The sequence below is a fragment of the Microbulbifer sp. genome, from assembly GCF_051659245.1.
Lineage (GTDB): Bacteria > Pseudomonadota > Gammaproteobacteria > Pseudomonadales > Cellvibrionaceae > Microbulbifer.
In genome coordinates this window covers 1-57,671 of the sequence record NZ_JBOFOC010000075.1, presented here as the reverse complement: position 1 = coordinate 57,671, position 57,671 = coordinate 1, and the positions used below count along the sequence as shown (strand labels likewise).

The window sequence follows — 57,671 nt, the reverse complement described above, 5'->3', positions numbered from 1 at the left end:
TCCTGGACGACCACGAGCCGGCCCACCTGGCGCAAAAGCTGCGCACGGCACTGCAGGACAAGCAGCGCCTGCGGCGGGACTTTGCCCCAATCTTCGCCCGCGCCGGCAGGGAGCTGACCCTGGACAATATGGCCAGGGCCACCTGGCAGGTGTACGCGCAACTGGTTTCCCGGTGCGCATCGTCATTCTGAATGACGGCGTCCCCGGCCATGTCAACCAGGCCCGGGGGCTGGCGGACTGGTTATGGGATTTATGGAGAGGGGGGCCATTGGCGAGCTGAACGCCGCTTATCGAAGCGGGAGGAACGGCGGAGTACAGGAAGAAATAATCAGCGCGGCGTCGGCGGTTAATCAGTCAATTGTGGGAATTGATCAACCCGCAGGCGGTAGAGTAGAAACGGTGCGCGCGGCACACCGTGCGAAGCCTGCGCGGAACTCTCCAGGGCCGGGTGGGTACCGCTCTGCGCCTGGAAGTATGAGAGTTCCAAACAGGCTCTCAGCCGGCACAGAGCTCTTGGTAGACCTCCAGCGTCTGCGACGTCATCTCTTCGAGACTGAAACCGGTAAAATCGATCGACTGCGGACGGTCGAGGATCTGCAGGCTCGTCTGCACCAGCGCATCCAGATCACCCCGCTCCACCAGCCCTTGGGGAAAACAGCTGTGCAGCACCTCCGACGGACCGCCGTCGTTGTAGGACACCACCGGGCAGTTCATCGCCAATGCCTCGGCAACCGTGCGCCCAAAGGGTTCCGGATGTTCGGACAGGTTGTAGGTGATCTGTGAGCTGGCATAGAGTTCGCGCATATCGCGGCGCTGGCCCAGGAACAACACCTTGTCGCTGAGCCCGAGTTCCAGGGCCAGTTGCTCCAGTTCCCGCGCGTACTTCTCTTTGCCCGTGTCCGCGGCACCCACCACCAGGCCGAACACGTCATCCCGCTGGCGGGAGACCGCGGCGAGCATCTGCAGGAAGGTGCGCTGGCCCTTCCAGGGAGTCAGGCGGGCGGGCATCAGCAGCCAGTTCTTACCCTCCAGTTGCGGGTAGTCATTGAGCAGGCGCAGCTGCCACTGGCCGGAGATGGGCGCACGGCGATCGAACTCCCGGGTATTCACCCCGCGGTGAATTACCCGCGGAGGAGTGCGCAGCTTCTTGCCGTAATGTTGCTGCAAATAATCCGCCACGCACTGGGATACGGCAATCACCCGCTCGCCGGAGGCCATGATCGCACTGTAGAAGTTCGCCGAGTAGAGACCGTGGGCAGTAGTCACCAGCCGCGGACGCCGCTCTTCCGGCATGCCCCGCCAGGCGAGCCAGGCAATCCACGCCGGCATACGCGAGCGCGCGTGCAATACATCCGGTTGCAGCTCCTCCAACAGACGCCGCAGGCGACCTACCAGGCGCAGAGACCAGAGCGACTTTTTGTGTACCGGCATGTCGATATGCCGACTGCCCCGCAGGGTCAGGCGCGGCACCAGTTCGCCGCCGTTGGAGATCACGATGGATTCATGCCCCAGCCGAACCAGTTCGTGGGCAAAATCCAGCGTGCCCCGCTCGACCCCGCCCCCGTTCAATTCGGGCAATATTTGTACGATTTTCATAGAGCTGCTTGTGCACTGCGGTGGCCCTTCAAGCGTCGTATTGTGATGGATTGGCGGTCGTTTGCCGAGCCGCAATACGCATTTTTGAAAACCGTTCCACCCCGCGGGATACGGCAAGAACTTCTCCACCGGCCCCCTGCGCAACTGCCCCGGCCGGGCGCCGTGCTAAGATGCCAATCAACAACGACAAAGGGAGACGCCAAATGACAAATTCGCGACAGTTCCGCTGCTTGCCACAGCTGTTTCTCAGCTTTTTCCTGCTGTTCGCCGCCGGCCTGGCCAGCGCGGCAAACGACCGGGGTGTTTTCTGGCAGGCGGAGAAGGACGGCCGCCGGGTTTACCTGCTGGGCTCGGTGCACCTGGCCACCACAGACTTTTACCCCCTGCGCGAGCAGATCGAACAGGCCTACGCGGACAGTGCGGCGCTGGTGGTGGAGGCGGATGTACTGGCCGCGGAGAGCGACGCCGCGCTGCAACAGCAGATTATGCAGGAGTCCCTCTACCCCGCAGGCCGGAGCCTCCGCGATGACTTGTCCCCCGATGTCTACCGCAAACTCCAGGATTGGCTGCGCAGCCGCCAGCTGCCGGAGCCCTTGTTTATCCGCCAGCGCCCCGCCATCGCCATGATTACCCTGAGTATGGTGGAAATGCAGTCCCAGGGGCTGGACCCCAGCCTGGGAATCGACCGCCACTTTCTCAAGCAGGCCAAACGGGACGAAAAAACCATCGTGGAACTGGAAGGCGTCCTGCAGCAGCTGCAATTGCTCAACAGCCTGGAGGACCCGGACCTGTTGCTGCGGCAGACCCTGGAACAGCTGGAAAAGATAGAAACCTTTGTGCCCAGAATGACCGGCGCCTGGAAAAAGGGCGATGCGGAACAGCTCTACCAGTTGGTGATCGGCGAGGGACTCGCCGAAAACCCGGAATTCCAGCCACTCTACGACGCGCTGTTTTTCCAACGCAATCGCGCCATGGCCGATAAAATCATCCGTACCAGTGAAAACCACGACTCCCTGTTTGTGATTGTCGGGGCCGGCCACCTGGTGGGAAAAGAAAGCGTGGTCGAGTTGTTGCAGAAAAAGGGTTTCAAATTGCAGCGGCTTTGACAGCTGCTACACTCGAAAGGCGCCAATAATATCCGGATATACTAACGGGGCGGAAGCAAAGAATACCCCTCTCCCGGGACACGGGCTGGGCGCCCCCCTTAAATACGTCCCTGTACGCTCGTAATCGGCATCCCTGCCTCATACGGTCCCGGGGGAGAGTGGGTATTCTTCCCTTCCGCCTTACTAGTAACTGCACAAGGCACACAGGGAGGTGTCGATGAACAAGCTGACTAAAATCAGTGCCTTGGCTGGTGTAATTTTGTGCAATCCGGCAGTTGCCGACAAGGCGGAAACCAAGGGCGGCCTCAAAATTACCTCCGACGACGGCAATTTCACCGCCGAGCTCGGCGGGCGGATTCACTTCGACACCTACCTCTTCGATCCGGATATCGAGGACCCGGTCAGCACCACGGAAGTTCGCCGCGCACGCCTGGTCATGAAGGGCAAGCTGTGGGAATGGGAGTACAAGCTGGATCGGGATTTCGCCTCCGACGGTACCGGCGGTTTAAGAGACGTCTATATCGCCACCAAGGTACTCGGCGGCAAGCTCACGATCGGCAACTTCAAACCCTACCGTTCGATGGACGAGCTGACCAGCTCCAACGAAATCACCATGATGGAGCGCTCTTTTGTCACTGCCAGCGGCATCTACACCGGCCGTTCCCGCCAGCAGGGCGTTGGCTGGCATAAATACTGGGACTGCTACACCTTCGGCGTTGCCGGATTCAATCTGCGCGACCCCGGTGACCCCCGCAACGAGGGTCTGGGAGCAGCCAGCCGCTTTACCTGGACGCCCGTCAACGACGACCTGGATACCCTGCACTTCGGCATCTCCCTCAGCCACGAGAATGCCAACCGGGATACCGAGCCCCTGGAAGCCGATGTGAGCTACGCCGGCCGGCGCGGCCCGCAACAACTGATAGCCCTCACCCCCGGCGGCGATATTTTCTTTTTTGGAGACTTCGGCGACGACGAATTCTTTATCGATGACGGCGGCGGCACGGTAAATGCCGCCGGCCTGGAACTGGCGGGAACCCATGGCCCCCTCTACGGGCAGGCCGAGTACGTCTATGCCGACTTCGACGGAAACTATTACCTGTCAGAACTTATCTTCGAGGACTTTTTTGGTGCCCCCGCCCCCTTTGCCTGCGATCCGGTGACCGGCTGCTTTATCGACGACCAGCGCGTGGATGCCTGGTACGTTATGGGCAGTTGGATAATCACCGGGGAACACAAGCCCTACAATGCCGGCAAAGCCGTTTTCAAATCCCCCAAACCGGAGGGGAAATACGGTGCCTGGGAACTCACCGCCCGCTACGACACCATCAGAAACAGGGACATTCACGACCTGAAGGCGAGCAGCTTGATTTTCGGCCTCAACTACTACGTCAATCCCCGGGTGCGCTTTATGATGAACGTCGTCCTTGGAGATGACGATTTTACCGGGGACAAGACCAAGCAGCTGGCGATACGGGCGCAGATGTACTGGTAACACGCTTCAACAGGGAATCGAAAACCGACAGCCTGCCCAGAGTTTCCCACAAACTTATCGGGCGTTGCCGAAAAATAACGCAACACAACCGGTTATTCAAACTAGAGGCCGGTAATGGAAAAATGGTGGCTGGCGATATTGAATCCTTCTCTCAGATAGAATCTGTGGGCTGGAAATCGCTGAACCCCGGAATCGAGATGCAACTGGCTACAATCAATTTCCTTTGCATACTCCTTGAGCCAGCTGATCAAGAATGTGCCAGCTCCGGAAGATCGATGCTCCTCATCAGTGACAAGGTCATCGACGTAGATATGCTTACCCCACGCCAGCTTTTGGCCGACAACAAACCCCGCCACGCATAGAACCTTGCCAACAGACGTGACATAGGCCAGTTGATAGCCGGATTTCTGCTGTAATTGAATCTGAGCCTTGAGGCTGTCCAAATTGTACTGAGGCCGGAGCTGCAAAAGAACCTCACCAACCCTATCCAATTCTCCTTCTGATGTTACCAGTTGAACATTCATAATCTCGTTTTCAGTTACGTTGTTACCTGTGATTCCTCACCCCAGAGGTGAAATGGCCCCGCCGCGAACGACGGGGCGCCGGCACATCCGCCGGGCATCCTCCACTATACCGGAGCCTCCAGTAAACGCGGCACAGCCTCGTCCTGGTACAGGGAAAGGGTATAGCCGTCGGGATCGAGGAATTCAGAGGACCATCCACCGGGGGCATGGCTCACGGGCGTAACAATGGTGGCCCCTGCCTCCGACAGGCCCGCCACCACGTCGTCGATACCGCCTTCAGCTAGATCGAAGACGATCATCGGCGAGTTGCCCGCGCGTACTTCTCCGAGAAAAAACAGCAGATCGGTATTGCCCGGAATGCAGGCCAGCAGCCAGGGGTTACCCTCGCCGTCGTCCGGCATCCTCAGAACATCCAGACCAATGGTATCGCGATAAAAAGCCTCGGTGCGGTCGATATCGGAAACGTAGTAGAGGATATTTCCGACGCGGGGGTTCTTGATCATACGGGGATCTCCTTGTGGTTACAGTGGTTACCACGATAAGTTGCCGCGCGGGGGGCTTTTGTGAGGTCGCTTTCGGAAATCAGGAACAGGTGCCCATCCGGGTCGTGGGCGCCCAGCCGGCCGCCGTGCCGCTCCAGGGAGTGCCGCAAGGCGCGGCGGAGACTGCCGTAGGCCAGTGGTCGCCACAGACCGGAAAAGTCAGAGGGGCGGGCGCCGCCGGCCCGGACCAGTTTACGCCGCAAAGCGGCGATGCGCTGCCGCAGGGTTGCATCGGACAACCCCAACAGATAGGAGATTTCACCACGGGTGTGGCCGGAGAGCACCAGTCTGGCTACGATCCTGAGCGCGGGCGAAAACCGGCTCCAGTCGATGCGGTCCGGCATGGACAGCGCTACTGCCCGCCCGGTCCGCTCCGCATAAGCGCTCTCCCGCGCGCGGCGCCGGGCCGCGCCGCGTGCGACTTCCGTCGCGCGATTGCGCAGCACCCCTACCAACCAGGCCATATTCGCCGGCTGCGCCATATCCGTGCGCCCGGCGGCAACCGCCTCCGCCAGTGCATCCTGCAGCAGGTCCTCCGCTTCTTCCCGGCGTCGGCTATAGCGCCTGGCGACGCCGCGCAGCCTCACCAGCGCCAAAGCCATATCACTGCTTACCCTATCCACCGGATTCTCCCCTGCTCCCTGCCTTCAGATGCGTCGCGGTGTCGCGCCCCGTGCCGATCAACCCACCTGCTGCGCATGGGAGGGGTCGAAAACCTCCACCGCCGGCACCGCTACGCCGGCCTTGGGATCGCGGAAACGGACCAGCGCCACGTCGCGAAGTTTGCGGGCCTTCAATACACTGGCTTCCTTGACCAGGCCGTAGCCACGAATGCCGTCCGGGTAGCTGAGCAGTTCGATGGCCGAGGCATGGTTTCCGGCGTTCAGCTTGCCGAGCACCTCGTCTACCAGTTGCTCGTACTCGCGGATCAGCGCACGCTCCATTTTGCGCTCGGCGGTGTAGCCGAAGATATCCAGCGCGGTGCCGCGCAGGATTTTCAGCCTGGCCAGCAGAGCGAAGGCCCTGTACATCCAGCCGCCGAATTTCAGCTTGCGCGGCCGGCCCAGGGCTTTGTCGAAGGGAGCCAGCAGCGGCGGGGCCATATTGAATTCCAGTTCGAAGTCGCCGGCCCCCAAATCACCAACAAAGTTTTCCTCCAGCGCCCTGGCGAAGCGGCCGTCGGTGTAGAGCCGGGCCACTTCGTACTCGTCCTTGTAGGCCAGCAGCTTGGCGTAGTAGCGGGCCACCACTTCCGCCAGAGCTTCGCTGCCGGGCACCTTGAGACTCTCCGCATCCTTGACCCTGTCCACCAGTGCCTTGTATCGCTGTGCCAGCTGCGCGTTCTGGTAGCCGGTAAGGAGTTCGACGCGGTGGGCCACGATTTCCTCCAGGGTGCGCGGCAGCTGCGCTTCCTCGTCCTGCACCAGCAGCGCATCCAGGGCTTCGCGGTTGGCGGCGGCCAGGCGGCCGGCGGCGAAGCCCTGCAGGTTGGCTTCCACGGCCACGCCGTTCAATTCAATGGCCTGTTGCAGGGATTCCAGGCCCAGCGGCAACAGGCCCTTCTGCCAGGCGAAGCCGAGCATAAAAATATTGGCCGCCAGCGTATCGCCCAGCGCGGCGCTGGTGAGCTTGTGCCCCTCCACCGCGTCCAGTTGCAGGACCGCCTGGCCCAGGGTGTCCAGCACCGCCTGGGGCGAATGGCTGTCCTCGCGGCCCAGTACCGAGGCGGCGGTTGGGCTCAGGTGTGTGTTGACCACCGCCCGGCTGTGGCTCTCGTCCAGCTTAGCCAGACAGGCGGCCAGGTTGCCGGCGGCGATCAGGTCGCAGGCCACCAGGCCGTCGGCGCGGCCGTCGGAAATACGCACCGCCTGGAGAGCTTCCGGCCGCGTGGCGAAGCGCACGTGGGAATAGACCGCCCCGCCTTTTTGCGCGAGGCCGGTCTGGTCCAGGGTGCTGCAGGCCTTGCCTTCGATATGCGCGGCCATCGCCAGCAGCGCACCGATGGTAACCACGCCGGTGCCACCGACGCCGGTAACCAGCAGATTGTAAGGTTCCGCCAACTGCGGAAGTTGCGGATCGGGCAGCCCGGCCGCCTCGGTGCGCAGCACGTCGCCCACACCGGCGCGTTTGTTCAGCCTGCCGCCCTTGATGGTGACGAAAGACGGGCAGAAGCCGTTGACACAGGACATATCCTGGTTACAGCCGGTCTGGTTGACGCGGCGTTTGTCACCCAGTGCGGTCTGGACTTTTTCCACCGCGATGCAACTGGACTGCTGCACGCAGTCGCCACAGCCCTCGCACACCAGTTCGTTGATAAACGGTCGCCCATCCGCCTTCGGCAGCAGGCCACGCTTGCGTTTGCGGCGCAGTTCGGTGGCGCAGGTCTGGTCGTAGATGATGACGGTGCAGCCCTCGGTCTCGCGCAGCTCCCTCATCACCACCGGCAGCTGGTCGCGGTGGCGGATTTCCACCTGGGCCGGGAATTTCAGCGCGCCCTTGTACTTGTCCGGGTTGTCCATCACCAGCACCACTTTGCGCACACCCTCCGCCAGCACCTGGCGGCAGATCATGTCGGGTCGCAGTTCACCGTCGTGGGGCTGGCCGCCGGTCATGGCCACGGCGTCGTTGAACAGAATCTTGTAGGTGATGTTCACCTGCGCCGCCACGGACGCGCGGATGGCGAGGAGGCCGGAGTGGAAGTAGGTGCCGTCTCCCAGGTTGACGAACACGTGTTTTTCGCTGGTGAACGGCGCCTGGCCCACCCAGTTCACACCCTCGGCGCCCATCTGGGTGAAAGTGTAGGTCTCCCGGTCCAGCCATTGCGCCATGTAGTGACAGCCGATACCGGCCAGGGCGCGGCTGCCCTCCGGTACCTTGGTGGAGCGGTTGTGCGGGCAGCCGGCGCAGAACATGGGCAGGCGCGACACGCTGGAACCGGCCTGCTGCGAGATGCGCTCGGCCAGTGCATCGAGGCGCGTCAGCCGGTGCCTGGCGCGCTCGCCCAGTTGCGCGCCGGTATGAGCCCCGCCGGACAGCAGCTTGCCCAGCACCTGCGCCACCACCGCCGGCGACAGCTCGCCGTACATGGGCAGCAGCGGGCGGTCGTACTCGTCCACCTTGCCGATAATGCGCGGGAAATGCGGGTCCTGCAGGTGGACGTTGTACAGCTCCTCTTTCAACTGCACTTCCATCAGGCTGCGCTTTTCCTCGAGCACCAGCAGGTAGTCCAGGTCGCGGGCGAACTCCTGGATGCCGGGCACGTCCAGCGGGTAGGTCATGCCCACCTTGAGGATACGGATTCCCAGCTCCCGCGCCTGCCGCTCGTCGATTCCCATATCCTCCAGGGCCTGCATCAGGTCCAGGTGCGCCTTGCCGGTGCTGACGATACCCAGGGTGGCGTCGGGGTTTTCCAGCACCACCCGGTTCAGCTTGTTGGCCCGGGCAAAAGCGAGGGCGGCCGGACGCTTGTAGCGCCAAAGGCGCTCTTCCTGCTCCAGCGGATTGTCCTGCTTGCGGATGTTCAGGCCGCCCTGGGGACGCTCGATCTCCGGATAGGTGAATTGCACCCGCTCGGGGTCCACGTCCACGGTGGCAGAGCTGTCCATGTTTTCCGCAAGAGTGATCATCGCCACCCAGCAGCCACTGAAGCGGGACAGCTCCAGGCCGTAGTGGCCGTAATCCAGTACTTCCTGCACCGTGGCCGGGTTGAGCACCGGGATATGCATGTCCACGAAGGCGAATTCGGACTGGCCGGGATAGGAGGAGGACTTACAGCCGTGGTCGTCACCGGCAATGATCAGCGCCCCGCCCTGGGGGGAGGAACCGGCGGCGTTGGCGTGGCGGAAAGCGTCACCGGAGCGGTCCACTCCCGGGGTCTTGCCGTACCAGATACCACAGACACCATCCACCTCGGCGCCGTCGAACAGGCCCACCTGCTGCGAACCCCACACGGCAGTCGCCGCCAGTTCCTCGTTGACACCGGGAACAAAGCGAATATTGTGCTGTAGAAGGAGTTTCTGTGCCCGGCTCAGCTGCTGGTCGTACCCTCCGAGGGGAGAACCGCGGTAGCCGGAAATGAAAGTGGCGGTATTGAGACCCCGGACCCGATCCATGCGCATCTGGTCGATGGGCAGACGCACCAGGGCCTGAATTCCGGATAGCAGTACCCGCCCCTTGAGGGTGGTGTACCGGTCATCCAGGGAAATCTGCCTGACCTGGGTGCCCGCCTCACGCCGGGGGCTCTCAACATACTCACTCATACCGCCTCTTCCGGTTATCTGCCTAGCTCGAAACTGATTTCGGACTACCAGTCATTATTTTATTCCGGCCTCTTGCCCTCCCGCTCTGGGCGACCGCAAGAAACACGGCCTTACCTGCGACAGGCTGGTCGGGTCATACTAGTGCGTTAAGCGCAACAGAACATTGCTTTATTTACGCATTTGTGCCTAAAATTATGATAGAAATCTCGACCAAATAACTATATATAGGATGGGGGTTTATATGAAGCGTTCGACAGACCTGGATGATTTCGATCGCAAAATTCTGCGGGCGCTGCAGGAGAATGCCGATTATTCCATGGCGGAACTGGGAGACAAAGTGGGCCTCTCCCACACTCCCTGTTGGCGCCGGATCAAACGCCTCGAGGCTGAGGGCATCATTCGAGGCCGAGTCACCCTGCTGGACCCCCGTAAACTCGACCTAGGGGTCACAGTATACTGCTATGTGACCATCCACAACCACGACGAGGAATCCCTCAACAGTTTCGAATCCGCCGTGCAGGATGTCCAGGAGGTGGTGGAATGCTACTCCACCAGCGGAGACAAAGACTATGTATTGCGCGTAGTGGTGGACAGCGTGGAACACTACGAGCAGTTACTCAAACGTTCGCTGGTACACCTGCCCAACGTGGCCTCCGTGAATTCCACTTTTGCGCTCAAGCAGGTGAAGTACACTACCCAGTTGCCGCTTTGATTTCGGGGCGTGGGGCTCGGGACTCGGGACCCGGGACCCGGGACAAGAATACCGGCACTTGATGCGAAGGCCCTGATACCGGGAGCCGTTCGAGAAAAGCGCCTGCGGCTGATAAACAGACCGATGAGGCTGTTGAACGAACGGCTACCGGTAGCAGGGCCGCCCGGGACCTCCCCTTCGGACCAGGGACTCGGGAAAGAATACCGGAGCCTGAAGCGAAGGCCCTGATACCGGGAGCCGTTCGAGAGACGTTTGCCGATGAGGCTGTTGAACGAACGGCTACCGGTAGCAGGGCCGCCCGGAACCTCCCCGCCTATCAACTCAGCGTTTCCAGCTCTTCCAACACCCGTCCCAGCACCTGCTGCAGATCCCTGCCGTCGCAGTCCACAGTGATATCCGCGTATTTCCGATACAGCGCCTCGCGCTCGGCAAACAACTCCTCGAAACTCTGCCCGGGCGCCTTGGCAATGCCCCGGCTCTCGTAGTTGTGGATACGGCGGCGCAATTCAGCCGCAGAGCAATGAAGAAAAACAACCGGGCCCAGGAGGCGCAGGTTGGCCATACCCTCCGCGCTGTACACCACGCTGCCGCCGGTGGCGATCACGTGGTTGGGCAGCTCGGCACTGGAAATCACCTCCCCCTCGATACGGCGCAGGTTCAGATAATCGCTCCCGTCTATGATTTCCTGCAGGGTCTTACCCTCCCGGGACTGGATCAGCAGATCGGTATCGACAAAATCCATCGCCAGCTCTTTGGCCAGCAACACCCCCAAAGTACTTTTGCCGGCGCCCGGCATACCGATCAGAACAACGCTTTGGTATTTTTTCATTTAAATCCGCTATCAACCACTTTTTGTGTAGGGTGGATAAGCGAAGCGCATCCACCACAGCCAATCGCCGGAGTTGGTGGATGCGCTTCGCTTATCCACCCTACTTTCAAAATTATCAGTCCCCCCGTCGCGGAAACAGCAGCGAACGCAGCCAGCCCCACAGAGAGTTGCCCTCCAGTAGCATTTTATCCAGTTCGTCCAGGTTGTGCGCCTGGCGAAAGGCATCGGCGAACAGAGCCTCACGGGTGATCATACGACGCCCGGGCTCGATCCGCTTGATCTCCCTGGCGGGGTTGCCGGCCACCACAGTGTTGGCCGGCACATCCCGGGTCACCACACTGCCGGCTCCGACGACAGAGTTGTCACCAATGCTGACTCCCTTGCACACAATCGCGCTGTCCCCCACCCAGACATTGTCGCCGAGACACACCGGGGCGGTACAGCGAAACGGGCGAGTACGATTGTACAGGCCGTGCCAGTCGGAGTCGGAGATATACACATTGGCGGCGATCATGCAGGCGTTGCCGATAGTAATCGACTCCGCCGCGGAGATACGCACTCCCGGAGAGATCAGCACAAAGTCGCCGATGGTGATCCATGCCTCGCCGCCCCGGTGGCCGAGCGTGGTGAGACGGATGCAGTTGTCCGGCGTGGAGATCAGGTGCGGATAATTCCCCAAGCGGATATTACCACCGAATACCTGCACCGAGGCCGGGTGCATGACTTCCGGCTCCCGGCCGACGGCATCGAATTGCGGCAGCAGAAAGTGGCGGGTGCGCCAGCGGCGAAAACGCAGCTGGCATTTTTTCAGCCAGTGGGGTCGGTGATCTTTGCGCATCGGCTTCGCATTGCTTTTCCGCCGGCGGCGGTTTACTGTTCGGGCACTTGAAAAAGCGCCAGTGGTATTTTCATGTCCCTCGAGCTACCCATCGATATTCACACCGTCAAAGGCTTTCTGGCCGCCAGCGAGGGCGAAGTGCTACACCACCTGGCCGTGGAAGCCTGCGGCCTGGGTGCCTGCCTGGAGGTGGGCAGCTACTGCGGAAAATCCACGGTATACCTGGCCTCCGCCTGCAAACTGGTGGACGGTGTGCTCTACGCGGTGGACCATCACCGCGGCTCCGAGGAACACCAGCCGGGCGAGGAGTACCACGACCCGGAACTCTTCGACGAAGACAGCCGGTTAATGGACAGCTTCCGAAGCTTTCGCGCCAATATCCGCGCGGCGCAACTGGAGGACTGGGTGGTTCCGGTAGTCGCTCCATCTTCGGTGGCCGCGAAGCGATGGAACACGCCCCTCGGCCTGGTATTTATCGACGGCGGCCATTCGCGGGAGGCGGCGACGACCGACTACCGCTGCTGGGCGCGCCATATCGTGCCGGGCGGCTACCTGGCGATTCACGATATCTTTCCGGACCCCGCCGACGGCGGCCAGGCGCCCTACGAGATCTACAATCTAGCGCTGGCTTCCGCCCAATTCGAGCTGGTGGAGACCGTCGACACCCTCGGTATCCTGCGCCGGATCTGACAACAGCTTCACGGAAGTGAACAACCCGCTGGCGGGGGTCAGGCCGGCGAGCGCATCCGCCGCCAGCAGCATAGCCCCCACCGTCCAGGTGGTTTTCTCCTCCGGCCAGATGGCGCTGTCCCGGTACACGTAGCCGGTCCAGTAGCCGCCATCTCCGTCCCTCCAGCGGTGCAGGCCGCGGTAGAGTTTCGCCGCGCGGCCGGCTTCGCCCGCCGCCAGCAGTGCCATGGTCAATTCGCAGGACTCCGCCACGGTAACCCAGGGCTCGTCGTTGACGCAGCGGCAGCCCAATCCCGCCACCACAAATTCATCCCATTTGTGCTGCAAACGCGTCCGCGCCGCGGCTGCGGAAAACACGCCGGCGAGCACCGGGTAAAACCAGTCCATGGAGAAGCGCGCCTTGCTTTCCCAGGTGCGGTCGAAACGCTGCGGCTTTTTCCTCAACGCCTCCCCGAGCTTTTCCCTGCCCCGCTCCCAGTGCGGCCGGCCGCAGCCGAGGCTGCGGGCGATATTGATACCGCACTCCAGGCTCTTGTAGATGGAGGAACAGCCGGTAATCAACGCATCCTCTTTGGGCTGCCCACCGGCATCCACCGCCCAGTGGATATCGCCGTGTTCCGTCTGCAGGCCCAGCACAAATTCCAGCGCCCGCTCCACGGTGGGCCAGTAGACGCGCAGAAAATTTTTGTCGCCGGTAATCAGGTAGTGATGCCAGACGCCGGTGGCGACATAGGCGACGAAATTGCTTTCGCGCCGCTCGCGATTGTGTATCCCGCCATCCTTATAGGCCACCCACCAGCTGCCGTCCGCCAACTGCCTCTCCGCCAGCCAGGCATAGGCCTTTTCCGCCGCGGCGTACTCGCCGGCCACACTCAGCCCCATGGCCGCCTCCACGTGGTCCCAGGGGTCGGCGTGGCCGCCGCGGAACCAGGGGATGCAGCCGTCCGCCTGCTGCTGCGAGAGGATATAGTCGGCACTGCGGCGTAAAAAATCCGCCGGAAAGAGTTGCGCGACAGGCTTGGCGGGCGTGGCGAACTCAGTCATGCGGCGGACTCCACGGCCAATACCGGAGTTTTCTGTTCCGGCAATGTCCCGACTGGCGGCTGGGGCGATTTGACAAAATACAGGACGATACTTTTTCCCAGCAGCGGATCGAGCAGTTTCTCCAGCAGCCGCGTAAGCCGGGGTTTCTGCATCAGGTCCCACACCAGCAGGCGGTGATAGACGGCCAGCAGCCGGGATTCGGGCCGGCGCCACAGGAGGCACTTGAGCCACCAGTAGGGGGCGTGCAGCGCGTGGGCCTTGTGGCGGGCAAAACAGAGATGCCCCAGCTTCTCGATGCTGCGGCGCAGCTCCCGCTCGCGAAAGATACGGATATGCCCACCCTCCACCTGGTGATATTCATCGCTCAAACGCCAGCAGACCCACTCGGGAAAAAACGCCGGCACACTCGCCGCGAACAGTCCCGCGGGTTTCAACACCCGGTCGATTTCCGCCAGGACCCCGGTGTAGTCCTCGATATGCTCCAGCACTTCGGAGCAGATCACCACATCGAAGCTGTTGTCGGCAAACGGCAGCTGCAGGCCGTTGGCCGCGCAGAGCAATAGGCGCCCGGGTGCCTGGACGCCTTCTGCAAATGGCTGTGCGCGCTCGCGTGCGGTTTGCACGTCGGCAAATTTCAGGTCGACACCCACCACGTCCACCGGTTCGGAAACCAGCAGATGAATCGCGTGGCGCCCCTCGCCACAGCCGAGGTCGAGCACTCTTTGTCCCGGCCGCAGGTTGAGTCTCTTCGGATCGACGGTGATCATCAGGCGGCCTCCGCACCGCGGCCATTATTGCTCCGCACCTTGCTCAGGGGAAATTCCGCGGACGGGTGCCGGCCCGGCACTTCGCGTCCGAGAATTTCCAGGTAGTAGTGCACCAGATGCTCGGCGGCCAGGCGCCAGGAAAAGTGCTGTTCGATGCGCTCCCTGCCCTTCCGACCCAGGGTTTCGCGCAGGGAGGCATCGGCGAGCAGGCGGTCGAGAGCTTTCGCCAACGCCCCGCTGTCACCAGCGGGCACCACCATGCCCGCATCGCCCACCACTTCCGGCAGCGCGCCGCCGTCGCTGGAAATCACCGGCGTCCCGCAGGCCATGGCTTCCCCGGCCGGCAGCCCAAAACCTTCATAGAGCGAAGGGCACACCACCACCGAGGCGCTCGCGTAATAGTCCACCATCTGCTGGCTGGAAATACCGGAAACAAACCGCACGACCGTTTGCAGCTGCAATTCGTTCAACAGTTGCTCCGTGGCGCCGCCCTCCTGCAGCCTCCCCACCACCAGCAGTTCCAGCTCGGGGTACTTTTTCCGCAGTGCCGCCAGCGCGTGCAGCAGAAAGCGCAGCCCCTTGAGGGGCTGGTCGGCGGAAGCGGTGGTCATGACGCGCAGAGGCGCGCGCGCGATTTGGGGCTGGGGACGAAAAATATCCGTATCGATACCGTTGTAGATCAACCGGATCTGATCCGGCGCCACCCCGAACTGCTCGACGATATCCCGCTGCGACTGTTCGGAGACCGTCACGATATGCCGCAGGCGGCGGGAAACCCGGATCTGCATGCGCAGGAAGTTATGCCAGCGGCGCACCAGCAGGCGGTAGCGCCAGTCCGGCGCCGCATCCAGGGCCAGTTGGCGGTCGCGGGTAATCGGGTGGTGAATGGTGGCCACCACCGGCAGGCCGTGCCGCTCGATCTGCAACAGCCCGTAACACAGGGACTGGTTGTCGTGCACTATGTCGTAGTGGCGGCCGTGTCTGCGCAGATACCTGGCCGCGCGCCGGCCAAAGGTGTAGGGCTCGGCAAAACCGCCGCTGAGCTTGCTCCACCACTCGAAAAAATCCGTCCAGGAGAGCAGATGGCGGAGGCGCAGGGCGCGGGTGGGATTCTTCTCTTCGAACAGGTTGAGGCCCGGCATTTTGATCAGCCGCACCCGCGGGTCCAGTTCCGGATAGGGCTGGCCGGAGATCACATCCACTGCGTGGCCGGCATCCACCAACGCTTTGCTGAGGTAATACAGGTAGACGCCCTGCCCGCCACAGTGGGGATGGCTGCGGTAGCCCAGCAGGCAGATTTTGAGCGGCCGTGGCGGCACGGCTCCAGTGGACTGTCTCGACAGTGCACCAGGACCGTCTGCAAAATTCTCCAAGGCGGTCATAACATTCCCGGATTGTTATTCGAAATGACTGCGGCCGTGCCGATGGGCGAAGAATACACGCTCGTTAAAATGACTGCCAGGGAGAAGTTGTTCGCGATGCGGGGGCGGACCCGAATGGCACTAAGTTAAGCGCGATTGGCCCGATGTAGGGTGGATAAGCGAAGCGCATCCACCACTCCAGCAGCCGGCTTCTGGTGGATGCGCTTCGCTTATCCACCCTACAAAAATGCCCGGCCCCCTTAACTTAGCGGCATTCGGGGCGGACCCAGGTCTCTGCGGGCCTGCGACCCGCGACCGCACTCCCGGGAGTCAGAAGCTGGATTTATAGCCCACGCCCAGGTGAGGAAGGAAAATTCCACAGGAAAAATCAAAAAAAATGCCCGCCACAAGGCGGGCCAGGTTTCTCGAACACACTTTCAGGAGGAGAGTCATAAGCGCACTGTGCGCTTAGCATTAGGTATAGCAGAGCTTCGCCGGCGGCCTCGGCGGTTTGTCGCTCCAGGCCTTTTTCCCGCGTGAAAAATGACGTCTTCCGTCACACGCGGTGCAGGTAGCTCTGGTATTCCACATCGGTGACGCGGGCGCCGATTTCCGCCACCTCCTGGCGCTTCAGCAATACGAAGATCTCTACGAACCGGGGGTCCAGATACTGCTGCCACAGTTGGCTGTGCTCGAAGCGCTGGAGCGCGGCTCCCCAGGTATTGATCAGCTTTTCGCTCTCCACCTGATAGGCGTCGCCCTCTACCGGCGCCGGTGCCTGCAGTGTATTTTCCAGGCCGTAACAGGCACCGGCGAGAATCGCGGCCAGCACCAGGTAGGGATTTACGTCGGCGCCGGCAATGCGGTGCTCGATACGCCGCGCGTCCGGGCTGCTGGCGGGCACCCGCAGTGTGGTGGTGCGGTTGTCGTAGCCCCAGCACAGGTTCAGCGGCGCGTGGGAGCTTTCCTGGAACCGGCGGTAGGAATTGGCATGGGGCGCGAACAGGGCCATGGAATCGTTAGCGGTGGCCAGCATGCCGGCAATGGCCTGGCGCAGCAGTTCGGAACCGGCGTCGCTGCCATCGTCGAAAACATTTTTGCCGTTTTCGTCGAGCAGGCTCAGGTGCACGTGCATGCCGTTGCCCGCCTGGTCGCCAAACGGCTTGGCCATGGTGCTCACACGATAGCCGTGGCTGCGCGCCACACCCTTGAGCAGGCGCTTGAACAGCAGTGTCTGGTCGGCGACTTTGACCGGGTCGGCGCTGTGCAGCAGGTTGATCTCGAATTGGCCGGGCGCGCACTCGGAGAGAATCGAGTCCGCGGGAATGCCCTGCGCCCCGCAGGCGGCTCGCACGTCGGCGAAGAAATGTCGCTGTGCGTCCAGTTCGGAGAGGTCGTACACGTCGGTGGAGGGCACCAGTTCGGCGTCGTTGTCGCTCACCGGGCGTGGCCGCGCCAGGTGGTCCACTTCCTCCCGCAGAAGATAAAATTCCAGCTCGGTGGCCGCCACCGCGGTGTAGCCCAGCTCCTTGAGCCGCGCCACTACCCGCTGCAGTTGTGCGCGGGGGTCGGCATAGAGCGGGGAGCCATCCGCCTCGCGCAGCTGCATGTGCAGCTGTGCCGTCTCCTCCCGGTGCCAGGGCGCCAGGGAAATAGGCGATACCGGCATACAGACGCCATCGGCGTCGCCGCTGGCGAAGACCAGTGGACTGTTTTCGATATCCCGCCCCCACACATCCAGGCTGACCGCGCTGCGCGGCATCTGCAGGCCGCCCTTCAACAGCTTGTGGGCCGCGTCCGCCGGCAGCCACTTGCCGCGGGGAATGCCGTTGATATCGAAAATGAAGCCCTCGATCCATTTGAGGTCGGGGTGCTCGCGCAGGAATGTTTCGGATTCCTGCAGTATTTCCGAAGGCGGCGCGAATTTTTTTTCCTTGGACATACATTGCCTTTGGTTTCGGGGCTTGGGTGGTTGGGGCCTGGGTGGTTGTAAACCGGGTCCGTGGCGGCCCTGCTGCCGGTGACCGTCCGCTCAACAGCCTTATCGGCAAACGTTTCACGGACGGCCCCCGGTAGCAGGGCCTTCGCTTCACCCTCGGTATTCTTTCCAGAGTCCAGGGGCCCGGTTGGTTTGGGGCTCCGTAGTAAATCGCCACAGGTATCGGATGTCGCGATCGCGGCCATGGGCGGATGGCCGCCCCGCCGCTCCTACACGGGGCGGAGCTGGAGTCCCGAGTCCCGAGTCCCGAGTCCCGAGTCCCGAGTCCCGAGTCCCGAGAATATTACGCCAACACCTTCGCAGTGTCGTCCAGCGCCCGGTGCGCCTTGTCCACCAGTTCATCCACCTGCTCGGTGGTAAGAATCAGCGGCGGCGCGATGATCATGGTATCGCCGGTGGCGCGCATCACCAGGCCGTTCTTGATACTCATATCGCGGCAGACACCGCCGGCGGTGCACTTGTCATCGAAGCGTGCGCGGCTGGCCTTGTCCTTCACCAGTTCCAGGGCGCCTACCAGGCCCAGGCTGCGCGCCTCGCCCACGATCGGGTGGTCCGCCAGTTCCGCCCAGCGTTTGGCCAGGTAGGGGGCGGTGTTGTCGCGCACATTGTCGATGATTTTCTCGTTGCGCAGGATATTGATCGTCGTCAGGCCGGCCATGCAGGCCGCCGGATGCGCGGAATAAGTGTAGCCGTGGGTGAACTCGCCGCCCTTGGTCTTGATCACCTCCGCCACCCGGTCGCCGACCATGGTGCCACCCAAAGGGAAGTAGCCATTGGTCACCGCCTTGGCGAAAGTCATCAGGTCCGGCTGCATGCCGTAGTAGTCGGCGCCGAACCACTCACCTGTGCGGCCGAAGCCGAAGATCACCTCGTCCATCACCAGCAGTATGTCGTACTGGTCCAGTATCCTTTTCACTTCCGGCCAATAGGTTTCCGGCGGGATGACCACGCCGCCGGCGCCCTGGATCGGCTCGGCGATAAACGCCGCCACATTCTCCGGACCCAGTTCCTGGATTTTCTCGTCCAGGCAGCGGGCGGCGTGGATGCCGAACTCCTCCGGGGACAGGTCGCCGCCCTCGCCGAACCAGTAGGGCTGCTGGATATGCTCGATATAGTCCAGCGGCTGGAATTGCTTTCGCATGCCATTCATGCCACCGAGGCTGGCGCCGCCGATGGTGGAACCGTGGTAGGCATTCTTGCGGGAGATGATGATGCGCTTCTCCGGCTGCTCTTTCAGGTCCCAGTAGCGGCGGATGATCCGCAGGTTGGTGTCGTTGGCCTCGCTGCCGGAGCCGGTGAAAAACACGTTGTTCATGTGCGCCGGGCTCACCTCCGCGAGGGCGTCCGCCAGCTCGATTGAGGGGATGGTGGTGCACTGGAAGAAGCTGTTGTAGAAGGGCAGCGTGTTCAGCTGTTCATAGATGGCATCGCTGATCTCCCGGCGGCTGTAGCCCAGGTTGCAGCACCAGAGGCCGGACATGCCGTCGAGCATCCGGTGGCCGTCGATATCGGTGATATAGGCCCCTTCGGCACCGGTGATCACCCGGGTGCCCTGCCTGCCCAGGTCGTTGAAATCGGTGAAGGGGTGCAGCAGGTGCTCGCGGTCGTGCTGTTGCAGTTGACTCTTGTCCATCATCTCGCTCCCGACTGTGCCGGCCGGGACGACAGCGATCCCGGCCCTCGAATTTGTGATCACATTTTAGTGTGAGGCGAGCCGGTTTCGCAACAGGAATTTGGGAATCGGGAATCGGGAATCGGGAATCGGGAATCGGGAATCGGGAATCGGGAATCGGGAATCGGGAATCGGGAATCGGGAATCGGGAAAAGAATACTGAAGCTTAACGCGAAGGCCCCCGGCAGCAGGGCCGCCACGGAACAGGCCGGCAGGGCCACCACCGAGCGGGCCAGCAGGGCCGCACCGTGCAGGCCAACAGGCGGAGGCGGGCTAAAAAGGCATTCTCTCGGTCACAAACCGCAATCCACCGCATCCAGCAGCATATGAGTGACCAGACCGATACCCAGCAGGCGCACCGGCTGCCAGGGCAGGAACATCATGGCGCCGTAGAGGGAGATGGGCAGCATCCTGTGCAGCGGGTGGAAGTTGATACTGCAGCGGTCGGGGGCATAAATGGGATCTGCCAGCAGGTGGTCCAGATCCACCAGGTTGGCGGCCAGCATTATCAGCGCCGCCCTCTTCCAGATGGGCCGGAAGAAAAACCAGGCGATGGCCACAGGCACCAGGATATGCAGGGCGAGATGGACATAGTTAAACAAAGTTAAACACCGGCCTACAGCAACTCTTCCGCGGAAATGGAGCCGAGCCCCTCTTCGATATCCTGGCGAATCGCCGTGCGCACCCGCTGCACGTCACCGGCGGCGATGGCGTCCAGCAGATCCCGGTGGCGGTCCGGCAGCTCCTGCACACCGAAACGCTGGAATACCAGGTGCTGCAGCGGCGCCGTCTGCAGCCACAGGCTCTCGATCAGCGACAGGATGATGTGCGGCCGCCCCAGGCGGTAGAGGGTGAAGTGGAACTCCAGGTTGGCGGTGACATACTCCTGTATGTCCCCCTCCTCCAGCGCCGCGGTGACCCGCTCGTCCAGCCGGCGCAGTTGCTCCAACTCCTCCGGGCCCACGAACGGCAGCGCCTGCTCTGCCGCCTGGCACTCCAGCGCCACCCGCGCCGCACATATCTCGGCGAGTTTCTCCGGAGTCATGCTGGGCACGGTCACCCGCCGGGTGTCGGAGAGCTCCAGGGCGCGCTCAGAGGTGAGCCGGCGCAGCGCCTCGCGCACCGGCATCGGACTGCAGTCCAGCTCTGCGGCCAGGCCGCGAATGGTGATCGAATGGCCGGGCAGGAATTTGCCTCGCAGGATGGCGTCGCGCACCTGGTAGTAGACCCGCTCCTGGGTGGTGCGGTACTCCTCCTGGGGGGCACTGAATTCCTGCTGTTCGCTCATGCAGCCGTGATCCTGGTCAATTTATGCGGCATATCGTCGACACCCACTTCGACCATCTGGTCCGCTATGGCGCCGGTTTGCCACAGCTCGTAAAAGTCGTCCGCCACCCGCTTGCTGGCTTCCACCACCGCGGTCCAGTAGCCCACCCGCTCCGTCTCGCTGAGCTTGTAGAAATCGTCGCGGTCGGGAATTCTGCCATGGGGCAGCTCGGCGGCGACAAACGCCGGCGACGGCGCCACCAGCAGGGTGTTCTGCATGACCCCGCCCCGCACCCAGCGCCAGGCAAAACGCTTGTCGAACCAACCGGGCACCATATAGGGAAAGAAGTGCGGATACAACGCCAACCCCTGCGGGTGCTCGAAACGCAGGTCGAAATGGTAATCGGTGATACCGCCGTCGCGGTAATTGCCCAGCGGCGCGCCCAGCGGGTTCTGCACCCCCGTCATCACCAGGGGGATGGAACCGCTGGCCAGCACCGCCGCACACACATTCTCCGCCGACAGCGGCGTGTCGATGGTGCGCAAATGCTGGAAACGCACCCCGGCGCTCTCCCCGGAGTGGAATACCACCCGGTCCCAGAAGGCACTCAGGGCGCGCCGCGACACCGCGTTGGCCAGTGCCGAGGCCAGCAGCGCCGGCGCCAGCAGCGCCCGCCGTTCGCTGGCCAGAGGGCCGCGGCCGCGAACGGCAACGAAATGGCTTTGCCAGACCGGATTCTCCGCCACCTGGCGGGCGCCCTCATCGCCCAGTACTTCGCGCAGTATCCGCTCCCCGGTGGCGGTGATGTCTGCCGGCGCGGGCCTGGCCGCGGCATAAGTCTGGTGGATATAGCCGTACTCCAGCCGCCCCAGGGCGCCCACGGAACCCTCCATCGCGTAACACATATTGCGGAAACTGCCGATGGAGGAGCCCAGACTGACGATGGGGTCGCGGCGGTCCCGGAAGAACTCGCCCATCAGCACCCGGTCCAGCTGACTGATGACCAGCCACTTGGGCCCGCCGGAGGCGCCCACCAAAGTGGAGAACTGCTCCTGGCGGAGCCCCTCCTCGCGAATACGTTTGGCCGCGGTGGCACCGGCCAGCAACACGCAGGATGATTTTTTCACTTCTATCCTCTGAACAAACCTCTTCGGGCGAACACCGGGTTCGCCGCTATCCATCGTGCCGACCACTCACCACTCGCCGGTGTTCTCCATCGAAGCCCAGGGCTCCTGCGGCTCCAGGGGCTCGCCCTTTTGCAGCAGCTCGATGGAGATGCCGTCCGGCGAGCGCACGAAGGCCATATGGCCATCGCGGGGCGGCCGGTTGATGGTGACGCCGCTGTCCATCAGCCGCTGGCAGGTTGCATAGATATTATCCACCCGGTAGGCCAGGTGGCCGAAGTTGCGCCCGCCAGTATAGGTCTCCGGGTCCCAGTTGTAGGTCAATTCCAGGCAGGGGCTCTTGTTTTCGCGGGCGCTGTCCGCATCCCCGGGGGCGGCGAGAAAAATCAGGCTGAAGCGTCCTTTGTCATGATCGCTGCGGCTGATCTGCTGCAGCCCCAGCTTTTCGCAATAAAACTTCAGCGATTCCTCCAGGTCCGATACCCGTACCATTGTGTGTAAATATTCCACTGCAACTCCTCCTTCTCTGCGACTACAATCGCGGGACAAAATAAAAGCATATCAACGTGGATACCAGCGCGAAATGTATCAAAAATATTATCGACAATTCCTGCAGGCTCCCAATCGCGGGGAACCTGCGCTGCATATGGCATGCCACTCCCACCACTACTGGCCCGACGTAACCCTGGAAGCGGTGCAGCAATACTGGCGCGACGCGGCGGCCCTGGCCGACAACAAATGGGGCTCTCTCTTCGAAGAGAAAATCCCCGCATGGCAGCGGGACGTCGCCCGCGTCCTCGGGCTGCCGGCACCGGAACGTATCGCCATTGCTCCCAACACCCACGAGCTGGTGTACCGCCTGCTCAGCGCCTTCGACCTGCACCAGCCGCTGCGCATTCTCACCACGGATGGCGAATTCTACAGCTTTGCCCGCCAGCTGCAGCGGCTGGAAGAGGAACCGAACGTCCGGGTCACGCGCATTCCCAAGGAGCCCTACGCCACCCTGGCGCAGCGCTTCGAGGAGGAACTGCACGGCGGCGACTATCAACTGGCCTACGCCAGCCAGGTTTTTTTCGACTCCGGCGTGGCGTTCCCGCGGTTGCTGGAGATCGCCGCGCGCAAACCCGAACGAACCGAGTTCACAATCGACGGTTACCACGCCTTCTTCGCCCGCCCCACCGACCTCGCCGCAGTGGCCGACAAGGTGTTCTACACCGCCGGCTCCTACAAATACCTGGGCGCCGGCGAGGGGCTCTGTTTCATGAGCATTCCCGCCAATTGTAGCCTGCGCCCGCTCAATACCGGCTGGTTCGCCGAGCTCGCGGAGCTGGAGAACCGCGCGGAGCGCGTGGCCTACGCGGACAACTGGCTGCGCTTTGCCGGCGCCACCATGGACTACTCCACCCTTTACAAGGGCCTGGCGATATTCCAGTTGTTCGAACGCGAGGGTATTACCGTGGAAAAGATCCACCGCTATGTACTGGCCGCCCAGCAGCGCTTCCTCGACACCATGGACAGCGCCGGACACCCGTTGCTGAACCGGGAGAATTTGATCCACCACGACCTGGAAAACGGCCACGGCCATTTCTTTACCTTCGACTGCGGCGACAGCGGGCGATCGGAGCAACTGCAGGAAGAACTGTTGTCCCGCCGCGTACTCTGCGACCGGCGCAAACAGCTGCTGCGCCTGGGCTTTGCCATTTATCATCCGGAAGGGGAAACTTACCGGCGGGTGTTTGTCTCTTAAAGGGTTTATACGGAAAATCGCATCTCACCTGAATGGCACTGACTTAAGCGCAAATGGCCTTATTTGTAGGGTGGATAAGCGAAGCGCATCCACCAGTTACAAGGCCTGAGGCGGCGGATGCGCTTCGCTTATCCGCCCTACGGGAGCCGGAAACCGCTTAAGTAAGTGCCATTCGCATCTCACCTGATCAAAAGGAAATCCCTATGAAGTTAAACACTCTGTTGATCGCAATTTTCGCTCTGTTTGTCTCAACCACCGCTGCAGCGGCCGACAATTTCGATATCGGCAAGGATGGCGTACTGCTGTCCGTCTCCTCCCGCGCGGAAGCCAGCCGCGCGCCGGACGTGGCCGATATTTCCGCCGGTGTGGTGACCGAAGACAAGGACAGCAATAAGGCGTTGCGCCAGAACGCCGAGCAGATGGACAAACTGATGGCCGCAATCAAACAGGCGGGCATCGCCGACAAGGATGTGCAGACCAGTGGCATCAGCCTCTCACCGCGCTACCAATACCACCAGAACAGGAAGCCCGAGATCACCGGCTACCGGGCCAGCAACACGGTCAATATCAAGGTGCGCGATATAGATCGCCTGGGCAAGGTACTGGACGCCATGGCCGCCGAGGGCGCCAATCAGATTAACGGCCCCAGCTTCGAAATCGGAGAGCCGGAGGCAGTGTACGACGAGGCCCGCCGCAAGGCGCTCAAACAGGCCCAGGCCCGCGCCGAGACCTACGCCGACGCTCTGGGCATGAAGGTGCGCCGCATCCTGAGCATCTCCGAAAACGGCAGCGCCGGCCCGCCCCGCCCGATGATGCGTATGGAAATGGCCACCGCCAAAGCCGACACCGCCACGCCGGTAGCGCCGGGGGAAACCACCCTGTCAGTGAACCTGGACCTGATGTTCGAACTGGGGAAATAAATTCAGTGACCGGTGAGCGATGATCAATGCGCGGCCGACGGGGTCACGGACAATTGGTCATTGTTCACCGATGATTGATTCTTGAATATCCGCCCGTCTTTCATCACAAACTGCACCCGCTGCAACTCGGTGATGTCCTCCAGCGGGTTGCCGGCCACGGCGATGATATCCGCCTTCTTGCCCTCGCTGATGCTGCCCAGCTCATCCTGGGCCTTGAGCAACTGAGCCGCGTTCCAGGTGGCGCTGCGGATGGCATCGGCGGGGGACATGCCGCCCTGCACCATCAGTGCGAATTCCTGCGCGTTGTCGCCGTGGCGGCTCACACCGGAATCGGTGCCGAAGGCAATCTTCACGCCGCGCCTGTGCGCCTCGGCAAAGGTCTCCTGGATCAGCGGGCCGATTCTCGCCGCCTTGGGGCGTACCAGGTCCGGAAAGAAACCTTCGATGGCCGCCTTTTGGGCCACCCAGTCCCCCGCCAGCAGGGTGGGTACGTACCAGGTATTGTGGCGCTTCATCAGGTTCATGGTTTCCTCGTCCATATAGGTGCCGTGCTCGATGGAATCCACACCGGCGCGAATCGCCCGCTCCATGCCCTCCTTGCCGTGGGCGTGCACCGCCACGGTAAAGCCATAATCCCTGGCGGTGGCCACGATCGCCTCCAGTTCATCATCCATAAACTGGGGGTTCTGACCGCTCTTGGCCACACTCAGCACGCCGCCGGTGGCGGTGATCTTGATCAGGTCGGCCCCGTCCTTGTAGCGCTGGCGCACCGCTTCGCGGGCACTGGCCGGGCCGTTTACAACCCCTTCCGCGGGACCGGGGCTGCCCATCAGGCTGTGGCGATGGCCGTTGGTGGGATCGGCGTGGCCTCCAGTGGTGGCGATGGATTTGCCCGCGGTAAAGATACGCGGTCCCTCGATGGTGCCCTTCTCAATGGCTTTGCGCAGGCTCACGGTTACATTGCCGCTGTCACCCAGATCCCGCACCGTGGTAAAGCCGGCGCGCAGGGTGCGCCCGGCGGTGTCCACAGCGCGCAGGGTGTAGTCCGCCGGATTCCAGGTGAAGGTCTCCATATAAGTGCGCGGACCGAACTCGAATGCCAGGTGTGTGTGCATATCCATCAGGCCCGGCAGCACCGTGTATTCCCGCAAATCCACCAGTTTTTCGCGGTCGCGCTTGGCGAAGCCTTTCTGCACCGACGCGATGCGCCCGTCCTCCACATGGATGGTGCGCTTTTGCAGCAGCTTGCCGCTTTCGCTGTCGAACAGCTGCCCCGCGTAAATCGCCAGCGTCTCCGCCACAGCCTGGGTGGCAAAGAGCCCGGCACACAGAGCCAGCAGGATGCCGGCCGCGCGAAGGTTTGTCGAATTGGTACTTGTTGTCATTTTCCCGCCTGCATCGTCCATCTATAAACGATGCACAATCTAACCCATCTGCGGAGCTGAGAGGAAGCCTCGATGAAAATCTATGAAAAAGTGCATAGGGACGAACTTTGTGTTCGTCCCTGGGCAATCGCTACTGCTCACCAATCACTGTAACCGGACCGATATCCAGCGCCTCCACCTCTTCCCGGATCTTGTCCAGGTCCCCCACCACCACCCAGGTAAACTGGTCCGGGGCGAGGAATTCCCGGGCTGCCGCTTCCACCTGCGGCTGGGTGAGCGACGCCACCCGCTGCGGATATTCGGCGAGATACTCCGGCGGCAGGCCCTTTTCCACCAGCCAGGAGATACCGGACAGCAGCTGCCCCTTGGTCTGGTAGCGGGCGCTCTGCTTGAGCACTTCGTCATCGCGATAGTCCGCCAGCTCATTCTCGCGCACCGGCTGGTCACCCAGGAAATCGCGATACTCCTTGAGCAGCTCCCGCATTGCCGGAGCGGTTTTGTCGGTCTGTACCGGAGCGAAGAGGATGTAGGGACGCTGGCCCACAGTATCCAGGGACACCGCACGGGCGCCGTAGGACCAGTTTTTGTCTTCGCGCAGGTTCATATTCACCCGCGATGTGAACTTGCCGGCGATAATATCGGCCATGGCGTCGAAGGCCTCGGCACCTTCAGGCCGCCAGGGGGGCATCACCAGGCCGGCCATTATGTAGCTCTGCTGGGCCCCCGGGCGGTCCAGCAGGTAAACCCTCGCCTTTTGCGGCCGATCCACGGCTGAAATATTCACTTCCGGCAGCGCTTTCCGCGGCGCCTTCCAACCGGAGAAGGCTTTGTTGAGCATGGGCTCGAGCTCCTTCCGGGTCACGTCCCCCACCACGGTCAGGGTGGCGCTGTCCGGGCGCACCCAGGTTTCGTGAAATGCCACCAGATCATCGCGGCCGATGGCCTCGACCCCTTCCACAGTGCCAGAGCCAGTCAACGGCGAGCCGTAGGGATGCTGCTCGCCGAACAGCAGCGGCGGCAGCGTGCGCATAGCCAGCCCCTGGGGCTGCGCCTTTTCCTGGGCGATGGCGTCGAGGCGGTTGGACTTCACCCGGACCAAGTCCTCCTCGGCAAAGAGCGGCTTGGTGACCACGTCCGCCAGCAAATCAAGGGAGGGCTCCAGTTGGTTCTTCAGCGCGGAGAGGCTGATGCTGTTGTAGTCCAGCCCGCTGCCGGCGGAAATATTCGCGCCCAGTTCCTCCTCCCGGGCGCTGAACTGCAGGCTGTCGTAATCGCCGGCGCCCTCGCTCAGCATGCGTGCGGCAATGGAGGCCAGTCCCGGCTTGTCGCCGTCCACGGCGGCGCCGCTGCGGAACTGGAGGTTCATGAACACCGCCGGGGTATCATGGCGCTCCGCCAACACCACTTTGAGGCCGTTGTCGAGAGTGAACGCCTGTTGTTGCGGCAGCTCCAGCTCCACGGTTTTGTCCACCGCCGGCAGTTTGGAGCGGTCCACCTCCTGCGAAGTGGACGAGTACTCCGGCTTGGGCTTGATGATCAACGTGTAGCTGTCGGCTTTCAGCCAGCGATTGGCAACTTCCTGCACTTCGGCGGCCGAGACCTCGGCATATTCTTGCAATCCGTCGATCAGGGCGGCGGGATCCCCGTAATAGAATTCCGAGCGAGCCAGGATGTCGCTCTTGCCGCCAAAGCCACCATTTTTTTCCAGGCCTTTGACCAGTTCGGCAAATTCACTCTGCTTGATACGACGCAGCTCCTCCACGTTCACCCCTTTTTGCGCGAATACCCGCAGCTCCTCGTTCAACAGTTCCTCGACCTTTTCCAGCGGCTGCCCGGGTTTTACGTCCACCACCACGATCAGCTGGCCCGCGAGCTGCCGCCCGTAATAAAAGGAACTCACATTGGTGGCCACCTGTTCGTCGCGCACCAGGCGGCGGTAGAGCAGTGAATTCTTGCGGTTGGCCAGCAGGGAGGCGAGCAGGTCCAGGGCATCCTCTTCCTTGCTGCCGATGGCCGGTACGTTCCACACTTTGTAGATACGGGCCTGCGGCACCTGGTCGAACAGGATTTCGCGCTTGTTGGGCTGCACGGGCAGTTCCCAGTTTTTCAACCGCGGCGGCACCGAGGTGCTGGGAATAGCACCGAAATACTGTCGCGCCTTGGCCATGGCCTGATCCACGGTGATATCGCCGGCGATCACCAGGATGGCGTTGGCGGGCTGGTAGTAGTCGGCGAACCACTGCTTCACATCTTCCAGGCTGGCCTGGTCCAGGTCCTCCATGGAGCCGATAGGGGTCCACGAATAGGGATGGAAGGGGGGAAAGGTACTCTCGGCGATGGTGTCGAATGCCTTGCCGTAGGGGGCGTTCTCCCCCTGGCGCTTTTCGTTTTTCACCACCCCGCGCTGTTCGTCGAGCTTTTCCTGGCTGATGGCGCCGCTGAAGTGCCCCATGCGGTCGGACTCCATCCACAGCGCCATATCCAGCGCCCCCACCGGCACGGTTTCAAAGTAATTGGTACGGTCGTTATTGGTAGTGCCGTTCATATCGGTGGCGCCGGAGCGCTGGAAGGGCTCGAAATATTCGCCGGGAAAATTTTCCGAACCGTTGAACATCAGGTGTTCGAACAGGTGCGCAAAACCGGTCTTGCCCGGCTTTTCGTCCTTGGACCCCACCTTGTACCAGACATTGACCGCCACTACCGGCACCTTGTGGTCTTCGTGCACGATCACCGTCAGGCCGTTGTCGAGGGTTTCCTTGTGGAAGGGAATCTCAAGTTCCGGCGGCTCAATATAAGCGGCGTTATCGGCCGCCGCCGCCTTGCTGCTGGCCGCGGCCTCCCGATCCACGGTCAGGGCGCGCGGGGGTTCGTCGCGCTCCCCGCAGGCGCCGAGCGCCAGGACGACAATCATCAAGATGGGGAAAAGTCTGGGCATATCGCTTATCTGTCTCGCTATGTTCTGGTTCTTCGCATTCGGCCCAGTGGCGCCGGGCAATGAAGTACCTGTCGGAATGAAAGCACTATAGACTCATTTCGGGCCCTTTTGGTTTCCAGCGGGCACTCGCCGACATTGACTGGCGGGTATCAATGGGACCGCAGGGGGCGAGGTGGCCCGGGACCGCGGTTGAGGATCGGCGCCTCAGATGGACGGGAAGGTGAAGGGTGCGGAATCCCCGGTGGCGTCGTCCAGGGCCAGGTGCACGGTCCCCCCGGCGGGTTGGAACCGCCGTCGATACCGGTGCGTTCGATCCCCCGGGGCAGTACCCGGAGGTTGGTGCCCAGGTCCCGCACCCAGTCCATGTTGCGCCTCGCGATGACACCCTGCCCCCTAGCGCAAAGGGTATCCGGGGGCTGGCCCCGGCCGGAACACTGCCCGTCAGCCGCACCTCCCTGTGCCGCTCCGGTCATTCCTAATCATCGTCATCCATGTCTTTGTGCTTCTCCTCCCAGCGCTTTTTCTTCTCGGCTTTCATCGCCTCGAACTTGGCTTTCTGTTCCTCGTTGAGAACTTTTTCAAAGCCCTTGAAGTGTTTGTCCATCAGCTGCATCTTGGCAACCTGCACCTTGCCCAGCTGTGCCCCCAGGTTATCCAGGGTGCCCTGGTCCGCGCCGGACTTTATGGCCTCCTTGACCTGTTTGTACAGAGCCCGGTTCTGTTCCTTGAGCGTCTTGCGCTCCGCCTTCATGGCATCGCGCAGGGCTTTCAGCTCATCCTTCTGCTCTTTTTTCAGGTCGAGCTTTTCCTCCCACTTTTCCATGTGTTCATGGATACGCTCGAAGTGGTCATGTGCCAGCACTTGCGTTGGTACCGCTGTTACCAAAGCTGCCAGAGCCATACCACCAATCGTCGATTTCCAGAGATTCATCGTTCACCTCACAGTGCGACTGGGAATGTCCCGCATACTCTAGAGTCGGCAGTGACAAAGCCCAAGGGAATCCACAGGTCTGATTTGCCGCAGGGGCGCTGGAAATATTAAGCCGGGATATCTATTTGGAATCGATCTATTTGCGTGGGAGAAAAGCGGCTATTGGCAAGGGCCAAGACCTTGTCCGAACAAAAAAATGGGCGCCGAAGCGCCCAATAAATACCTCCACAGAGAGAAGCTAACAACGAAATCGATGGCAGGCCCGGCTCAAATCGGCCCGCTTAAAATTTAGGCAGCTTCTGAGTCAGTTTTTTTTACTGCGTCCTCGTGTCCGAAGCGCTCCTCCGCCACCCGGTCTGCCACATGGGCGGTGGTCTCGCCGCTCTCTTCGGCGCGCTGGAAGACCTCCTGCAGGGTGGTGCCGATGGTCTCGATATGCTCCTGCACCTGCGCCGGGTCGTAACTGCCCTGCTGCTGGAAGTAGACATCGATGATGCCGCCGGCGTTGATCACATAGTCCGGGGCGTAGAGCACGCCCCTGTCGCGCAGTACTTCCGCGTGGCGCTCCTCCGCCAGCTGGTTGTTGGCTGCGCCGGCGATGGCGCCCACCTTCAGGCGGGCGATGGTGTCATCGTTGAGCACCGCACCCAGGGCGCAGGGGGCGAAAAGGTCCGCGTCCAGGTCGAAGATCTCGTCGGCGCCCACCGCCGTGGCACCCAGCTCATCGACTGCGCGATCGATATTGTCCTGGAAGATATCGGTGATATAGAGTTCGGCCCCCGCTTCTTTCAGCAGCCGGGCCAGGCGGAAACCCACATTGCCCACACCCTGCAGGGACACTTTCAGGCCGTTCAGATCGGTGCGGCCCCAGCGGTGCTCCGCCGCCGCCTTCAGGCCTACGAACACGCCGTAGGCGGTGGAGGGGGAAGGATCGCCGCCGTGCTCGGAACCGTGAACCACGCCGGATACATAGCGGGAGCGCTCGCCGATAATCTCCATATCCGCCACACTGGTGCCGGAATCCTCCGCGGTAATGTAGCGCCCGCCCAGGGTATTGATAAAATCCCCCATGGCGCGCAGCAGCTCCGGGGACTTGTCCTTGCGCGGATCGCCTATAATCACCGACTTGCCGCCGCCCAACTTTAGTCCGGCCATGGCGGACTTGTAGGTCATGCCGCGGGACAGGCGCAACACGTCGTTCAGCGCCTCGCCGTCGTCGGCGTAGGGCCACATGCGACAGCCGCCCAGTGAGGGTCCCAGATTGGTGTTGTGCACCGCGATAATCGCCTTCAGTCCGCTTTTGGCGTCCTGATAGAAAGCCACTTGTTCGTGCTTGTCATAGGCGGAATGGGAAAAAATACTCATTAATTGTTCCTCTCCGGAGGCCGGTTCTACAGCTGGGGGACAACCACAGCCTTTCTGCTTATATCGGAAGTAAGATTATATCCACCATTTGGATAGTGGCTTTGCAAATTTTGCGCAACAAGCCGACAAGGCGGTTAAAATATAACGCCATAGGCAAAATTTTAGGACAAAGGGTCACATGCAAACACCGGAGCCCTTGCAGTCATCGACTCTGGCCCGATAACCTGCTTCTGGTAGAATCCGCGCCCAAATTGACCCATGGACCACCCCGATGCTCGATGCCGACGCCCTCAAACAGCTCTCCCAACTGAAATCCGATATCCGCTCCAGCAAGGAGTTTGCCGAGGGCCGGGTGCGCGGCAGCAACGGCAAATTCGGCTTTGTGGTACTCGACGACGGCCGCGAGGCCTTCCTGCCGCCGCCGGAAATGGAGCGGGTCTTCCCCGGCGACCGGGTGCGCATCAGCCTCAGCGACGAAGGCAAAGGCAAGCTCTCCGCGGAGCTGGACACCCTGCTGGAATCCGAACTCAAATACCTGGTGGGCCAGTACGTCCAGCGCGGCCAGGGCCACTTCGTGCAGCCCAGCCAGAACGGCCTCAGCCGCTGGATCTTCCTGCCGCCCAAGGCCCGCGGTAAGGCGCGGCCCGGCGAGTTTATCGCCTGCACCGTCAACCGCCATCCGTTCAAGGACGGCAAGGCCCAGGCGCGGGTGGAAAGCGTGATCGGCAAGCCGGACATGCCCGGCATCGAGCACGCCTTCGTGGTCGCCCAGCACCAGCTGCCGGAGCGGTTCAGTGGCGCGGCGCTGAAACAAGCGGAGGAAATCAAAGGCAGGCTGGAGACCCTCACCGCGGAGCGCGGGGACCTGTCGGATATCGGCTTCGCCACCATCGATGCGGAGTCCACCCTGGATATGGACGACGCCCTCGCGGTCACCGAGCGGGACGGCGGCTGGACCCTGCATATCGCCGTGGCCGACCCCTCCAGCCTGATCGAGGCCGGCAGCCCGCTGGACAGGGAAGCCTTCAAGCGCGCCCACAGCCAGTACCTGCCCGGTGAAACTCTGCCCATGCTGCCCCCGGACCTGTGCGAAAACCTCTTCTCCCTGGTGGAGGGCGAACTGCGCCCGGCGCTGGTGCTGCACGTCGATATCGACAGCGACGGCACCCTCGGCGAGAGCCGCTACGAATTCGCCGCCATCCGCTCCCGGCACAAACTGAGCTACGACCAGGTCAGCCGATTTGTCGAGGGCGATGACAGCGCGGCGCCGGAGGCTCAGCACCAGAGCCTGCGCAGCCTAGCCGCAATGAGCGAGGCGCGGGCGGCCTATCGCGCAGGCCACTCGCTGATGATGGAGGATCGCCCCGACTACGAAATCCTGCTCAACGAACAGCGCAAGATCGAGCGCATCGAAAAGCGCGAGCGCAACATTGCCCAGCGCATGGTGGAGGAAGCCATGCTCGCCGCCAATATCTGCATGGGCCGCGAACTCGCCACCCTGGGCCGGGGCTGCTTCTCCGTGCACCTGGGCTTCCGCGACGAGCGCATGGGCGAAGTAAAAAGCCTGCTGAAGGAAGCCCTGCCCGAATACGCGGAGAAGGACCTGCACAAGCTGGAAAACTACCTGGCGCTGGTCAAACACCTGGAGGCACATCAGGAACCGGCGATGCACAACCTGCTCGCGGTCCTCAAGCGCATGCTGCGCCCCGGCCAGCTCAGCAACAGCGCCGCGCCGCACCTGGGCCTGGGCCTGGAGGCCTACGCCACCGTCACCTCGCCGATCCGCAAATACAACGACCTGCACAACCACCGCATACTGCGCGCCGCCGCCGAAGACCGCCAGCCCGAAACCCTGAGCGACGAGCAGATCGAAGCCCTGCAACAGAGCCTGGTCAATGGCCGCCAGGCCAACCGCGCCCTGGAACAGTGGCTCTACAGCCAGTTTATGCAGAACAAGGTCGGCCAGACCTTCAGCGGCAGGATCACCCTGGTCAACGGCGCCGGCCTCGGCGTGCGCCTTGACGACAACGGCATCGACGGCTTCGTACGCCTGAACAACAACAAGAAAAACCTGCCGGAATTTGACGGCAAACACCTGATCCTCACCCACAACGAAAAGACCTACCAGTTGGAGCAGCCGGTTACCGTGAAAGTCACCGCCGTGGACATCGACAAACGCCGCATCGCCCTGGCCCTGGCAGAAGCCGAATAACCCCGGGACCGCGGAGCTCCAGCTCCGCAAAAGCGCCGCAGGCGCTCCCGGGGGGAGAGGGCCACCCACCCGCAACAACCAGTAAGATTCCCAGCCCCCGAGCCAAAAGCCCGGCCGGCCAAAAACCTAAGTCGCCACCCCGACTCAGAAAAAAGGAACCCCCATGTCACCCATAGCCGAACTCAACCCCAAACCCCTCTGGCAACACTTCGCCAGACTCTGCCAAATCCCCCGCCCCTCCAAACACGAACAGAAGGTGGTGGAATATATCGTCGACTTCGCCAAAAAACGCGGCCTAGACGTCCAGTTGGACGAGATCGGCAATATCATCATCAAGAAGCCGGCCACCCCCGGCATGGAAGACCGCAAGACCCTCGCCCTGCAAAGCCACGTGGATATGGTCCCGCAGAAAAACGCCGACACTGACCACGACTTCCTTAAAGACCCCATCCGCCCCACTATCGACGGCGAATGGGTCACCGCCGAAGGCACCACCCTGGGCGCCGACAACGGCATCGGCGTAGCCGCCATCCTCGCGCTGATGGAATCCACCGATATCCCCCACGGCCCCCTGGAAGCCCTGCTCACCATCGACGAAGAAGCCGGCATGACCGGCGCCAAGAACCTGCAGCCCGGGCACTTTGAAGCGGAGCTGCTGCTCAACCTGGACACCGAGGACGAAGGCGAACTCTACGTGGGCTGCGCCGGCGGCGTGGACATCAATGCACAACTGCCCTATTCCGCCGAACCGGTGCCCGCAGACCACCAGGCATTCACACTGAGCGTACGCGGTTTGAGAGGCGGCCACTCCGGCCTGGATATCGACAAGGGCCGCGGCAACGCCAACAAAATCGCCAACCGCCTGATCGACACCGCCCAGCGCGAGATTCCCGAACTGCGCATCGCCGCCCTCGACGGCGGCAGCCTGCGCAACGCCATTCCGCGGGAATCTTTCAGCACCGTCACCGTGCCGGCGGATCTGGGAGTCAAACTGCAGAGAGCCATCGCCAGCGAATGCCACGCGATCATTCGCGAACTGGACAACGAAACCAAACTGGAAGTTGCCCTGGAGGCCGCCGAGGCCCCAGCCAGCGTGATGGACCAGGCCAGCCAGCAGAAGCTGATCCGCGCAATCCGCTGCTGCCCCAACGGCGTCGAGCGCATGAGCACCGCACTGGAGGCCATCGCCGACACCTCCAACAACCTGGCCCGCGTGGTAACTGAGGAAGCGGAAGGCAAGAACCAGGTCCGTATCCAATGCCTGGTACGCAGCCTCTCCGACAGCGCCCGCGACCAGCACGGCCTCAACGTCGCCGCCGCCTTCGAACTCGCCGGCGCCCACACCTCCCTGGACAACGCCTACCCCGGCTGGACGCCCAATATGCAGTCCCCGCTGCTGGCGTTGATGAAGGATGTCTACAAGGAGATGACCGGCGCAGAACCGGAAGTAAAAGTGATCCACGCCGGCCTCGAATGCGGCCTGCTGGCCAAGCCCTACCCCCACTGGGATATGGTCTCCTTCGGGCCCACCATCCGGCGGGCGCATTCGCCGGAGGAGCGGGTGCATATTGAGAGTGTGAGGAAATTCTGGGAGTACTTTCTGAAAGTGGTCGAAGCGATACCCAAAGCGCAGTAGCCCCCACTCAAGGCCCGAGCCCAGCCTGTGCTCGGGTCTGATCCCACCTCTTTTAACCTCCACCTACAAGTACCGTCGTACCATTCAGCTTCCCGATCCCGCCCTCAAGCCGTATTCAGTTGCCACCGGCTCTTGTTCACTCCAACAAACTTTATAAGTCATTGATTTTTATAAGGCTTGGCCTACGCAAATGAGCCAGAGCTCCTTCCGACTTAAATAGCCACAGGCTCGTGTTCACATTTGAAAGCCCAGCCGGATGTGCTTCAAGTGGCTGATATGCATGGATTTTTTAATAAGATCTGAGTACCCTTGTCCGACAACAAGAGCCCGGGGGATAAGGAGCCTATGGCTCGTGAATAAAACTGTTAGCGAGTTAACATCGGAGCAACAGTATGATTCCCGGAATACAGGGTTACGGCGAGCAAGCGGACGAACTAATTAAACGTTACGAAGCGGTTTCGTTTGAAGAAAAGCACCAGCCGGAACTACACGTTCTACCTGTATCGCCAGCTCTCATCTTAGATGTTGGCGCCGGCACAGGGGCTGATGCTGCGTGGTTTGCATCAAAAGGACACTCTGTTATAGCTGTAGAGCCGACCGACGAACTGCGCGAACCCGGTAAGGCTTTGCATCCTTCACCCGCAATCGAATGGGTAAAAGATAGCTTGCCTGACCTTGCCTTGGTGCTTGCGCGTAAGCAACAATTCGATGCCGTGATGCTCACTGCCGTTTGGATGCATCTGGACCGGGAGGAGCGCCGGAGGGGAATGCCAAAATTGAACTCACTGCTTGCTCCGGGCGGAGTCTTAGTTATAACACTTCGTCATGGGCCGGTGCCTGAAGGGAGAAGAATGTTCGACGTAGGTGAGGACGAAACTATTGCTTTAGCGAAAGCAAGCGGTCTACAGTCTATTCTTTGCACTCATACCGAATCAATTCAGGATTTTAACCGCGCCCAACATGTGACTTGGACCCGCCTAGCGTTTCGGCGGCCAGCTTGAGAGCGCTAACAAAGCCAATCGCGGCGAGCGCTGACGCGCCGCGTGTTGGCGACATTATGTTTCATTCGAGTTCATATGATTGATCGAAGATTTCAAATTGGGATACTTGTTGCCACGATAACTGCTCTTGTTATCGGGATATTCACCGTTCCCAACAAAGATTACACGAGTATCATTCACTCAATTTGTATTGGATTTGTTCTAAGTGCTATCTTTTACTTTGTTGTGGTTTATCTGCCTGAGTCACGCAGAAAGAAAATAATCTGCTCAGCATTCGCTGAACAATATAATCAATTTCGATCAAACTGCATAAGTACGTTTCTAATTTTGAGCGACTCACAGGAATACCAACAGCGGGAAAATCTACTAGATAAAGGTGAGTTCCAAAGATATTTCAAGAACAATAATACCGCAGGAAAAAACCGATGGGATGAAGTGGCAAATAGTATACAGAGAAATGAGTTTTATCTTCGAGAAATAGTATATGAGCTTCGTATATTCAATGAAGAAATTAAATACATAAGAAACACTATATATCTGGGGGATTCTGATGTTTTTAACTTTCTAAATCTATTTTCTCAATCTATTCACCGGTACGAATTAACTCAGCCTGAATACGATGAAATAAAATCTTTCTGCGGTTTTCTTTGGTCGCTGTTCACTGGGTGGAATTTTGTGGACGGGTATGAGAATAGAGATTACATTGAAAAAATGGTAGAAAAAGCCACAAAAACATAACCAGCGCATGTTGTCGGACTGGTTTTCCGCTGCGCTCGAAGCCAGCCGTAAATGCGGGCGTTATGGTCAGATATGAGTGTGCGGATGCTTTTAAGAAAGTCTAATGAATTGAGGCTCATCTATGTTAGCTCAGCGGTACTGGCAGCGATCATTATTTCGTATCTGACGCTACTCGCTGGCATCGCGGACAATTATCCGGATGTGCAAGTGGTGATGATTGTGGTGGGTCCGTTCGTGGGGTTTGGCACTTCAGCGGGAGCCTTGATCATAGCTGTAAGCAAGCGTTTTTCAGTCGGAACAGAATATTTCCTTATAAAGGTCCTTGCGGCAGGGTGCCTACTAGCTATTTATGGCGTTTGGTTTTATGTTCTACCAGCAACTGTATGAGCCAAACCATAACAAAGGCAGCCAGCATCGCCCGCTTTGCGGGCTGGACCTCCGTTACGGCGCCTTGCGCCTTCACTCCGGCCGCTGTTGCCGGCGTTAAGCGTGCAAGAAGTCCAAAGCCAGGAAAACATATGGAAAGATCTAGGAGAGACCTTCTAAAACTCTTTGGTGCGACAACTATTTTGGGAGTGGATTATTGGTTCAGCACTCCGGCATATTCCGTGACTGCCAATTATTCATGGGGATTTGGCCAAGCACTAGAGCATCCTATTCAGGAGATATATCCGGCCGTTTTTAATGACGAAATTTATGTAGGGGGAGGTTTTGTTCCAAGTGACAACCCTATTTTCTATGGTTTGTCTCCCTCTAGAAAAATCTTTATCTATAACCCAATAGCTCAAGCCTGGCGGCCAGGAGAAACCTTTCCTGAAGCCAGGCACCATCTTGGAATGGTGAGTAGTCCAAACTACTTGTATGGAATAGGTGGATTCTTCGGTGTTAAAGGGGGTGCATGGCAGGTAAAGGATAATGTATATAGAATTTCGTCTGGAAAAGATGAGTGGGAATCAGCACCTTCTATACCTATTCCAATGGCTGAATCTATTTATGCTTCAAGTAGTGAGAATATTCATGTCATCGGAGGGAAAACTGTAGATAAGCACTCTGAAAGAAACGTTGACACTAATAGTCATTATATTCTCGTGAATGATGAATATTGGGAGAAGGCTGCGCCTGCAACTGTTGCTCGAAACTCGGCTGCTGGTGCAGCGTTAGACGATAAAATATTCGTTATTGGCGGTAGGAAATCTGGAAAAACGGCCAAAAACTTTGGTTTCTCCGAATTTTACAATGTAAAAGATGATAGATGGGAGCCTATTCGCCCACTGCCTATAGCATTATCTGGGCTAACTGCGGTAGCATTAAATGGAAATATTATTGTCGCTGGAGGGGAAGCTTTTGGTGCCAACGGAAATTGGAAATCTGGAAAAGCTTTTAGTCAAGTCTGGTCATACGATCCCACTAAAGATTCCTGGAAAAAGGAGCTGGACATGCCTCAATCCAGGCATGGGCACGGAGCAGTTACCATTAACAATTCAATGTATATTATAGGTGGCGGCTCAAAAGTTGGCCCTCAGGAAACCTTGTCTTCACTATTGGTATTTGAGAGCGCTTAACGAAGCGCTACGGAGACAGGGCGTTGTGATCAAGTTTTCCAGATATCCACATGTAAAAGACCTTATTCTTTATTACACTGAAGCAATGGCTAGTAAGGAGGTAAGTAGAATAATGGAATCAGGTATAACCTCAAGGGAAGATGCAGAGCTATTTACCAAATTTATTTGGAAAATGGTCGGCCAAATGAACGAAGACGAGGAAAGAGGTGTCGAGGTTCTTGGTAGCACAGACAATAGTGAAATGATCCCAGATATAAGCTACGAACTCACAAAATTAATGAAAAAGGAGGGGTATTATAGCGTTTGGGAAAAAATATCAAATGAGGAAATATAGCTAAAGATCTGTTATATGGACATTTTTGCTCAACGCTAAATCTGGTAAAGTCAGTTAGCAACGTACTGCGACTGGTGCAAGAAAATACACATGCCTGAGAGCAAGTATTAGCGTCATAAGGAAAATGAATGAACATCTTAATTGCTGAAGATACCCCAATTATTCAAAGGCTATATCAAAGCCTGATGGAGAACTGGGGCTTCAACGATATTGCAATCAATGGCCAAGAGGCTGTTGAATATGCAAAAAACAACAGTAAGAAATACGACCTCTGCTTAATGGATGTGGATATGCCGATCATGAATGGCCTAGATGCGGCGAGAATTATAAGAAAACAGTGGATTACTTCCCTATCATGGCACTAACAGCAAATGATATATACAAAAAGGCCTGCCTTGACGCAGGAGTGGATGATTTTTCTACAAAACCATGCGAAATCATGAATAAAACACCTAGTATATGAATTTGGGCATAATAGGTAATTCAAGATGCATGAGACACATTTAGCCATACTAATTATTGGCACGATAATAGCCGGCGGCTTAATCGCGCTCTATTACTGGGGCACCGATAACTTCTCGCAAAGCACTTGGCTATCTGCCACTGGACTGGCTCTGGTTCTCGGTTATTCTGCCGTAGCCGCACTTGGTCTTAACTATCTTTTATTTGCAATAATTATCGGTGCCTATGTTGCCTATTTCATATACCTTAAGGACTATCAGCCATTTACATCCATTACGGAGAGCAGTATGGCATCACTCATCTCTGGAATTGTAATAGGAATCTCTGGCCTAATTGGGTGTATCGTATGTGCATAACCATGCGCCCTTCAGGCGCAGGACGTTCGCAAGCTCACGCCTCTGTACGCGGCGTTGAAGCTGTAGAAAAACTTGAGCGATTATTCGGGAGATGAATTTTGCGTGCGGAGAGTTCTCTGAAATGCTTTCGCCATGCAAAACAGGTCCAGAATTCACGTAGGGGCGCGATTTTCTGGGCAAAACACTACCAGAACGAAAGGCCGGAGTTTTTCTACAGCCTTGTTAGGCGAAGGAGGCATGATGAATAAAGCGATAAAAACTTTGTTTTTATTAGAGCTAATCATCTGTCTTGGCCCTACATTTATCTTTCTAGTTGCGGGATTTATTTTGCTACCGCATCAAATTTTTTTGCTCACATTCATATTATTCAAGAGGGGAGAATTGGTTGAAGAGGCTATGGGTGATTCTCTGTTGGTAATTTGCTATTTTGTAGGCATGTATTTGGCAGTATACCCTATCATAAAAATGACAATTTCAGTGTTTTATGAAAATAAAATATACGAAAATAATTTATATCGGATACTTTTTCTGCTTGCCGGCATTGTAGCTTTGGTATTTGGACCTTATGGTGTTCTAAGTCCTCATCAACTACCCATATTTTCAGTTTCTACAATTATATTTTCTATGCTTCCCCTCATAGGTTTGATACATTTATGGTTTTTGGCCAATCGTGCTCATCCCCAAGAGTCTAGAGAATCAGGGGCCTAACGAGTCAAAAGTACGCGGACTTGGGCAAGCTGTCACCTTCTTTGCAAAAAACGTAAAAAATCCGTCATCTCACCCAAGCCGGTTTTTGAAGTGTCATGCAAGGTTACATCAGGATGAAACTATTTGTAATTGCATTATTGTTTAGCTTTCCCAACTCAATGCAAGCCATAGAAGGCAGAAATGAAAAATTTTGCCTGAAAAATAGCTGTTTTATTAAGGTAATTGAAACCTCTTCTGAAGCTGTAGTCAAAGAAAGATATTCAGATTTCGTTAAGTCAGTTAGGGTTAATCCTCTTGACGTCGCTTATTTTTCCGAAGAGCTTGCCGAGAGAACAGAAGACCCTAAAAAGTCTATAAGAAATCACTTTGGCTGGGTAAGTAATGCAGACTTGTATTACGTACTAGTCGGTGAAGACTATAGCGCCGTTCTCCTATACAGCCCTATACACGGAAGGTACGTACTTTACTTCAGTCATCATTTAAATAAATTTGAGTTCAGTTTTGACACGCCACCACAATATGAAGCTGTTGATAAACTCTGGGTTAACAGCGATGTGATTCCGGCGATCACCCGATAACGTACATAGTAAAATTGTTATATGCCAAGAGCAATTAATTGGATTAGTTCAGACCAAATCTGACACTCCCCTTTGAAAAGAAGGGGGCTACCGGTCTTGATAAAGGTTTTTGTAGTGAGCCCCCCTCTCCAACAGTCCCGGGAACTTCCTTCGGATTAAACAGATCTACGAATCCCCGCCACCTGCACCTCAGCATTGGCCCTACGCGCCGCCGCCGCAACCTCCTTGCTTACGATCGTCTTACCAATCGGCCACAGGGCAATACCGGCCAGCTTCAGGTGCTGGATACCAAACGGAATCCCGATAATGGTGATAAAGCAGCATAGCGCACTGCACAGGTGCCCAATCGCCAGCCACAGGCCGCCGAATATAAACCAGATAATATTGCCAATCACACCGAGACCGCCGGTACCTATATCCTCCTGGTTCGACAACTCCTCACGGCTGATCGCCTCGCGGCCGAACGGCAGGAAGGTGAATTGCCCTATCACAAAGCAGGCCCTGGCCCAGGGAATGCCGACGATGGTAATTGCGGCGATTATCCCCGCCAGCCACCACATCAGGCCCATAAAGACACCGCCCAGGATAAACCACAGAAAATTGCCAATAGCGCGCATAGTGTTCTTCCTTATTCCTCTTCGTGCTTCCCCACGCTCCGGCCGTCTATTTTGCCGGTATCGCAAGTACTTCTACAAGACAGCTGGTGACGTAGGGGTCCGAATAGCAGCCCGCTGGGTGGCTGAAACTGCTGGTTGTTATTTGCCCATTATTACAATGGCCGACTTGCCTGTCTTGCGCCCTCCCCTACCACGCTCATATTTCCGTCACTTTAAATTCACCAAAGCGTAAAAGACAAGTCATCACATCAGGCCATTGTACGCCCGCAACAACCAGAGCAACATCAGGGACACCCAATGAAAACCGCAAAAACCTACCTGGCTTCCGCCATCTCCATGGCCATGGCCGCCAATCCGCTGTCCGCTCAGGAGACCGATGGCGAGAAACTGGAGGAAGTCGTGGTACTCGGAACCGGCACAACATTTAACAGCAGTTCTGTTACCGAGTCGATGATCAGGCAGCAGTCCACCATTACCAGCGTCAACGCCCTGATCGATAACCTGCCGGGGGTTTCGGTAAACGAGGGGGATACCTACGGCTTTGACGACTGGTCCACCAATATCAGTGTGCGCGGCTTTACCACCAGTCTGGACGAACAACAGATCGGCACCACCATCGACGGCATTCCGAACGGCGGTTCCAATTACGGCGGCGGTTCCAAGGCCAACCGTTTTGTGGACCCGGCCAATATCGGCGGTGTGGAGGTATCTCAGGGCACTTCTGATATTGCCTCCCGCTCTCACGAAGCGTTGGGCGGGACCATCGATTACCGGACGGACGATCCGCTGGATAGCAGCGGCACCCGTGCCGAAGTCTCCCTGGGCGAATTCGATGCGCAACGCCTCTACTTCCGCTATGACACAGGCACCTTTGCCGGCAATAGCAAGGCCTGGATCTCCTATTCCAACCAGGAGGCCACCGACTGGATTACCGAAACCGCCGAGAACGAGCGCGAGCATCTTGCGGCAAAGCTGGTCACTACACTGGATTCGGGCACTATCAAGGCCTACGTCTCCTGGGACGATATTCACGAGGACAACTACCAGCGGATTTTTTCCGATGCCCAGTTTGAACAGTTTCCGGAAGACGATTTCCTGACCGGGGAATGGACCGGTATTCCCTATATCGACCAGCTGTACCGCCGCGGCTGGTCGACCCTCAGGGAAAACCTGTTGGGCTACGTACAACTTGATGTCGATGTCACCGACAGCCTGAACCTGGAGGGTGGAGTCTATTTCCACACGAACGAAGGCCGCGGGGACTGGGTGCCGCCCTACCTGGTGGACGTCACCGACGACGGCGCCGGCGGCCAGTCCGAATTTCTGGGCGGCACCACCGCAAATAGCGGGGCGAGTATCGGGCGCTTTTACTATGTGGACGCCAGCGGCAATGCACTGATGCCAAATGCCGGTTGCGAATCCGATATCGTAACCATCTACGGCCGGGCCGGCACCGAGTACGATCCGGCCTGCTACCCGGCCGGCGCCATCCCGGTGATGTCCTACCGCCACACCCACTACGAGAAAGAGCGCAGCGGCCTGACCCTGGACTTTACCCACACCGGCGATATCGCCGGAATGCAGAACGAACTGCGCGGCGGCCTCTGGTACGAGGACGCCACCCGCGACGAGCACCGGGACTGGCACAAGATCGCAGACGCGACCCAGGGCCACGGATTCGATTCCACTCCCTACTGGGTACAGTACGACCGCAGCTACCCGCAGGAGACCACCAAGTGGTATCTGCAAGACTCGCTGACCATCGACTCGCTCACCCTGAACCTGGGGGTCAAACAGTTCCTGGTGGACGTATCCCGCGAGGACCTGTTCAACGAGTCCCCCGACGTGACCATAGATTCCGACTCCGACCTGCTGCTGTCCGCCGGTCTGGTCTGGGAAACTCCCTTGGCAGGCGCCGAGGCGTTTGTCGGCTATGCGGAAAACTTCAAGGCCATCGGCGACAATATCCTGGAGCGCCCGGAATCCGACCTGGACAATATTGAGCCGGAAACCTCCGAGACCATCGAGCTGGGCCTGCGTTACGACGCGGACAACCTCAGAGCGACCGCCACTTATTTTCGGAACGACTTCGAGAATCGCATCATCTTCCTGGACAACAATACCGAGGCGGGCCCCGACTACCTGATCGGCACCAACGGCACCTACTTCAATGCGGGCGGTATCGAATCCGACGGCATCGAGCTGCTGATGAACTACGATATCAACGAGGCGTTTAACGTCTATGCCTCTTACACCATGATTGATGCCTCTTATCTCGGCACCGGCGACGACGCGGTGGACGAAGCCTTGGAGCTGGTACCCGGCAATGATGTGATCGGTATCGCCGACCAGCTGTTTGCCGTCGGCCTGGACTGGAGTTCGGAGCTGTTCTACGGCGGCTTCTCCACCAAGTTCACCGGCGATCGCTATGTGGACCTCGCCAACACCTGGACGGCGGATTCCTATATGGTGACCGACGCCTACCTGGGCGTGAATCTGCTCGGTGCCGGCGAATACCTGAGCGGCGTCAACCTGAACCTGGTAGTGAACAACCTGTTCGACGAGGACTACCTGGGCAGTGTGGTCGCCAACGGTGCCTGGATCGGTGCGCCGCGCACCACTTCCCTGTCCGCCACCATCGACTTCTGAGGAATCCTTGAGTAAATGTATTTCGTCACTCCGACGAAAGCCGGAGTGACGATATTCCGTACCGTAGGGTGCGCTGTGCGCACCGACGGGGTGTCGCCGCAGAGACCGTGTTCGGTGCGCACGGCGCACCCTACGGCTCAGCAACCCCAACCCATCGCATATTCTTTCGCACCCGGCGGAGTTACATGGTATTTTTCAAGCATAAACACGGACAAGCAATTACAGGAGAGAAATCCAATGAAACAATACCTACCGGTCCTCGCGGCAATGACACTGTCCGGTTGCGGAACAGTGACCACGTTATCCAGTTCCGATGAAGAAATCGTGGCCAACCTGAATAAAGAAAACTCCAGCTGCCAAGCGATGCCCCGAGTTTACAGCGGGGTCGCATACAACCTTTGCAAAATGAACTCCAATGGCAACTCGATTTATTATAGCTGGCTGCTCGGTTTTTATCTGATCGACAGCGTTGCTTCCGCGGCAACGGACACCGCGGCCCTGCCCTATACCGTCTATGCGCAGAGCAAGAATGGAAGCCTGGCACTAAATCAAAGCCACGACGTCGGCTACTAATCGTTTCACCGGAGCCTGCTATGCAGTGGGCTCCTTATCATGTTAAGAACGACATTCACGATCGATCAAAATTTAAACGCCGTTCGCAACCCCCCTCAGCAAAGATTCCCGCTTTTCCCGACAGTTTCGCCCCCTCTTCCCTGGCTGTAACCGCCCGGATTCCGCATAATTGCCAGCCACTCGACTAACAGAACAGATGGCCTGATGTAATGTGGTTTAAAAATCTTCGCGTCTACCGCCTCACCAAAGAATTTGCTCTCACTGCCGAAAAATTGCACGAACTGCTGGAGCCCAACACTTTCGCGCCCTGCGGCAACCAGGACACCGCCCGCTACGGCTGGGTGCCGCCGCTCGGGCGCCACGGCAGCCAGCTGGCGCACAGCGCCAACGGTTACCTGATGGTCTGCGCCAAAAAGCAGGAAAAGGTGATTCCCGCCGCAGTGGTGAATGAAAAGGTGGAAGAGATGGCCCAGGCCATCGCGGACAAGGAGGCCCGCAATGTCGGCCGCAAGGAGCGGCAGAACCTGAAAGACGAGGTGCTGCTGGAGATGCGCCCCAAGGCGTTCGCCCGCTCCCGGCTGCAGTACGCCTATATCGCCCCCAAAGAGGGCTGGCTGGTGGTGGATGCCTCCTCCGCCAAGGCGGCGGAAGAGCTGCTGGAAAACCTGCGCGAGGCGATCAGCAGCCTGTCGGTAGTGCCGCTGGCGGCGAAGAATATCCCCCAGCAGACCATGACCCACTGGCTCACCGCACCGGAGGCGCCGCAGCACTTTGAATTCGGCCACGAGTGCGAGCTGCGGGACCCACAGGACAGCGGCAGTGTGATCCGCTGCAAGAACCAGGACCTGTGCGCGGAAGAGATCCACAACCACCTGGTGGCCGGCCTGCAGGTACACAAGCTGGGTTTGGTCTGGCGCGAGGGCGTCGAGTTTGTGATCGACGATCAGCTGGCGATCAAGCGCCTGAAGTTCGGCGAGGAGGTGATGGAGAAAGCCGACAGCGCCGATGCCGGCGACGCGGCCCAGCGCTTCGATATCGAGTTTTCCGTGATGACCGTGGAAATTTCAGCGCTGCTCAAGGACCTGCTGGCGGCATTCGGCGGCGTCAATACGGATACCGCCAGTGTCGAGGAGATAGTGGCCAAGGCCTCGCGGGGCGAGGCGGAGCAGGTTGCGGGCGAGGTCGACGAAGTTGTGTTCTGAAAAATGGTAGCAGGTTAAGCCATTTCTTCTTGTAGGGTAACTACTCTCCCCTCCCTCGCTTGCGGGGGTGGGGCCGGGGGAGGGGGGCTTTGATCAGCGCCCCCTCTCCCTAACCCTCTCCCCCAAAGGGGGAGAGGGGACTGTTGGGGTGAGTAGTTACCTTGTAGGATGGGCAAAGCGTAGCGTGCCCATCCTACGAAAACCGCTTATTCCGTCGGACATAACTCCTTGTCCACTCGAAGGGCCAGGCTCCTCTCCTACACACAATTTGATCAAACCTCCACCACCGGCCGCCCCGGCTCACTCCACTGCACGTGATACTTTTCCTCCTCCGGGCGATCCACGCGGGAAAAGGTGTGCGCGCCGAAGAAGTCGCGCTGCCCCTGCAGCAGGTTGGCCGGCAGGGATTCCATGCGGAAGGCGTCGTAGTAGCTGAGTGCCGAGGACAGGGCCGGCACCGGAATGCCGAGCAGGCTGGCGTCCGCCACCGCGCGGCGCCAGTTGTGCTGGTTCAGGGCGATCTGCCCGGCAAAGAAATCGTCCAGCAGCAGGTTGGACAACTTCAGGTCCCGCTCGTAGGCGTCGCTGATGGATTGCAGGAAAACGGCGCGGATAATGCAGCCGGCGCGCCAGATGCGGGCGATTTCGGCGAAGTTGAGCTGCCAGCCCTGCTCCCGCGCGGCCAGTTTCATCAGGTCGAAGCCCTGGGCGTAGACACAGATCTTGGCGCAGTACAGGGCGTCGTGCAGCTGCTCGATCACCGCGGCCCGGCGCACCGGTTCCACCGGGGCCACATCCGGGCCCAGCAGTTTCTTCGCCGCCCGCGTACGCAGCACCTTGCGCGTGGACAGCGAGCGCGCGTAGACCGCTTCGGCAATGCTCGGCGCGGGGCAGCCAACTTCCAGGCTGCTCAGCGCGGTCCACAGTCCGGTGCCCTTCTGGCCGGCGCGATCCAGGATGACATCCACCAGCGGCTGCCTGGTATCCGCATCCACGGTGGCCAGTACCTCGGCACTGATATCGATCAGGTAGCTGTTCAGTGGCCCCAGGTTCCACTCGCGGAATACTTTCGCGATCTCCGCCGGGGTCATTTCCAGAGCGCAGCGCATCATGTGGTAGGCCTCGCAGATCAGCTGCATATCGGCGTACTCGATGCCGTTGTGCACCATCTTCACGTAGTGGCCGGAGCCGATGGGGCCGATATAGGCCGCGCAAGGCTCGCCGCCGGAGACCGGCCTGCCGGGCTCGCGGCGCTCGATGGGCCGCCCGCTGGCCGGGTCCACCTTGGCGGCGATGGCGTTCAACACCGGTTCGATACGGGTCCAGGCGTAGCGGTCGCCGCTGGGCATCAGCGAGGCGCCGAAGCGCGCACCGACATCTCCACCGGAGACGGCGGTGGTAAAGAAAATCAGCCGGCCCTTGAAGCGCTCGCAGCGCTCCACCGAATCGGTCCACAGGCTGTTGCCGGTGTCCACCACGATATCGTCGGCTTTCAGGCCGGCGTCCAAGAGCTTGTGGCACACGTCGTCCACCGGCGCGCCCGCGGGCACGGAGAGAATCACCAGGTGCGGGGCTTTGATGCGGCCCAGCAGCTCGGTGTAGGAACTGCAGGCCTCCACCCGCGGCGGCCGCTCGCCGCGCTCCCGCGCATCCTGCTCCAGCAGCGCATCGAGCCGGTTGTGGTCCAGGTCGAAGGCACAGACTTTGTAGCCGTTATCGGCCAGGTTCATAATCAGATTCTTGCCCATCACCCCTGCGCCGATAAAACCGATATCGCACAGTGAATCAGACTCTGCCATGGATCTCTCCGGAAACAGGAAATGGAGGGTTGAAAAAAAGGCCGCGGAGTATACCAACCGGCGGCGGCGCCCGGGAGACCGGAGCGCCTGCGGACTTGCCCCCGTTTGGCCCAAAACCGGGGCAGGCAAGGGCGAAGCCAGTGCAAAATACTGGCAATGATCCACCTCGCGTTATTTACCGCCGCCAGCGCCCCCGGATTCAACGTTTCACCCGGCCTCCCCGGTCTGAAATTTTTTTGCCGATACAACTTCCGCCGCCAGATCGGCTAGAATGCCTGACTCCCGGGACTTTGCAGGTAATCGCCATGAGCTCACTCCAGGACCAACTGCTGAAAGCCGGCCTTGTCGACAAGAAGAAGGCCAAACAGGTCAACAAGGAAAAGCGCAAACAGGACAAGGTGGCAAAGAAATCCGCCCAGCCGGTCGTCGATGAAACCAAGGCGGCCGCGGAGCGGGCCCGCGCCGAAAAGGTGGCCCGCGACCGGGCGCTCAATGCCGAGCGCGAGGCCGCGGCGCAGCAGCGGGCCATCGCCGCACAGATCAAACAGATGGTCGCCAATAACAGGCAGCCCAAGGGCAACGGCGATATCGCCTACAACTTTACCTTTGAGAAGAAGATCAAAACCTTCTACGTAACGGCAGCCGTACAGGAGCACCTGGTAGCGGGGCGGCTGGTGATCGTCGGGCTGGACGACCAGTTCGAGCTGGTGCCGCGGGTGATCGCCGACAAGATTGCCGAGCGCAACCCCACTGCCGTGGTCCAGCCGCCGGCGGACAGCACGCCGGCCGGGGAAGACGACCCCTACGCCGACTACCAGATCCCCGACGATCTGATGTGGTAGCCGGGCTCCCCCGGCCAACCGTCACACAACCTTGAGAGTGTGAAGCAGTTTTGGGATTATTGGCTGACACTGGTCCAGACTGGACCGGCATACAATAAACACTAAAACCGTGACCGTTCATGAAGTCTCTCGCCCACCTTTTGCTGTGCACCCTGCTGTTGTTGTCCCTGGCCGCCTGTGGCGGCGGCGGGGGAGGCAGCGACAGCCGCCCGCCTTCCAGCGAGCAGGGGGACGGCAGCGACGATGACAGCGGCGACGGCGGCGACCAGCCCACAGACCCCGGCGACAGCCACCGCATAGCCGGCACTGTAACGGCCGAGCGCTTCAGCGACACTGATTCCGACAGCAACGATCCCAAGGCGCCGATCGTCCCCAACAACCAGCCCTCCGAGGCCCAGTTGCTGGGCAACCCGGTGGTGCTGGGCGGGTTTGCCAGCGCCGAAGGCAGCAACAACCAGGCGGAGCACCGCTTCTGGGACGAAGGCGACAGCGAGGACTGGTTCAGCCTGTCCCTGTCCCAAGGCCAGAGCATCCGCCTCACCATTCACGACTTCCAGACCCTGTCTCCGCTGCAGAACGACCTGGATCTCTACCTTTACCGGCTGGACGACACCGGCAGCGCGGTCGAGGTCGCATCCAGCACCAGCGGTATCAGCGACAGCGAATCCATCCAGGTCCCGGAGAGCGGCGACTATCTGTTAGAGGTGCGCGCCGTGGCGGGCATCAGCGCCTACACCCTGAAGATCGACAGCAGCGACGACCGCGGCCTGCTGGCCAGCCCCTCAGTGGGTGACGACTTCGCACCCGGCGAGTTGATCATAAAGTGGAAACAGGCCCCCACCGTCGCCGCCCTGAACGGCCGGCGACTGCAACCGACCGGCGGCCCGGCCCGGGATGGCCGGCTGCGCCGCTACCGGCTGGCGGATTTAGCCGAGCCGGGCCCGCCGCGGCTGCACCCGGTACAGAAATCGCACCCGAATGCGAATGCCCACACCCTGGCCAAACTGCGCACGCTGATGGAACTCAAGGAACTCCAGGCGGACCCCGCAGTGGACTATGTGGAACCCAACTACCGCTACCACAGCCTGCGCGCGCCCAGCGATCCGCTCTACCTCCGCCAGTGGCACTACCGGAATATCCACCTGCCCGAGGCCTGGGACATCACCACCGGCAGCAGTGACGTCGTCGTCGCGGTACTGGATACCGGTATCTACAAAGCCCATCCGGACTTCGAGGGCAAACTGACCCCCGGCTACGACTTTATCAGCGACCCGGAAAGCGCCGGCGACGGCGACGGCATCGACGACGATCCGGAAGACCCGGGCGACCGGGCCCTGCAAAACCGCAGCTCCTGGCACGGCACTCATGTGGCCGGTACTGTCGGCGCACTCACCGACAACACCAGCGGTGTCAGCGGCGCCGGCTGGGATAGCCTGGTAATGCCGCTGCGGGTCCTGGGAATCTCCGGCGGCAACACCTACGACGCGGCCCAGGCGGTGCGCTACGCCGCGGGGCTCGCCAACGACTCGGGCACAGTACCCGCGCAAAAGGCCGGCGTGATCAATATGAGTTTCGGCGGCTCCGGCTTCTCCCAGACCCTGCAGAACGCCCTCAGCGAGGCCCGGGCACAAGGTGTTGTGCTGGTGGCCGCGGCCGGCAACGACAGCAGCGACACCCCCGTCTACCCGGCGGCCATGGAAGGCGTGATCGCCGTCAGCGCCACCGATTTCAATAACGAACAGGCCCCCTACTCCAACTTCGGCGACTGGGTGGACCTGGCCGCCCCCGGCGGCGACATGTCCGCGGACGCCAATGTCGACGGCTTCAGCGACGGCGTTCTCAGCACCTACGTAAACGAAAGGAAAGGAGGCAACGAACTCTCTCCCAGCTACGCCTCGCTGCAGGGCACCTCCATGGCCAGCCCCCACGCCAGCGGCGTCTTCGCGCTGATGAAAGCCGTCAACCCCCAGCTGACTCCGGACGATATCGACGCCCTGCTGGCCAGTGGCCAGCTCACCACCGATCTGGGGGACACCGGTCGCGACCCAGTCTACGGTTACGGCCTGCTGGATGCCTACAAAGCTGTGCAGGCAGCGGGACAGGAACCCGCCGAACCGGTGATCACCGCCGATCCGGAAACCCTGAACTTCTCCGCCACCCTGACCGAACTCGAAGTGGAGATCCGCAATATCGGTGCCGACAGCGCCTCCCTATCCGGCGATCCCCTGCCGGGCGCCACTTGGATCAGCAACGTGGAAGCCGTATCCGTGGACGACAAGGGATTCGGGACCTACAGAGTCAGCGTCGATCGCAGCGATATGACCGACGGTATCTACAACAGCGAAGTGGTCTTCCCCATGAACGGCACGGAGAACTACCACCTGCCGGTGAACCTGCAGGTGCAGATGGGCGGCACCGCCAGCGGCAACTACGCCGGATACCTGTATATCCTACTGCTCAAGGCCACCGACGAGGACGGCGACGGCGTGTCCGACTACGAGACTGTCCGCCAACTGGCCAAGTCCACCGACAATGGCGAGTACACCTTCGAGTTCACCGGCGTGGAGCCCGGCAACTACGCCATCGCCGCCGGCTCCGACCTCAATGCCAACGGCTTTATTTGCGATCCGGGAGAGGCCTGCGGCTACTACCCCGCCGGCAGCCAGGAGGACAGCGTCACCGTCGACCGGGACCTGGAAAACCTCAGCCTGATCGCCAGCTACTATAGCGACGCGGACGCCAGTGCCAGCAGCGCGGGCGGGGAGCAAACCGGCCAGCGCAGGCCCATCGCCAAACTTAAAATCCGGCGGGCTGAATGACCCGGGGCGGCCCTTGGCCGCCCGTCAGCGCTTTCCCGGTATCAGGACCTTCGCATCGCGATCGTTACAGCATTGGGCTCGAGAGCCGGCGGATACTTTTCAGCTTGTTCCAAAGCCATCCCATCATAAAATTCAGCTTTGCAAAATACCCATGGAATAGCTGTTCGGACTCACCTTCAACACAATCCGGTGCCTCTAGTAGATGAATAATGAAATATTCAAAGCCCCCTGGAGCCGCCAGCTCAAATGGATTACCACACTGTCTTCGGCGCTGTTGCTGGGTATTCCATTGGTGGTCCTCGCCAAAATACCGCCAGCCGAAATGGCCTGGCGGTCGGGCATGGTGCTGCTGCCACTGGCTATACTGGCCGCCTGCGCCTTCTTTGCCATTCGCGGGTACGTTATCGACGGCAATGCGCTGCTGATCTGCCGCCCCGGCTGGAAAACACGGATTTCCCTGCAGGGCCTGCAGGAAGTGGCCGCGGATCCGAAGGCCATGGACGGCTCCATCCGGGTTTTCGGCAATGGCGGCCTGTTCTGTTTTGCCGGCCTCTATCGCAATTCCAGGCTGGGCCGCTACCGGGCTTTCGCCACTGACCAGGCACGAGCCGTGGTGCTAAAATTTCCCGGGCGTACCCTCGTAGTCACGCCGGGCGACCCGCAAAAGTTTGTCGCCATCCTGGAAAACAATAAAAAGCTGATAGAGAAACCGATAGATGAAAAATAGCTTTCTGCCCCTACTGTTATCCCTTCTATTCCTACCCCTCGCCGCCAGTGCCCAGTCCTCTTGCGTGATTTTGCTGCACGGCCTGGGAAAATCCAGCGGCTCCATGGAAAAAATGGAAGAAGCCATCGCAGCGGTGGGCTTTACCACCGTGAATGTGAGCTACCCCTCCACCGACCACCCGATCGAGGAACTGGCCGGCCCGGCGATCGCCCCGGCGCTGGACCAGTGCCGGGACCACGACCAGGTAAATTTCGTCACCCATTCCCTGGGCGGTATCCTGGTGCGGCAATACCTGAGCCAGGTGCAGATCGAAAACCTGAACCGGGTAGTGATGCTGGGCCCGCCCAACAAGGGCAGTGAGGTAGTGGACAATCTGGGCGATTTCCCCGGCTTCCACTTTATCCTCGGCGATGCCGGCCTACAACTGGGTACCGGCGCCCTCAGCGTGCCCAAAAAACTCGGCGCCGCGGAATTCGATGTGGGCATTATCGCCGGTACCCGCAGTATCAATTTGATCCTCTCGCAGATGGTTCCCGATATCGACGACGGCAAAGTCTCGGTGGAGAGCACCAAACTCGAAGGCATGAGCGACCACCTGGAAATGCCGGTGACTCACGTATTCATGATGAAAAACAGAAAAGTGATCGACCAGGTCATCCACTACCTGAAAAACGGAGAATTCAGTCGAGAATGATTCACTGGCAGTGGCGGTCCTTTGAACAGCTTTCCCTCCAACAGCTCTACCAAGTTCTCAGGGCACGGCAGGAAGTCTTTACCGTGGAGCAGGATTGTGCCTATCAGGATGCCGACAACCTCGACCGGTATTCCTGGCACTTGGCAGGTTGGCATGGGAACCCGGAAAAACACGAACTGGTCGCCTATTTACGGGTGGTGTTTCCCGGCAGAAAATATGCCGAACCGGCCATCGGCCGAGTGCTCACCCTGGCCTCTCACCGGGGCACCGGCCTGGGCAGAGAGTTGATGCGGCAGGCAATCGACTGCACCGCCCGGGAATATCCCGATACGCCAATCCGTATTTCCGCACAACAGCATCTTGAGTATTTTTACCGCGAATTCGGTTTCGAGCGGGTATCCGATCCCTATGACGAAGACGGGATACCGCATATCGAGATGTTGCACGTCCCCCGCAGCCCGGGAAGCCACTGACAACGGGGCGAATTCTAACGGAAATGGCACAAGCGAATGGAGGCCGCCGGTCAGCTGCGTGGTACCGAGCCGGAGTTGCGCATCAACTAGCTCTCGGAATTTACCCAGCGCGAGCAGTGCGATATCTCCAAGGCGCGGCGGAATCCCGGCTTTACGTCTGAGTCCCCCCGTTGTGCCGCTCTGCGAGCCCTGCGCTATCTCACTCACTATCGCAGCTGACGATCCATTACCCTTCTTTCTTCACCCTTTGCGACCAAATATTGGTCAATATGGTTAAATTACAACCCGACCCAGAAGATCAAACAAACCCTCCGCCCCGGTGGAACATGCAGTCGGCAATCCACTGCAACTATTTTGAAGGCTGCGTCGTATCCCCTGGTTGAGTTCAACAATAAAACAGGGGCTGCCATGAAACATTCCACTATTTTCAACGTCTTGACTCTGGCTTCCGTGCTGGCGCTTTCGGCCTGTGGGGGCGGTGGTGGAGGCGGGGGTAACGACGACGCACCAACGCCCACACCCACGCCCACGCCCACGCCAACGCCTGATCCGGTCGAACCCGTATCGGCCACCTTTGAAAAATCGCTGACAACCATGGGGTCAACCTTCAGTGTCGATGGGGAGGTGACACTGCTGCGCAATGACGCTGACGAACTTTCGCTGGAAAATCTCGACATGAGCGGGTTCACCCTCTACACATTCGACAATGACCCGCTAAACAGCTCCGTCTGCACCGCCAGCTGCGTCGATAACTGGCCCCCCCTGATCGCCACCGACAGCGACACGGCGGTAGCGCCACTGTCGATCATCACTCGAGATGACGGCAACCGCCAGTGGGCACTGCGCGGCAAGCCGCTGTACTTTTTCGCGGGAGACAGCGCCGCGGGTGAAGTCAACGGCGAAGGGGTTGGCGGCGTCTGGGATACCGCCCTGGCCGAACCGATCGCACAGACGAATGACGCAGGCGAAGGGGTGTTTTTCACGGCCTCCGGACAAATCGGGGTCAGCACCATGGACAGCGACACGGTATTCAGTGCCGCCCAGGAGGACCGCCTCGGCTTCGCCCTGTACACCTTCGACGTCGATGCACCCGGCGAATCCAACTGCAACGACACCTGCCTCGACAACTGGCCGGCACTGCTCGCCGAAGAGGGCGATGTCGCCGCGACACCCTACAGCCTGATTGAACGGAAACTCGGCAGCGACGGAGAGACCGCGCTGCAATGGGCCTACCAGGGAATGCCGCTCTATTTCTACAAAGGAGATACCGCGCCCGGCTCCACGCTCGGCGATGGCGTGGGTGACGTCTGGCACCTGGCGCGGCCGCAAAACACCCAGATTGTCGATTCCGAACGCGGCTCGACCCTGGCGGTCAGCGGCCTGGCAATGAGTACCGACGACGACGCGGTCGAGCCGGAAGCGGTACCGCAGCACGGCTTTGCCCTCTACACCTTTGATCCGGACACCAGCGGCGTCAGCAACTGCTCAGACGACTGCCTGGCCGCCTGGCCGGCGCTGATCGCCTACCCGGGTGCCGTGGCAACCCCGCCCTTCTCCCTGGTTGAGCGCAGCCCCGGCGTCATGCAGTGGGCTGTCAACGGCAAGCCGCTGTACACCTTCATCAGCGACGTGGAACCCGGCGATGTGACCGGCGACGGCGTGGGCGATGTCTGGCACCTGGCGCGCTTTGCTCCGGTCGCCGTGGCCACGGTGACACTGAACGACGAGGAGATTGAGGCGTTTACCGCCCATGGCGAACTTATCGATGAGAGCGGTACACCAAGCGATACATACCAGGACTACACCCTCTACACCTTTGACGATGATACCGATGGTGTCTCCACCTGTTTCGACACCTGCGCCGACATCTGGCCACCACTGTTCGCAACCGCCGATGCCCAAGACTTCGGCGACTTCACCGTCACCCGACGCGACGATCCCAGCACCACCGAGGATGACGACAGCGAGGTATACCAGTGGGCCTACAAAGGGGAGCCCCTGTACTTTTTTGCCTCCGATAGCGGCCCACGCGATACCGCCGGCGAATACGGGACCTGGCACGTAGCGGTTCCCTAAAGGGCATCTCTAAACAGGACACCTCTAAAAATTGCCATTTGAACTGGTGAGGACTCCAGAGTCTTTCGGTGCGCGCGGCGCACCCTACGGACGCAATTAATAGAGGTGGCCTGAATCATCAGGCCGGGCCCGCCCGGCCCTGTGTGTCGAATCCCGCTCTACGTTTTTGAGGAATTCACAGTGAATGCAAAACCCATCTATATCCTGTTGCTGGCGCTGATATTGTCAGCCTGCGATGCGGGTTCCGGGGAAGGCCTGGACGAAAACGGCATTCCCCTGGAACCGAACAACGAGGAGGAGGCTCCCAGTGAAGAGGACCCTCCAACTGAAGAGCCCCCCGCCGAAGAGCCTCCAAGTGAAGAGCCTCCGGATGAGGAGCCCCCGGCTGAGGAGCCCGCCGACGGCGTCACGCTGGCCGAGCTGCAAACCGATATCTTCAGTCCCATCTGTGCCCAGTGCCATGTCGGCAGTGGCGCGCCCCAGGGACTGCGTCTCGACAGTGAAGAGAACAGCTATAACTTTCTCGTCGATCAACCTTCCAATGAAGACTCCAGCCTGCTGCGGGTCGATCCAGGCAATCCCGATAACAGCTATCTGGTGCACAAGATTGAGGGCCGCTCCTCGATTGTCGGCAGCCGTATGCCACTGGGCCAGGACCCGCTTTCCGACGCCGATATCCAGCGTATTCGCGATTGGGTCGCCAACGGCGCACCGCGCACCGGCACCGGTGACGCAAGTACAACGGTCACCGCATCTGCATTCGAATCCGGCGAAACCAAGGCAGTGTTCGGGATGCACTTCAGCCGCGCCCTCGACCCCGCGACCCTGAATAAAAACGCTGTGCTTCTGCAGTTCATTTTCGAGGATTTCACCCAGGTCGCCAACACGGATGACTATGATCTGCATCTTGTTGCCGGCCAGGATTTAATCCTGGAAATGAACACCGAACCTTATGCGTCGGCCAAAGCTATCGACATTCGCTTTAACAGTCCACTCACCGGCACCGTTCTCGACTTCCGTGGACGGGTTCTGGACGGTGACGCCAATGACATTGACGGGGGGGAGCAGCACCATGTCCTGGACCTTTAAAAAGACCGCAACCGCGTTTGCAGCGCTGTTGTTTGCAATACTATTGGCGCCGGCACAAGCGGAGCCCTATCTCGCCTTCAAGACCGGCAACAAGTGCTCCGCCTGTCATGTCAACCCCATCGGCGGCGGTGCACGCAACACTTTCGGCAACTATTACGGCACTCATGTGCTGCCGGCACTTCCCGGCGACACACAGGGTTTCGATTCCGGCAGCCTGACTGAGAGTGTGCGCGTCGGCGCCAATCTGCGCGCGAACTTCCAACGTCACGAGGAGGACAATGCCGATGCAACACAGGGATTTGAAACCCAAAGTGCCCAGGTGTATCTGCACTTTCAACCCAAGGGCTCCCGGTTTTCATTTTACCTTGATGAGCAGATCGCACCGGGAGCGGCGTTAAATCGTGAAGCGTTTGTCATGGCGAAATTATCCGGCAATCACTACCTCAAAGCCGGAAAAATCATGCTGCCCTATGGCATCCGCCTTGAGGATGACAGCGCCTTTATTCGCGAGGCGACCCAAATCACCTTCGACAACAGCGACAACGGCGTCGAGCTGGGACTGGATTTTGACAAGGCACTGTTTAACGTTGTGCTGAGTAACGGCACTGGTGCGACAAACAACGATGACGACAGGTTTCAATATGTCGTACGCGGTGAATATGTCGAAAGAAACTGGCGTGTCGGTGGCAGCGCGCTGGTCAATGAGTCCACCTCCGGAACGCGCAGGATATGGGGTGTTTTCGCGGGGGCCCACCTTTACGGCTTTACCCTGCTCGCCGAAGTGGACCAGATCATGGATGAATCGTTAATCAATGCATTTGGCGACGAGACAGAACAAATTGTGACGCTATTTGAGGTTAACCGGGAACTGGGCAAAGGCATGAACCTGAAGGTCACGCACGAGACCTTTGATCCGGAGAGCAACACCGACAACAACGAGCGTACGCGCAGTTCCGTCCTGCTCGAGTACACGCCCTTTGCGAACGTCCAGCTGCGCGGTGGCATTCGTACCGGCGATGACATACCACAGAGAGATCAGGGAAACTTCAAGGATCTGTTTGTGCAGGCGCACTTGTATTTCTGAGGATAGGGACAACCCCTTCTCCTTGTAGGAGCGGCCCACGGCCGCGATCAGTTTCCGCTACGTAGCTAAGCCGATCGCGGCCAACGGCCGTTCCTACAGGAAAATATCGGCGACCGCCACCAGCCACCCGCTCGCCACGTTGTGAAATAGCTTCTAAGAATCTGTTCATAATCTCTGACGAGGCTGGCAGACTGGGTGGGATGGCCCTTTGCGGGACCGTATGAGGCAGGGATGCCGATTACGCGCGTACAGGGATGTATTTAGGGGGGGCGCCCAGCCCGTGGCCCGCAAAGGGCCATCCCACCCAGTCACGCTCAGAAACGTAAGATTATGAA

50 protein-coding genes (1 of these 50 running past the window's edge) are annotated in these 57,671 nt (G+C 59.7%); 28 read left to right on the top strand and 22 right to left on the bottom strand.

Annotation, left to right across the window (positions count from 1 at the left end; translation table 11 throughout):
- On the top strand, positions 1-191 hold the 3' portion of the coding sequence (locus tag ACRC0P_RS07775; RefSeq protein WP_438629581.1) for a glycosyltransferase family 4 protein. 790 nt of this gene lie to the left of the window's left edge; only the last 191 of its 981 coding nucleotides appear in the window; its start codon lies beyond the left edge, outside the window; it ends in the stop codon at positions 189-191.
- Between the two features lie 304 nt (positions 192-495).
- Here the strand turns inward: ACRC0P_RS07775 and ACRC0P_RS07770 are convergent, their stop codons facing one another.
- Positions 496-1,596, bottom strand: coding sequence for a glycosyltransferase family 4 protein (locus tag ACRC0P_RS07770; RefSeq protein ID WP_438629579.1), 1,101 nt, complete (start codon positions 1,594-1,596; stop codon positions 496-498).
- Between the two features lie 203 nt (positions 1,597-1,799).
- Between ACRC0P_RS07770 and ACRC0P_RS07765 the strand changes: the two genes are divergently transcribed.
- Together ACRC0P_RS07765 and ACRC0P_RS07760 are read left to right on the top strand one after the other, a co-directional pair.
- Positions 1,800-2,702: a TraB/GumN family protein gene (locus ACRC0P_RS07765; protein ID WP_438629577.1), complete on the top strand. Its 903-nt coding sequence runs from the start codon at positions 1,800-1,802 to the stop codon at positions 2,700-2,702.
- A 217-nt stretch (positions 2,703-2,919) separates the two neighbouring features.
- A complete protein-coding gene (locus ACRC0P_RS07760) occupies positions 2,920-4,194 on the top strand; it encodes an OprO/OprP family phosphate-selective porin (protein WP_438629575.1) in 1,275 nt (424 codons plus the stop codon).
- Positions 4,195-4,295: 101 nt separating this feature from the next.
- Here ACRC0P_RS07760 and ACRC0P_RS07755 read toward each other — a convergent pair whose 3' ends face one another.
- From ACRC0P_RS07755 to ACRC0P_RS07740, 4 genes are all read right to left on the bottom strand, one after another.
- On the bottom strand, positions 4,296-4,718 hold the full coding sequence (locus ACRC0P_RS07755; protein ID WP_438629573.1) for a GNAT family N-acetyltransferase: 423 nt from the start codon (positions 4,716-4,718) through the stop codon (positions 4,296-4,298).
- A 104-nt stretch (positions 4,719-4,822) separates the two neighbouring features.
- Positions 4,823-5,221 carry a VOC family protein gene (locus ACRC0P_RS07750; protein ID WP_438629571.1) on the bottom strand — a complete coding sequence of 133 codons (399 nt, stop codon included), beginning with the start codon at positions 5,219-5,221 and terminating at the stop codon, positions 4,823-4,825.
- Positions 5,218-5,883: an RNA polymerase sigma factor gene (locus ACRC0P_RS07745; protein ID WP_438629569.1), complete on the bottom strand. Its 666-nt coding sequence runs from the start codon at positions 5,881-5,883 to the stop codon at positions 5,218-5,220. Before ACRC0P_RS07745 ends, ACRC0P_RS07750 begins: the two co-directional genes overlap by 4 nt.
- A 57-nt stretch (positions 5,884-5,940) precedes the next feature.
- A complete protein-coding gene (locus ACRC0P_RS07740) occupies positions 5,941-9,519 on the bottom strand; it encodes an indolepyruvate ferredoxin oxidoreductase family protein (RefSeq protein WP_438629567.1) in 3,579 nt (1,192 codons plus the stop codon).
- 241 nt (positions 9,520-9,760) lie between these two features.
- Between ACRC0P_RS07740 and ACRC0P_RS07735 the strand changes: the two genes are divergently transcribed.
- The gene (locus tag ACRC0P_RS07735; RefSeq protein ID WP_078085981.1) at positions 9,761-10,231 is read left to right on the top strand and encodes an Lrp/AsnC family transcriptional regulator; all 471 of its coding nucleotides are present in this window, start codon (positions 9,761-9,763) and stop codon (positions 10,229-10,231) included.
- A gap of 316 nt (positions 10,232-10,547) precedes the next feature.
- Here the strand turns inward: ACRC0P_RS07735 and ACRC0P_RS07730 are convergent, their stop codons facing one another.
- Both ACRC0P_RS07730 and ACRC0P_RS07725 read right to left on the bottom strand, forming a co-directional pair.
- Positions 10,548-11,060 (bottom strand): shikimate kinase, encoded by a 513-nt coding sequence (locus ACRC0P_RS07730; protein ID WP_438629565.1) that lies wholly within the window; start codon positions 11,058-11,060, stop codon positions 10,548-10,550.
- Positions 11,061-11,175: 115 nt separating this feature from the next.
- Entirely contained in the window at positions 11,176-11,898 is a 723-nt protein-coding gene (locus ACRC0P_RS07725) for an acyltransferase (RefSeq protein WP_438629563.1), read from the bottom strand.
- Positions 11,899-11,970: 72 nt separating this feature from the next.
- Between ACRC0P_RS07725 and ACRC0P_RS07720 the strand changes: the two genes are divergently transcribed.
- Positions 11,971-12,588 (top strand): class I SAM-dependent methyltransferase, encoded by a 618-nt coding sequence (locus tag ACRC0P_RS07720; protein WP_438629561.1) that lies wholly within the window; start codon positions 11,971-11,973, stop codon positions 12,586-12,588.
- Here the strand turns inward: ACRC0P_RS07720 and ACRC0P_RS07715 are convergent.
- The 9 genes from ACRC0P_RS07715 to ACRC0P_RS07675 form a co-directional block, all read right to left on the bottom strand.
- Positions 12,517-13,632 carry a prenyltransferase gene (locus tag ACRC0P_RS07715; RefSeq protein WP_438629559.1) on the bottom strand — a complete coding sequence of 372 codons (1,116 nt, stop codon included), beginning with the start codon at positions 13,630-13,632 and terminating at the stop codon, positions 12,517-12,519. The two genes, ACRC0P_RS07720 and ACRC0P_RS07715, sit on opposite strands and share 72 nt — an antisense overlap.
- The gene (locus ACRC0P_RS07710) at positions 13,629-14,399 is read right to left on the bottom strand and encodes a class I SAM-dependent methyltransferase (RefSeq protein WP_438629557.1); all 771 of its coding nucleotides are present in this window, start codon (positions 14,397-14,399) and stop codon (positions 13,629-13,631) included. The genes ACRC0P_RS07715 and ACRC0P_RS07710 overlap by 4 nt, the downstream gene beginning before the upstream one ends.
- Complete coding sequence (locus tag ACRC0P_RS07705) at positions 14,399-15,781, bottom strand: glycosyltransferase family 4 protein (RefSeq protein ID WP_438629555.1); 1,383 nt, start codon at positions 15,779-15,781, stop codon at positions 14,399-14,401. The genes ACRC0P_RS07710 and ACRC0P_RS07705 overlap by 1 nt, the downstream gene beginning before the upstream one ends.
- A gap of 535 nt (positions 15,782-16,316) precedes the next feature.
- Positions 16,317-17,702, bottom strand: coding sequence for a glutamine synthetase family protein (locus ACRC0P_RS07700; protein ID WP_438629553.1), 1,386 nt, complete (start codon positions 17,700-17,702; stop codon positions 16,317-16,319).
- 340 nt (positions 17,703-18,042) lie between these two features.
- Positions 18,043-19,392 carry an aspartate aminotransferase family protein gene (locus tag ACRC0P_RS07695; protein ID WP_438629617.1) on the bottom strand — a complete coding sequence of 450 codons (1,350 nt, stop codon included), beginning with the start codon at positions 19,390-19,392 and terminating at the stop codon, positions 18,043-18,045.
- A 332-nt stretch (positions 19,393-19,724) separates the two neighbouring features.
- Positions 19,725-20,033 (bottom strand): DUF6122 family protein, encoded by a 309-nt coding sequence (locus tag ACRC0P_RS07690; RefSeq protein WP_438629551.1) that lies wholly within the window; start codon positions 20,031-20,033, stop codon positions 19,725-19,727.
- A 14-nt stretch (positions 20,034-20,047) separates the two neighbouring features.
- Positions 20,048-20,719 (bottom strand): GntR family transcriptional regulator, encoded by a 672-nt coding sequence (locus tag ACRC0P_RS07685; protein WP_438629549.1) that lies wholly within the window; start codon positions 20,717-20,719, stop codon positions 20,048-20,050.
- Positions 20,716-21,825: a hypothetical protein gene (locus ACRC0P_RS07680; protein ID WP_438629547.1), complete on the bottom strand. Its 1,110-nt coding sequence runs from the start codon at positions 21,823-21,825 to the stop codon at positions 20,716-20,718. Before ACRC0P_RS07680 ends, ACRC0P_RS07685 begins: the two co-directional genes overlap by 4 nt.
- Positions 21,826-21,891: 66 nt before the next feature.
- Positions 21,892-22,332 (bottom strand): VOC family protein, encoded by a 441-nt coding sequence (locus tag ACRC0P_RS07675; protein ID WP_438629545.1) that lies wholly within the window; start codon positions 22,330-22,332, stop codon positions 21,892-21,894.
- Between the two features lie 73 nt (positions 22,333-22,405).
- On the opposite strand from ACRC0P_RS07675, the gene ACRC0P_RS07670 reads away from it, so the two are divergent.
- Entirely contained in the window at positions 22,406-23,569 is a 1,164-nt protein-coding gene (locus ACRC0P_RS07670; protein WP_438629543.1) for an aminotransferase class V-fold PLP-dependent enzyme, read from the top strand.
- A gap of 203 nt (positions 23,570-23,772) precedes the next feature.
- Positions 23,773-24,489: an SIMPL domain-containing protein gene (locus ACRC0P_RS07665; protein ID WP_438629541.1), complete on the top strand. Its 717-nt coding sequence runs from the start codon at positions 23,773-23,775 to the stop codon at positions 24,487-24,489.
- 23 nt (positions 24,490-24,512) lie between these two features.
- Here the strand turns inward: ACRC0P_RS07665 and ACRC0P_RS07660 are convergent, their stop codons facing one another.
- From ACRC0P_RS07660 to ACRC0P_RS07645, 4 genes are all read right to left on the bottom strand, one after another.
- Positions 24,513-25,874: an amidohydrolase family protein gene (locus tag ACRC0P_RS07660; protein WP_438629539.1), complete on the bottom strand. Its 1,362-nt coding sequence runs from the start codon at positions 25,872-25,874 to the stop codon at positions 24,513-24,515.
- A gap of 130 nt (positions 25,875-26,004) precedes the next feature.
- A complete protein-coding gene (locus ACRC0P_RS07655; protein ID WP_438629537.1) occupies positions 26,005-28,809 on the bottom strand; it encodes a M16 family metallopeptidase in 2,805 nt (934 codons plus the stop codon).
- 475 nt (positions 28,810-29,284) lie between these two features.
- Positions 29,285-29,740, bottom strand: coding sequence for a Spy/CpxP family protein refolding chaperone (locus ACRC0P_RS07650; RefSeq protein WP_438629535.1), 456 nt, complete (start codon positions 29,738-29,740; stop codon positions 29,285-29,287).
- Between the two features lie 288 nt (positions 29,741-30,028).
- Positions 30,029-31,105 carry a Glu/Leu/Phe/Val dehydrogenase dimerization domain-containing protein gene (locus ACRC0P_RS07645; RefSeq protein ID WP_438629533.1) on the bottom strand — a complete coding sequence of 359 codons (1,077 nt, stop codon included), beginning with the start codon at positions 31,103-31,105 and terminating at the stop codon, positions 30,029-30,031.
- Between the two features lie 271 nt (positions 31,106-31,376).
- Between ACRC0P_RS07645 and ACRC0P_RS07640 the strand changes: the two genes are divergently transcribed.
- The 10 genes from ACRC0P_RS07640 to ACRC0P_RS07595 all read left to right on the top strand — a co-directional run bounded on the left by ACRC0P_RS07640 (position 31,377) and on the right by ACRC0P_RS07595 (position 40,692).
- A complete protein-coding gene (locus ACRC0P_RS07640) occupies positions 31,377-33,317 on the top strand; it encodes a VacB/RNase II family 3'-5' exoribonuclease (protein ID WP_438629531.1) in 1,941 nt (646 codons plus the stop codon).
- 163 nt (positions 33,318-33,480) lie between these two features.
- Positions 33,481-34,953, top strand: coding sequence for an aminoacyl-histidine dipeptidase (locus tag ACRC0P_RS07635; protein ID WP_438629529.1), 1,473 nt, complete (start codon positions 33,481-33,483; stop codon positions 34,951-34,953).
- A gap of 392 nt (positions 34,954-35,345) precedes the next feature.
- The gene (locus ACRC0P_RS07630; protein WP_438629527.1) at positions 35,346-35,954 is read left to right on the top strand and encodes a class I SAM-dependent methyltransferase; all 609 of its coding nucleotides are present in this window, start codon (positions 35,346-35,348) and stop codon (positions 35,952-35,954) included.
- 75 nt (positions 35,955-36,029) lie between these two features.
- Positions 36,030-36,692, top strand: coding sequence for a hypothetical protein (locus ACRC0P_RS07625; RefSeq protein WP_438629525.1), 663 nt, complete (start codon positions 36,030-36,032; stop codon positions 36,690-36,692).
- Positions 36,693-36,776: 84 nt separating this feature from the next.
- Positions 36,777-37,079, top strand: a complete 303-nt coding sequence (locus ACRC0P_RS07620; protein ID WP_438629523.1) for a hypothetical protein — start codon at positions 36,777-36,779, stop codon at positions 37,077-37,079.
- Entirely contained in the window at positions 37,076-38,254 is a 1,179-nt protein-coding gene (locus tag ACRC0P_RS07615; protein ID WP_438629521.1) for a Kelch repeat-containing protein, read from the top strand. Before ACRC0P_RS07620 ends, ACRC0P_RS07615 begins: the two co-directional genes overlap by 4 nt.
- A 25-nt stretch (positions 38,255-38,279) precedes the next feature.
- The gene (locus tag ACRC0P_RS07610; RefSeq protein ID WP_438629519.1) at positions 38,280-38,588 is read left to right on the top strand and encodes a hypothetical protein; all 309 of its coding nucleotides are present in this window, start codon (positions 38,280-38,282) and stop codon (positions 38,586-38,588) included.
- A gap of 128 nt (positions 38,589-38,716) precedes the next feature.
- The gene (locus ACRC0P_RS07605) at positions 38,717-38,953 is read left to right on the top strand and encodes a response regulator (protein ID WP_438629517.1); all 237 of its coding nucleotides are present in this window, start codon (positions 38,717-38,719) and stop codon (positions 38,951-38,953) included.
- A 693-nt stretch (positions 38,954-39,646) separates the two neighbouring features.
- Positions 39,647-40,114, top strand: coding sequence for a hypothetical protein (locus tag ACRC0P_RS07600; RefSeq protein WP_438629515.1), 468 nt, complete (start codon positions 39,647-39,649; stop codon positions 40,112-40,114).
- A gap of 113 nt (positions 40,115-40,227) precedes the next feature.
- Positions 40,228-40,692, top strand: coding sequence for a hypothetical protein (locus ACRC0P_RS07595; protein WP_438629513.1), 465 nt, complete (start codon positions 40,228-40,230; stop codon positions 40,690-40,692).
- 155 nt (positions 40,693-40,847) lie between these two features.
- On the opposite strand, the gene ACRC0P_RS07590 is transcribed toward ACRC0P_RS07595, so the two are convergent.
- Positions 40,848-41,309 (bottom strand): YccF domain-containing protein, encoded by a 462-nt coding sequence (locus ACRC0P_RS07590; RefSeq protein ID WP_438629511.1) that lies wholly within the window; start codon positions 41,307-41,309, stop codon positions 40,848-40,850.
- Positions 41,310-41,606: 297 nt separating this feature from the next.
- On the opposite strand from ACRC0P_RS07590, the gene ACRC0P_RS07585 reads away from it, so the two are divergent.
- The 3 genes from ACRC0P_RS07585 (at position 41,607) to rdgC (ending at position 45,733) form a co-directional block, all read left to right on the top strand.
- On the top strand, positions 41,607-43,958 hold the full coding sequence (locus ACRC0P_RS07585) for a TonB-dependent receptor domain-containing protein (RefSeq protein WP_438629509.1): 2,352 nt from the start codon (positions 41,607-41,609) through the stop codon (positions 43,956-43,958).
- A 237-nt stretch (positions 43,959-44,195) separates the two neighbouring features.
- Entirely contained in the window at positions 44,196-44,531 is a 336-nt protein-coding gene (locus ACRC0P_RS07580) for a YceK/YidQ family lipoprotein (protein WP_438629507.1), read from the top strand.
- A 209-nt stretch (positions 44,532-44,740) separates the two neighbouring features.
- Complete coding sequence (gene rdgC, locus ACRC0P_RS07575; protein WP_438629505.1) at positions 44,741-45,733, top strand: recombination-associated protein RdgC; 993 nt, start codon at positions 44,741-44,743, stop codon at positions 45,731-45,733.
- A 272-nt stretch (positions 45,734-46,005) separates the two neighbouring features.
- On the opposite strand, the gene gndA is transcribed toward rdgC, so the two are convergent.
- Positions 46,006-47,532, bottom strand: coding sequence for an NADP-dependent phosphogluconate dehydrogenase (gene gndA / locus ACRC0P_RS07570; RefSeq protein ID WP_438629503.1), 1,527 nt, complete (start codon positions 47,530-47,532; stop codon positions 46,006-46,008).
- 305 nt (positions 47,533-47,837) lie between these two features.
- Here gndA and ACRC0P_RS07565 point away from each other — a divergent pair, with 305 nt between their 5' ends.
- The 8 genes from ACRC0P_RS07565 to ACRC0P_RS07530 all read left to right on the top strand — a co-directional run bounded on the left by ACRC0P_RS07565 (position 47,838) and on the right by ACRC0P_RS07530 (position 57,336).
- Entirely contained in the window at positions 47,838-48,374 is a 537-nt protein-coding gene (locus ACRC0P_RS07565; RefSeq protein WP_438629501.1) for a DUF2058 domain-containing protein, read from the top strand.
- Positions 48,375-48,493: 119 nt separating this feature from the next.
- Complete coding sequence (locus ACRC0P_RS07560; RefSeq protein ID WP_438629499.1) at positions 48,494-51,193, top strand: S8 family serine peptidase; 2,700 nt, start codon at positions 48,494-48,496, stop codon at positions 51,191-51,193.
- Between the two features lie 202 nt (positions 51,194-51,395).
- Positions 51,396-51,920, top strand: coding sequence for a PH domain-containing protein (locus ACRC0P_RS07555; RefSeq protein WP_438629497.1), 525 nt, complete (start codon positions 51,396-51,398; stop codon positions 51,918-51,920).
- Positions 51,910-52,614: an esterase/lipase family protein gene (locus ACRC0P_RS07550; RefSeq protein WP_438629495.1), complete on the top strand. Its 705-nt coding sequence runs from the start codon at positions 51,910-51,912 to the stop codon at positions 52,612-52,614. The genes ACRC0P_RS07555 and ACRC0P_RS07550 overlap by 11 nt, the downstream gene beginning before the upstream one ends.
- Complete coding sequence (locus ACRC0P_RS07545) at positions 52,611-53,087, top strand: GNAT family N-acetyltransferase (protein ID WP_438629493.1); 477 nt, start codon at positions 52,611-52,613, stop codon at positions 53,085-53,087. The genes ACRC0P_RS07550 and ACRC0P_RS07545 overlap by 4 nt, the downstream gene beginning before the upstream one ends.
- Positions 53,088-53,495: 408 nt before the next feature.
- The gene (locus tag ACRC0P_RS07540; protein WP_438629491.1) at positions 53,496-55,163 is read left to right on the top strand and encodes a hypothetical protein; all 1,668 of its coding nucleotides are present in this window, start codon (positions 53,496-53,498) and stop codon (positions 55,161-55,163) included.
- Between the two features lie 180 nt (positions 55,164-55,343).
- Positions 55,344-56,252, top strand: coding sequence for a hypothetical protein (locus tag ACRC0P_RS07535; RefSeq protein WP_438629489.1), 909 nt, complete (start codon positions 55,344-55,346; stop codon positions 56,250-56,252).
- Complete coding sequence (locus ACRC0P_RS07530) at positions 56,236-57,336, top strand: hypothetical protein (RefSeq protein WP_438629487.1); 1,101 nt, start codon at positions 56,236-56,238, stop codon at positions 57,334-57,336. The genes ACRC0P_RS07535 and ACRC0P_RS07530 overlap by 17 nt, the downstream gene beginning before the upstream one ends.
- The last annotated feature ends 335 nt before the right edge of the window (positions 57,337-57,671 follow it).

Excerpts from the sequence above, each read along its gene's own strand:
- ACRC0P_RS07655 (WP_438629537.1), bottom strand. The coding sequence starts at position 28,809 with ATGCCCAGACTTTTCCCCATCTTGATGATTGTCGTCCTGGCGCTCGGC.
- ACRC0P_RS07630 (WP_438629527.1), top strand. The coding sequence starts at position 35,346 with ATGATTCCCGGAATACAGGGTTACGGCGAGCAAGCGGACGAACTAATT.
- ACRC0P_RS07600 (WP_438629515.1), top strand. The coding sequence starts at position 39,647 with ATGAATAAAGCGATAAAAACTTTGTTTTTATTAGAGCTAATCATCTGT.
- ACRC0P_RS07555 (WP_438629497.1), top strand. The coding sequence starts at position 51,396 with ATGAATAATGAAATATTCAAAGCCCCCTGGAGCCGCCAGCTCAAATGG.
- ACRC0P_RS07590 (WP_438629511.1), bottom strand. The coding sequence starts at position 41,309 with ATGCGCGCTATTGGCAATTTTCTGTGGTTTATCCTGGGCGGTGTCTTT.
- ACRC0P_RS07625 (WP_438629525.1), top strand. The coding sequence starts at position 36,030 with ATGATTGATCGAAGATTTCAAATTGGGATACTTGTTGCCACGATAACT.
- ACRC0P_RS07620 (WP_438629523.1), top strand. The coding sequence starts at position 36,777 with ATGCTTTTAAGAAAGTCTAATGAATTGAGGCTCATCTATGTTAGCTCA.
- ACRC0P_RS07700 (WP_438629553.1), bottom strand. The coding sequence starts at position 17,702 with ATGTCCAAGGAAAAAAAATTCGCGCCGCCTTCGGAAATACTGCAGGAA.
- ACRC0P_RS07705 (WP_438629555.1), bottom strand. The coding sequence starts at position 15,781 with ATGACCGCCTTGGAGAATTTTGCAGACGGTCCTGGTGCACTGTCGAGA.
- ACRC0P_RS07540 (WP_438629491.1), top strand. The coding sequence starts at position 53,496 with ATGAAACATTCCACTATTTTCAACGTCTTGACTCTGGCTTCCGTGCTG.
- ACRC0P_RS07565 (WP_438629501.1), top strand. The coding sequence starts at position 47,838 with ATGAGCTCACTCCAGGACCAACTGCTGAAAGCCGGCCTTGTCGACAAG.
- ACRC0P_RS07760 (WP_438629575.1), top strand. The coding sequence starts at position 2,920 with ATGAACAAGCTGACTAAAATCAGTGCCTTGGCTGGTGTAATTTTGTGC.
- ACRC0P_RS07650 (WP_438629535.1), bottom strand. The coding sequence starts at position 29,740 with ATGAATCTCTGGAAATCGACGATTGGTGGTATGGCTCTGGCAGCTTTG.
- ACRC0P_RS07685 (WP_438629549.1), bottom strand. The coding sequence starts at position 20,719 with ATGAGCGAACAGCAGGAATTCAGTGCCCCCCAGGAGGAGTACCGCACC.
- ACRC0P_RS07765 (WP_438629577.1), top strand. The coding sequence starts at position 1,800 with ATGACAAATTCGCGACAGTTCCGCTGCTTGCCACAGCTGTTTCTCAGC.
- ACRC0P_RS07740 (WP_438629567.1), bottom strand. The coding sequence starts at position 9,519 with ATGAGTGAGTATGTTGAGAGCCCCCGGCGTGAGGCGGGCACCCAGGTC.
- ACRC0P_RS07755 (WP_438629573.1), bottom strand. The coding sequence starts at position 4,718 with ATGAATGTTCAACTGGTAACATCAGAAGGAGAATTGGATAGGGTTGGT.
- ACRC0P_RS07695 (WP_438629617.1), bottom strand. The coding sequence starts at position 19,392 with ATGGACAAGAGTCAACTGCAACAGCACGACCGCGAGCACCTGCTGCAC.
- ACRC0P_RS07635 (WP_438629529.1), top strand. The coding sequence starts at position 33,481 with ATGTCACCCATAGCCGAACTCAACCCCAAACCCCTCTGGCAACACTTC.
- ACRC0P_RS07640 (WP_438629531.1), top strand. The coding sequence starts at position 31,377 with ATGCTCGATGCCGACGCCCTCAAACAGCTCTCCCAACTGAAATCCGAT.
- ACRC0P_RS07545 (WP_438629493.1), top strand. The coding sequence starts at position 52,611 with ATGATTCACTGGCAGTGGCGGTCCTTTGAACAGCTTTCCCTCCAACAG.
- ACRC0P_RS07530 (WP_438629487.1), top strand. The coding sequence starts at position 56,236 with ATGTCCTGGACCTTTAAAAAGACCGCAACCGCGTTTGCAGCGCTGTTG.
- ACRC0P_RS07715 (WP_438629559.1), bottom strand. The coding sequence starts at position 13,632 with ATGACTGAGTTCGCCACGCCCGCCAAGCCTGTCGCGCAACTCTTTCCG.
- ACRC0P_RS07645 (WP_438629533.1), bottom strand. The coding sequence starts at position 31,105 with ATGAGTATTTTTTCCCATTCCGCCTATGACAAGCACGAACAAGTGGCT.
- ACRC0P_RS07560 (WP_438629499.1), top strand. The coding sequence starts at position 48,494 with ATGAAGTCTCTCGCCCACCTTTTGCTGTGCACCCTGCTGTTGTTGTCC.
- ACRC0P_RS07735 (WP_078085981.1), top strand. The coding sequence starts at position 9,761 with ATGAAGCGTTCGACAGACCTGGATGATTTCGATCGCAAAATTCTGCGG.
- ACRC0P_RS07730 (WP_438629565.1), bottom strand. The coding sequence starts at position 11,060 with ATGAAAAAATACCAAAGCGTTGTTCTGATCGGTATGCCGGGCGCCGGC.
- ACRC0P_RS07595 (WP_438629513.1), top strand. The coding sequence starts at position 40,228 with ATGAAACTATTTGTAATTGCATTATTGTTTAGCTTTCCCAACTCAATG.
- ACRC0P_RS07605 (WP_438629517.1), top strand. The coding sequence starts at position 38,717 with ATGAACATCTTAATTGCTGAAGATACCCCAATTATTCAAAGGCTATAT.
- ACRC0P_RS07580 (WP_438629507.1), top strand. The coding sequence starts at position 44,196 with ATGAAACAATACCTACCGGTCCTCGCGGCAATGACACTGTCCGGTTGC.
- ACRC0P_RS07770 (WP_438629579.1), bottom strand. The coding sequence starts at position 1,596 with ATGAAAATCGTACAAATATTGCCCGAATTGAACGGGGGCGGGGTCGAG.
- ACRC0P_RS07585 (WP_438629509.1), top strand. The coding sequence starts at position 41,607 with ATGAAAACCGCAAAAACCTACCTGGCTTCCGCCATCTCCATGGCCATG.
- ACRC0P_RS07615 (WP_438629521.1), top strand. The coding sequence starts at position 37,076 with ATGAGCCAAACCATAACAAAGGCAGCCAGCATCGCCCGCTTTGCGGGC.
- ACRC0P_RS07660 (WP_438629539.1), bottom strand. The coding sequence starts at position 25,874 with ATGACAACAAGTACCAATTCGACAAACCTTCGCGCGGCCGGCATCCTG.
- ACRC0P_RS07750 (WP_438629571.1), bottom strand. The coding sequence starts at position 5,221 with ATGATCAAGAACCCCCGCGTCGGAAATATCCTCTACTACGTTTCCGAT.
- ACRC0P_RS07720 (WP_438629561.1), top strand. The coding sequence starts at position 11,971 with ATGTCCCTCGAGCTACCCATCGATATTCACACCGTCAAAGGCTTTCTG.
- ACRC0P_RS07665 (WP_438629541.1), top strand. The coding sequence starts at position 23,773 with ATGAAGTTAAACACTCTGTTGATCGCAATTTTCGCTCTGTTTGTCTCA.
- ACRC0P_RS07670 (WP_438629543.1), top strand. The coding sequence starts at position 22,406 with ATGTATCAAAAATATTATCGACAATTCCTGCAGGCTCCCAATCGCGGG.
- gndA (WP_438629503.1), bottom strand. The coding sequence starts at position 47,532 with ATGGCAGAGTCTGATTCACTGTGCGATATCGGTTTTATCGGCGCAGGG.
- ACRC0P_RS07725 (WP_438629563.1), bottom strand. The coding sequence starts at position 11,898 with ATGCGCAAAGATCACCGACCCCACTGGCTGAAAAAATGCCAGCTGCGT.
- rdgC (WP_438629505.1), top strand. The coding sequence starts at position 44,741 with ATGTGGTTTAAAAATCTTCGCGTCTACCGCCTCACCAAAGAATTTGCT.
- ACRC0P_RS07710 (WP_438629557.1), bottom strand. The coding sequence starts at position 14,399 with ATGATCACCGTCGATCCGAAGAGACTCAACCTGCGGCCGGGACAAAGA.
- ACRC0P_RS07550 (WP_438629495.1), top strand. The coding sequence starts at position 51,910 with ATGAAAAATAGCTTTCTGCCCCTACTGTTATCCCTTCTATTCCTACCC.